Consider the following 57,671-nt stretch of genomic DNA (forward strand, 5'->3'; position numbering starts at 1 on the left):
CTATTTATTGCTTAACTGATCGGCATTACGCCGAAGCGGGTTTTTGTCATCTAGATAATAAAATCTAAATTATAGGTCGAAGTCTACAGCGTAAGAAACGTAGTAACCTAAAGATTGACCGTCACGATCTGATTCCACAACACCGAATGTGAAACCGTCTTTAGAGATGCTTGCACCAAGGTCGATGCCTTCATTTGCAAAGTCACCATCATATGAACCGATATGGAAAGCAGCTTCTAAACCTTCAGCAACTTCTAAAGAGTAATCAGCTGAGATATAAGTTGAATCACCAAAGCTTGCGCCATCAGTTTCTGCATTTGCTAAAACAGCTAAACCCAAAGTTAAGTTATCGAAAGAAACGCTTGCGTAAATTTCACCGAAATCTAAATCAGTGGCGTTACCTGCTGGGATAGCAGATTTTTTAGGATATGCAAAGTAGACATAACCTACATCATAAGAAAAGCCTTCAAGCTCGCCAGCGTAGCCAACGTAATAGTCAACTTCTGAAGAAGCTGAAGTATTGCTTTCGCCAAGAGTTGAAACCCAAACACCTGCATAGGCACCAGACTCATCTGCATAATCGATACCGCCAGAAACAGCCGCACCGTCATTTGATTGAGTCATACCACGCCAGTAGTAGTTAGAAGTTACTGCTGCGTTTGCTGATAAACCTTCTACTGCCATAGCAGAAGTAGAAGCCATAGTTGATACTGCGCCTAAGATAGAAGCTACAAGTAATGTTTTTTTCATGCTAGTTCTCCAAATTGGAATTTTTCAATTTGCTAAATGTGCTGCAGAGGTATAGCAACCCCCGTGCCGATTTTTTAATTTCCCTTAAAAAAAGCTTATAAAGCCCATTATATCGGGCGTTTTTGCTTTTTTTTCGTGAACTGCAACCGCAGTTTATAGCACTTATTTGGCAAAATCACTACAAAATACTGATATTAGTTGGTGCAAATGTGAACTGGCGTGTACTAATGTGGTGCAAATTAATTGGTCTGTAGTCATTTTTACGCTTTTATTGCATCTTTTTAGTTAATTGCCAATTAGATGAGAACTAATTGCGCAATTGGAACGCGCATAACTGCATTATCGCTATGTTTGGTTTGACTTGAGTTAGCGGGTAGAATAAGCGAGATTAACCAAAACAAAATATGTAGGTATGACAACTATGAACCCTTATTTTATAGCACCGTCGATTTTAGCCGCGGATCTGGCTCGACTTGGTGAAGAAGTAGAGAATGTAGTAGCCGCGGGTGCTGACGTTATCCATTTTGATGTAATGGATAACCACTATGTACCAAATTTAACTTTTGGTCCTGCCGTTTTACAGGCTTTAAAAAACTACGGCATAAAGGCTGATTTTGATGTTCATTTAATGGTAGAGCCAGTTGATGACTTAATTAACCAGTTTGCCGATGCTGGCGCTGCATATATTAGTTTTCATCCCGAAGCGAGCCGTCATGTTGATCGTTCTATTAATTTAATTAAACAACGTGGAATAAAAGCGGGTTTAGTGCTGAATCCTGCAACGCCGTTATCTGTACTAGACTACGTGCTGCCTCAATTAGACTTTGTGTTATTTATGTCTGTTAATCCTGGTTTTGGTGGTCAGTCGTTTATTCCTTATACCTTGGATAAAATTCGTCAGCTACGCGCACGTATAAATGAATTAGGCTTAAATACCCGCATTGAAGTTGATGGTGGTGTTAAAACCAATAATATCGCTGAAGTTGCTGCTGCAGGTGCGGATATGTTTGTCGCTGGTACTGCTATTTTTGGTGCTGACGATTATAAAGTTGCTGTTGATGAAATGCGCAGTGAATTAGCTAAGGTTGGTTAACCCAACCACCTCTCCCAGCATTTGTATTGTTATTTTTATAACGATAAAAATGCTGGAAGGGTGATTGGGCGTTGGGGACAATCAACTGCCAATTACGTGGATATAACCGGCGAGCAACGGCTATCCCAACCACCTCTTGTTACTTTTGTGTTGTTGCCTAGTTCAAACAAGTTCCTAGAGCAGCGGCTTTAAAAATCTTCCGGTATGACTGTTTTCTTGTTGAACTAAATCTTCTGGCGCACCAGCAAATAGGATTTCACCACCGCCGCTACCACCTTCGGGACCTAAATCGACGATCCAGTCGGCCGTTTTGATCACGTCTAAATTATGCTCAATAATCACCACAGTGTTGCCATGATCCCTTAACCTATGGATAACCGACAGTAATTGTTCAATATCGTAAAAATGTAAACCTGTGGTGGGTTCGTCCAAAATATATAAGGTTTTGCCGGTATCGCGTTTGGATAACTCCCGGGCAAGCTTTACCCTTTGTGCTTCACCGCCAGATAATGTGGTTGCTGCTTGGCCCAATCGAATATAACTCAAACCAACGTCCATTAACGTTTGTAGTTTGCGTGCAATCGCCGGGACAGCATCAAAAAATTCACGCGCATCTTCCACTGTCATATCCAATGTCTCGTGAATGTTTTTACCTTTATACTTTATTTCTAAAGTTTCGCGGTTGTAACGTTTGCCTTTACATTCATCGCAAGCAACATATACGTCAGGCAAAAAGTGCATCTCTACCTTTATAACGCCATCACCTTGGCAAGCTTCGCAGCGTCCACCTTTAACATTAAAACTAAAACGGCCGGGTTTGTAGCCGCGTGAGCGTGCTTCTTGTGTTGCGGAAAACAGCTCTCTAATTGGCGTGAATATACCTGTATAAGTTGCAGGGTTGGATCTGGGTGTACGGCCAATAGGGCTTTGGTCAATATCAACAACTTTATCTAGGTGATCTAAACCATGAATGCTTTTATAAGGAGCTGCTTGATTGGTTGTGGCTTTATTCAATTCGGTTTGTGCCAAACTAAATAAAGTGTCGTTGATTAAGGTTGATTTGCCCGAACCTGAGACACCTGTGATACAGGTTAGCAATCCAAATGGAATAGCCAAGTCAACATTTTTTAGATTATTACCACTGGCACCTTTTAACTCAATCCATTTATCATTTGGTTGATGTCGCTTTTTAGGGATTTCAATCTTTCTTTTACCTGACAGGTATTGTCCAGTAAGTGAGTGTTCACTACTCTTGATGTCTTCGACAGTACCTTGCGCGACAATTTCACCACCATGCACGCCTGCTCTTGGTCCAATATCTAATACATGATCCGCACAACGAATAGCATCTTCATCATGCTCAACCACTATCACAGTGTTACCCAAATCTCGTAAATGTGTCAGGGTTTTTAATAATCTTTCATTATCGCGTTGATGCAGGCCGATTGATGGTTCGTCTAACACATACATTACACCAACCAAACCTGCGCCAATTTGGCTAGCCAAGCGTATGCGCTGTGCTTCACCACCAGAGAGCGTATCTGCACTGCGTGATAAGGTTAAATAGTTTAAACCTACATTGACTAAAAAACCGAGCCTGTCGTTAATTTCTTTGAGGATTTTGTCGGCAATTTGTGCTTTTTGCCCAGTCAGTTGTAAGTTGGTAAAAAAGTTAGATGCTTGTTCAATGGATAAATCGGCCACTTGCGGTAAGCTTGTATCAGCGACAAAAACATTTCTCGCTTCTTCACGCAACCGTGTGCCTTTACAGCTAGGGCAGGCTTGATTGTTGAGGAACTTCGCCATTTCTTCGCGTACCGAATTAGATTCTGTTTCACGGTAACGTCGTTCCATATTGGGAATTATGCCCTCAAAAGGATGTTGGCGACGGATAATGTCACCTCTATCATTCATATAATTAAAATCTAGGCTGAGTTTTCCGGTGCCATACAACACAACTTTTTGTTGTTCGTCATCGAGCGTTTGCCATGGTGCTGTAACATCAAAATCATAGTGTTCGGCTACCGTTTTTAGCATTTGAAAGTAATAAAAGCTGCGTTTATCCCAACCTTTAATTGCCCCTCCAGACAAACTTAACTCTGGATTGCTAACGACTCTGTTGGGATCAAAATATTGTTTTACCCCTAAGCCATCGCAACTGCCGCAAGCGCCTGATGGGCTATTAAAAGAGAAGATTCTAGGTTCAATTTCCTGCATGCTATAGCCACAGTGTGGGCAGGAAAAATTAGCTGAAAAAATCATTTCCGGCTGTTGTGGATCATCCATCCATGCAATAGTTGCCACACCGTTTGCAATATCGAGTGCGGTTTCAAAACTCTCAGCCAAACGAGTTTGCAAATCTTGTCGAACTTTAAAACGGTCAATAACAACTTCAATCGTGTGTTTTTTATGTAGTTCTAACGTTGGTGGATCAGACAAATCACAGATTTCTCCATTGACCCGTGCACGGATAAAACCTTGAGCTGCTAAACTTTCGAATGTTTTAATATGCTCGCCCTTACGGCCTTTAATAATGGGCGCCAACAACATTAGTTTGCTGCCTTCGGGTAAAGCCAAAACCTGATCAACCATCTGACTGACGGTTTGCGCGGCTAGCGGCTGTTTATGTGTTGGACATCTTGGTTCACCAACGCGGGCAAACAATAGTCTTAAATAATCATAAACTTCAGTAATGGTCCCAACTGTCGATCTTGGGTTGTGCGAAGTGCTTTTTTGTTCAATTGAAATTGCCGGCGACAAACCTTCAATATGATCGACGTCGGGTTTTTCCATTAAGGATAAAAACTGACGAGCATACGCAGACAAAGACTCGACATAACGGCGTTGCCCTTCGGCATACAGTGTGTCAAAAGCGAGAGATGACTTACCAGAACCAGATAAACCTGTGATAACGATTAATTTGTCACGCGGTAAAGTTAGGTCGATATTTTTTAGGTTGTGGGTACGTGCCCCTCTAACTTCGATGGTATCCATATTTGCCCTGAAAAAATGAATGATAACTGTAAATATAGACAGTTATTATGGCACAGATTATTCTTAGCCTGCTACCTTTTATCGGTTACCTTACTTTCACAATTAAAAAAATCTGTTTAATTATACAGTACATCAGCTAATGGCATGTTATACTGCGTCGCTCGATAGTTAGTTCACTTATTGCAATTTTATGTCAGAGACATTAACCCGATACGAAAAGAAAATTGCTGCAGTTTTAGCCGGCATATTTAGCCTGCGGATGATGGGCTTGTTTATGATCATGCCTGTTATTGCAGTGTATGGCGAACAGTTATCTGGTGTATCGCCTTTGTGGATAGGCATTATTATAGGTGCATATGGGTTAACCCAAGCATTGTTGCAAATACCCATGGGCTTGTTGTCAGATAAAATTGGCCGCCGGCCAGTTATTTTGTTGGGCTTATGTTTATTCGCCATAGGTAGCTTAGTTGCTGGCATGGCTGAGCACGTCTATTGGGTTGCGGTCGGGCGTTTTTTACAAGGCACAGGCGCTATTGCCAGTGCGGTGCTTGCGTTAGCGTCAGACTTAACCCGTGAGCAACAGCGTTCTAAAGTCATGGCTCTTATTGGCATGAGTATCGGCCTATCATTTGCCGCGGCTATGGTTGTTGGCCCGTTATTAGCAGAGCGATTTGGCTTATCAGGTTTGTTTTATTTAACAGCTGCATTCGCTGTTTTAGGTATGCTTCTAGTTTATTTTCAGGTGCCTGATTCTGTTAGCCGGGGCTCTAATCGAGACGCAATTCCCGTTCCCGCGCAACTGAAAAAACTTGCCAAGCACCCGCAATTGATCAAGCTAAATGTCGGCGTATTTATTTTGCATATGCTATTAACTTGTTTATTTGTTGCCGTGCCTGGTTTATTGGTGAGCGCTGGTTTTGCTGCCAAAAGTCATTGGATGGTATATTTCCCCGCTTTATTGGCTTCTTTTGTATTAATGGCACCATTATTAATTTGGGCAGTTAAACATAATAAAGAATTAACGGTTTTTAAGTTAGCGATTGTGTTATTGGCTGTAGCCATGCTAATCGTTTATTTTAGCCAGCATGTATTAGTTGGGTTATTTGCTGCTCTGATTGTTTTTTTTGTTGCTTTCAATTATCTAGAAGCGAATTTGCCCGCATGGGTAAGCAGAATTGCACCAGCAGGTCAGAAAGGCTCTGCAATGGGAATGTTTTCTAGTTGCCAGTTCGCTGGTGCATTTGCAGGCGGTATGATTGGTGGTTCTTTATTGCAATTGAGTTCAGTCAGTGGACTGCTAATTTTTTGTACTTTAATTTGTTTACCTTGGTTATGGTTAGCAAATAACTTAATATTACCTATTAGAACTAAACCCAAAGTGGTGAGCGTAGCGGTTGCTAGCCACCAAGTTGCAGAAGATATGGCTCAGGCGCTGATTCAAATTAAAGGAATAGAAGAAGCGGTTGTAATCGTTGAAGAACAATTAGCATATTTAAAAGTGTTACCTAAGCAGTTGGACGAAACGGCATTAGACAGCTATATAAACCAACATGCGAAACAGAATTAGGAGAAGAAGATGGCATCTCGCGGCATCAACAAAGTGATATTAATCGGTAATTTAGGCCAAGACCCAGAAGTCCGTTATATGCCGAATGGCAATGCGGTTGCAAACCTAACGCTTGCAACATCAGAGAGCTGGAAGGATCGCAATTCTGGGCAAATGAATGAAAAGACTGAATGGCATCGTGTGGTGATTTTTGGCAAATTGGCTGAAATCGCAGGCGAATATTTACGTAAAGGCTCACAGGTCTATATTGAAGGCAAGTTGCAAACGCGTAAATGGCAAGATCAACAAGGCCAAGATAGATACACAACTGAAGTTGTGGTAGATATGACGGGTAGCATGCAAATGTTGGATCGCCGCAACGATGGTGGCCAAGGCCAAGGTGCGCAAGGCGGTTATGCTAATAACAATAACCAAGGTGGCTACAACCAAGCTCCGCAACAAGGTTACCAGCAGCCTGCTGCGCAACCTCAATATAACCAAGCTCCACAGCAAGGTGGTGGTTATCAACAACCAGCACAACAGCGTCCAGCGCCAGCTCCGGCTCCTCAAGCAGCACCACCTGCAGAGCCTAACTTAGATTTTGATGACGATATTCCATTCTAAAATCTAATTGTCGACGTTACCAATATTTCAAAGCCCAGCTCTTAGCTGGGCTTTTTGGTTAATTTTACACTAGCTGTAAATTGAATAGGATAGATTGGAATTTTTCATAAAAAAATCCCGCTAAGAAAATCTTAGCGGGACACAAGGGAGATACAACAGGAGCACATTTTCAAACACATAAATATAGAGTGCTAAATAGTTAGTTAGTTCAAAAAAATATAAAAAAACTTGGCTCGTTTATTTTGCTCAATATCGTATTGGTTGGAATACTGACCGTGCAAACAAAAAAGCCGATGCATGTTGGACTGCATCGGCTTGTTTTTCAGTAACTTAAGTTTCAATTAGTACATAGAGCTGTTATTTCCCATGTGATCATCGTCATCATCTGGCATTAGCTGTCCACGCAACTCACCCGATGCATGGGTGGTAGAGTGCACATTAATGTAATACTCATCATCTAACAAGGTTTCTAGCTGGTCTTTGCTAAAGCTATCCATCAATGAGAAATCGGTTAATGAGTCTGTGATAAAGTTTAAGGTAAAGACGGCGCCACCATTGGTACCTGCTGCACCTTCATGAATGTGTGCCATGCTTGCATCAGTTACTGTGGTGTGAACAAATAATGCAAAATCTGCACTGCCATCATCTTGTTCCATTACGGTTAACGAAGCTAAACCCATATTGTCCGTCGTTACCGCTGGCACTTCTTGATCGCCTGTTAGCTCTGTATATAAAACGTGAGTTTTGCCAACGGTAATTTGTCCTCTAAGCTCCCCGCTAGCAAAATCGGAGCTATGAACGTTAACATATAACTGGCCTGTGTGGAGCAGGTCACTACTGTTTGTATCTAAATCCATCATTGCCCACCAATGATCCATATTGTTTGTGTCTTGGGTTAATGCCTGAACCACTCCACCATTTTCGCCGGCGTAACCTTCATGAATATGTGCTGCAGTAGCATTGTCTAAATCCATCGTGGTTACATGTACTTCTAGTGTTTCCATTTCGTGGTCAACGGTTACCCAACCATAACCCATGGCTTGGGTATCAACTACGGGTACCTCGTACATGCCCATTAATTTGAAGTGGCGAATTTCGATGTGATGTGGCAATACCTGTCCACGTATTTCACCATTTGGATGCTCTGATGTGTGGAAATTTAAGTAGGTTTCACCGTTTAGTACCGCAGACAACTCGTCTGCAGTTAGGCTGGTATCAGGTAATTCCCAAATATCTGCACTGTCATTGCTTTGATTTAATCCAACAATTACTCCACCATTTGTACCCGCTACACCCATATGTAAATGCGCAGCATTTGGGGTTAAATTGTGAATGGTCACCATGCCTTTGATCATCATTTCGTCTTCATCGACCTTTATTTCACCCCAACCCCAAGCATCAGTATCGACCATTGGATTTTCTTGGTGGCCGTCTAATTTAACCTGTAACATGATATATTCGTCATGGTGAGGGTAGTCATCGTCGTCATCATCGGTATTTATTGATATATTACAAGCCATTAAACTTGATAAAAATAGAGCGGCTATCAGCATTCTAAACCACTGGATGCCTTGCCAATTGGTTGTTGCATTCATTGTGCTATCTCCTATTGCGCTGACATGAACTTCTAAAGTGTAGACGCAAATGGGCGGCTTGCTTGTTTTTTATCCAACTTTTGTTAAACAGATTGCAAATAATGACAACAGAAATAACCGCTCGTCAGTTTGGTATTGATGATGCAGGGGCGATGGATTTAAATGAATTTGAGCATGCTGTGATATCCGCGGCATTGTCTTTATTAGATAAGCTTCCCGCCGAAGATATTACCATTCGCAAACTAAGCCAAGCGCTTAATTGTGCACCTTCGACCTTGTTGGCTCGCTATAAAAATTATCAAAACTGTTGGCAATTTGTCGCCCAAAAACTGTTTGATTATTGGTTTGAGAACAAGATGGTTTGGTTAGATAGTCTAGATGCTGTATTAGAGCGACTGTTTGCGTTTAGCCAGCATCAGCCCTATGTGTGGCGCTTGTTGTTCGACTTTGCGCCAGATCAGCAAGCGCACTTAATTGACCATTCACATCGCCGTCAACAACAGTTGGTCAGTTTAATACAAAAATTTATCCAACAGCCAGAACAAGGGATGACAGCCTACTATTGTTTATTTGCTTTTTGTCATTTGCAAGCTCGTGGTAGGCTAGTGGAAAGTATCGATGGTGTTGCGCAACAAAGTATACTGCGGCAACAATTGATGCAAATGACCCAACAAGATAATAAGGACACAGAGTGAAAATTGTCGAACTGCTTAGGACGAGACGTTTTTTTCCCTATTTTGTTGTACAAGCTTTTGGTGCGCTAAACGATAATCTATATAAAAATATATTGTTGCTGTTTATCGCGTTTTTTTTGCCAAGCACCTCAACTGCTGATGCTTCTTTGCTAGTTAATCTTGCCGCTGGTTTGTTTATTCTGCCATTTTTTATTTTTTCTGGTCATGCTGGTTGGTTAGCGGATAAACACAACAAAGTTTGGCTCATTCGTCGACTCAAATTAGTCGAAATTGCCCTGATGTTGGCAGCTGCAATTAGCTTATATTTTGAATACTTAACCTTATTGTTTGCGTTGTTATTTTTTATGGGGGTGCAATCTGCCTATTTTGGCCCTGTTAAATATGCGATTTTACCTGATAGTTTGCCAAGAAGTGATTTGCTTGCCGCCAATTCATTAGTTGAAATGGGTACTTTTGTTGCCATTTTGTCTGGAACTTTGTTGGCTGGGGTGATTATGGCGTTTGATGGCGCACTGATTATTGCCAGTGTTGCTATTGTGATGTTTGCTGTATTCGGTTGGCTAGCTGCGATAAATATACCTAAGGTGACTAATCTTAATATTGAAAAGCGACAAACAGTTGAACGACTTGGTTTTTGGCAAGCGAGTAAAAACGCGCTGGCTATTGTTGGCAAAGATAAAAGCTTATTGAGCTGTGTTTTGCTTATCAGCTGGTTTTGGTTCATTGGTGCCAGCGTGTTGACCCAATTACCGAACTTGGTCAAAGTTTACTTGTCGGATAGCCCTGCTTATGTTTCATTGCTACTCGCGGTATTTAGTATCGCTGTTGGGGTTGGCTCATTATTGAGTCAAAAGCTGACAAAAGGGTTTATTAAATTAGACTTTGTCGCGCCATCGGCAATTATTTTGGCCTTGGCATTAATTGCTATGGTGTTTTTATCTGTTGTGCCATTCAGTGCCAATGTGACTACGCTTATAGTATGCATTTTGCTAGCAATATTGGGCTGTGCTGGAGGGGTATTTATTGTACCTCTATACACTTATTTGCAAGTGCAGGTTTGTTCAAGCGAACGCGCACAAGTGATTGCGGCCAATAATATTTTTAATGCCATATATATGGTGGCATCAGCAGTGCTGGCAATTGTATTGTTAGCACTAGTTGCTTTGCCTTTGGGGGGATATTTTGCAGTATTGGGTTGCTGTACGCTAGTATATGTTTATTTGATGATGGCTCAATGGAGTAAACATGAGATTTTATCTTAGATTGATATGTTTTTCGTTTGCTCTGTTATATGGTTTGCAAATTCCAGCGTTCGTTCAAATTTACAGTGTGATTGTGGATGCACGTTTAACTGAAGCTGAACAAAACTTAGCAGGGTTTCAGCAGACCGCAGATCTACATTTTGACGGCGACATGCTAGAAATGATTGAATATTATCAAACACACGCTGATAAATTGATTGAACAAACTGGTGAAAATATTCGGCAAATTCATCAATCAGTTATGCGGCTTAAACAGCAGCAACAACATCTGTCCCAATCCGAAGTTAAAGCCGCGTGGTATGTATTGACTCAGTACAACAGCCCCATATGGCAACAAGCACAATCAAAGTATAATTATCAGATTCAATTTAGCCCGGTCGTAATTAGTTGGGGTATCTCCATCGCTCTGCTTAGCCTTGTAGCAATTGATCTGATTTATGCGCTTCTTTTAATTATGTTTGCTTTGGTTAAACCCAAACGCATTGCAACTCAATAGGAATTTAATCATGGTTATGACAGCATCCACTATGATGGAACTTGGTACAAAAGCAATTGATTTCAACTTACCCGCGACAGACGGCACAAGCGTGTCACTTGCAAGTTTGCAACCACGCAAAGCACTCGTTGTATTATTTATCTGCAATCATTGCCCTTATGTTATTCACATTGCTCCTAAACTAGCAGAATTGGCGAAAGCTTATCAGCAGCAAGGCGTTGCATTTGTGGCTATCAATAGTAACGATGCTGAGCAATATCCAGACGATAGCTTTGATAAAATGAAAGAGGAAGCGCAGCGTCGTGGTTATACCTTCCCATATGCTTTTGATGAAACCCAACAAGTCGCTAAAGCTTACGATGCTGCTTGCACGCCAGACATTTTTGTTTTTGATGGACAGGATAGCTTGGTCTATCGTGGTCAATTCGATGATTCTCGCCCATTTAGAATTTCTAGTGGCAATTATGATAGTGAAAAAAATCCCGCGACAGGTGCTGACTTAGCTAAAGCATTAGATGAAATTTTAGCGGGCAAAACACCTAGCCCAGAGCAAACAGCCTCACTAGGGTGCAATATAAAATGGAAAGAGAGTGAATAACTAATTGGGGCGTTTAACCAAAAACACCCAATTGCGAAACCCTATTATTTTCTCTCCCCACATTACCTCTAGGCCAGCTTGAGTTAAGTTGGCTTTTATCCATTCAGCCTCAAAATCGGTTTCTGGTAGGAAATTTATATACGCTAACCCGTGTTTAACCAAACTCGCTTTTAATTGGATAAAATAGTCTAAACAAAAGGTCGACATTAATGACTGGTGAGCGGTAAATAAGTCTGTCACAATCAATTGATATGCTTGTTGGTTGGCCATCAGAAAATTAAAGGCATCTTGTTGCACTATGTTGGCATTCAGCTTATTCGGGTTAAAGTAACGCGTGAACCATTCGATAACTAGCGGACTTTTTTCGACAATAGTGACGTCACAAGCTGGCTTTTGTGCTTTTAAATAACGAAAGTTACTGCCTCCACCTAGACCAAACTCAAGCACTTTTGCATCTGCTGGTAATTCATCTATAAGTCCTCGCAGAGGGTACTGGTGAGGAAAGGTCAGAGAATTGGGGTTGCGTTTGTCCATGACAGATTGAACGATTTGGTCTAACTTAAGCCATAAATAACTCTCGTTTTGTAAAATTTGCCATTGTTGGTTAGCCTCTTTGTGGAGGGTAACAAGTTGACCATCAGATAGTGAGTTTTTAAGTTCGACAAGCACAATATAAACCGTTAATCTCAATTCAGCATCAATTTATATCAGAAGAAAAACGATGTACCAAATAATCATTCCAAAAAGTCAGCAGCAACTTACTAGTTATTTTCACTTTAGGTGGCAGCAGCTCAAAAAACCTTTAGGCGCCCCTTTAGGCTCAGAGCGAGATGAATATGATAATTTAGCTGAGCATAGAATGATTTGTGACTCAGATGGGCTGCCGCTAGCTGTTGGTCGTTTGCATTTTGTTAGCCAAGAGGAAGCGCAAATACGCCATATAGCGGTTGCCGAATCATGTCGGGGCAAAGGTTTAGGTTCGATTATTATGACCGCGTTAGAACAAGCTGCCCGCAAACAAAATGCCAAGCGAGTGGTGACTTTTTCACGTTTTGAAACAGTGCCATTTTTTGAACGCTGTGGTTATGAAGTTTTAAATAACCCTGTGATAGAGCACATGGCGGACCAAAATTTGAAAAGACGGCAGATGTGCAAAAAGTTATCTGAGTTTGATGTTATTTTGCGCCAGCCTATTTGGTGCAAAGAGTTACAGCAAACTTGGAACAATCAAATTCCAATTTCAGCCGCTATGGGGATTAAGGTTCATCAATATACTGGTGCACAATTAGAGGTGCGTGCCGCACTCAATGCTAACATTAATTTGCACAATACTATGTTTGCTGGGTCTATCTACTGTTTAGCCACGCTGACAGGTTGGGGGATGGTCCACTTGCAAATGCGCGAGCAAGTAGTCAAAGGGGACATAGTATTGGCGAAGGGCGATATTAACTACCGTAAACCCATAACCAACTTACCTAGAGCGACCGTGCATATTAATGATGTTAAAGGCGAGGTATCAGCTTTAGCCAAGCAAAGAAAAGCCAAGCTAGAAGTGATGGTGCGACTGTTTGACGAACACGAAGAGTGTGGCCAGTTCCATGGCATATTTGTTGTCTTACCGCCGGCAGAGCGCGCTAAAGGGGGTTAACGAGGCACAATGATGTGCATATCTCGTTTAAGGTTTTCATCGTACTGAACACCAAGGTGTGCTGCCGCACGTAAGTTTACTGCTACCTGGAATTTATCCATTGGTTCAACTTTATAAATATGGTTCTTATTTAAGGTGTTTTCCGCCATAAGGATTAAGCGTTTTCCCAGTTGATAATTATCTGGGAATAGCGCGAATAGTGCCCCTCGTTTGGCATGGGTTGGTTTGCTTGAAAACAGCACAAATTTGCGCATCCAAGATGCTTCCAGCAGATAAGGTAAAACAACTTGATCGTTTGCAGTAACAGTATCAAGTGTTAACCAAATAGAATCTTGTTTAGGGTCAATGCGTTTAAAGAGTTGGTCGTAGTAGGTCATCGCTGCTTTAATGGTATCGGCTCGAGTGGCGATTAATTTAACACCATTTTTATTGGCAGCTGATTGTGCTCTGGGGATGATCCACTCAGTTGCTTGGCTATAAACCATGTAAACACGTTTAATGTGAGGTGCAAGTTTATCGAGTTCTGAGAATACAATTTCAGGATCATTAGTCATACTTACACCACCAAAACCGTTTGGTTTTATTGGATAACCACCGACCATAACTGGCATGTGTTTGACTATTTCGTGCGCATATTTAAAGCCGTAACCGCCAAGCAAAATAGCGGCGTCGGCATTTAGTTCGACCAATTCAGCCAACAAAGCATCAGAACCGATACCTTGGTTAAATTCAAGTGGAAGCACTGACTCGGAAGCGTTTTCTTCAACGCCTTGTACTATCAGGTCAAATACCGCTCGATAGGGTTCTTTTACGGCTGGGTATGCTACAACAATGTTTGCAGCTGTTGAAAACTTACAAACAAAACATAAGCATAACGAAATAAGTATCCAGTACTTTTTCAATGTTGAGCCTTAACACAATTTAGTAATCGAAAAGCAAAATTGCCTCAGCCAGAGTTGAATTGACCGAGACCTTATATTCTGCGCTTTTAATTATAAATGTTCAAGTTTCTTCACGTAATTAACCTCAACCCTAGATAACACCTTGCCTTAAATGGGGTCAAAAATACTTTGCCAAATAGCTTTTACGCTTTCGATGGCGTGTTTGAATGGGTCGAGCCGACTGATCACCTTAGTTTGTGCGAGTGCCAGTTTGTGTGATTCATTTCTAAATAACTTGTATGCGTCAATTAGTTGCTCTGCTTGTTGCGGTTCAATTACACCAACCTCTGCCGCTGTGGTTAAGATCCGAATATTGTCAGAATATTTACACAGCTCTGGGTATTTGTGAGCATTTGCGAGCACAAGGTATTGGGTAATAAATTCAATGTCTGCAATGCCGCCTCTATCTTGTTTGACATCAAACTCTTGTTGGTTGCCCTTGGCCAGGTGTTTAAACATCTTCAGTCGCATGTCTGTGACATCTTTGTTCAATGCGCTGATATCTCTTGGTTGGCTTAAAATTTGTACTCGAACTTGTTCCAACTGCTCGACTAAATCTTTATCACCATACACACATCGAGCGCGTACCAGTGCTTGATGTTCCCAAGTCCAAGCGTCTTGCTGCTGATAGTTTTCAAACCCTTTTAGTGTTGCCACCAATAAACCTGAATTACCTGAGGGTCGTAGGCGCATATCGATTTCATACAATATACCCGCATGGGTTTGTGCCGAATAAATATGCATAATGCGTTGTGCCAAACGAATGTAGAATTGAGTGATACCAACCGCTCTTTCACCAGTGGTTTGTTGGTCAGATTGTTGATTATGGACAAACACCATATCTAAGTCGGATCCATAACCAAATTCTAGGCCACCTAATTTCCCATAACCTAAGACGGCAAAACCTTTGTCGCTAGTACCTACTAATCCTTCCGGAATGCCATGCTTTTCTGTGGTGTGTTGCCAAGCAATATTCACAACTTGTGACAATATTGCTTCTGCCAGCCAAGTTAGATGGTCACTTACTTTCATCAAGGGTAAATGGCCGAGTATATCTGCAACTGCAATTCTTAATTGATATGCATGTTTAAATTGCCTGAGTGTGTCCATTATTGCTTCTAAATCTTCAGGGTCGATACGCAATAAACGCTCACGCAAGTCCGCTTGATATTTAGATGGATCTAGTTCCTTGTATAGCTGACGTGGGTCTAATAACTCGTCTAACAAGAAAGCTTGTTGGCTTAACTGTTGTGCTATCCAAGGACTGGCTTGCAAGCAATCTAATAAAATGGTCCGAGTTTGTGGATTTTCGAACAATAATTCTAAATAAGCCGTTCGAGTACAAATAGAGACAACTAACTCGCGAATTCGGCTGATTAATATGTGTGCGCTAGGGTACTGCAAACACGCTACAATTAACCTAGGCATGAGTTTATCTATGATTTCCGCACCCCGTTTACCGACAGCGCGTTTTTTGATTTGTTCATGGCATTGGCTTACTTGCTGCCAAAATGCCGCTGCATCTACTTCGTGGTAGTCGTGCTCAAGCTGGCTAATTGCTGCGTCTGTGTCTAAGTTGCACAACCAATAATCAAATTCGATATCTGCTTGTTCATCTTCGGCATCGCTTTTAATCACTTCTTTAAACACTTGGTTTACCGCTTGGGTGTGTTGATCCAATATTTGTTTAAATTCTTGCCACGATGTGAAACCCATAGCAACGTACAGGCGAGCTTGGTCAATTTCGTTGTCTGGTAAAGTTTGTGTTTGTTTGTCGGCTATTTGTTGTAATACGTGTTCAGTTTTGCGTAAGAAGTAATAAGCTTGAGTTAATACTTGGATGTCTTCTTCACTCATCTCGCCCAGCAGATTGAGTTTTTCCAACGCTGTTCGTGTTGAGCGGGTACGCAATTCAACTTCTCGACCTCCGCGTATTAACTGGAAAGCTTGAACAATAAATTCTACTTCTCGAATACCACCTTCACCGAGTTTAATATTATTAACAAGTCCGCGGCGTCTATTTTCTTGCACAATTAATTGTTTCATTTTGCGCAGTGATTCAATCGCGGAAAAGTCAATATAACGTCGATAGACAAATGGACGAATTAAATTTTCTAAGTAGGCGTAGTCAGGGTGAGTTTGCCATTGTTTTGGGGTGATTATCCGTGCTTTAAGCATGGCATATCTTTCCCAGTCACGGCCTTGCTCTTCATAATAGTCTTCCAACATATTGTAATTCATCACTAATGGACCACTATCGCCATATGGGCGCAGTCGCATATCCACTCGGTAGACAAAACCGTCAGCGGTTTGTTGATTTAATGCGTTGATGAGCCTTTGCCCTAAGCGGGTAAAAAATTCGTGATTGCTGAGTGAGCGACTGGCACCTTGGGTTTCACCTGCATCTGGATAGCAGAAGATCAAATCAATATCAGAGGAAAAATTCAGTTCGCTGCCACCAAGTTTACCCATACCCAACACAAAAAATGGTTGTGTTTCACCTTGGTCATTAGTTGGTGTGCCTAATGTGGATGTTAAAATTTGGTACAAACGTTCTGTGGCAGTTTGAATTAACTCGTCAGCTAATTGTGAGATAAATTCGAATGCTTGGTCTAGGTCTATCGAACCGTTAAAATCCATCCAGGCTATCCAAGCCATTTGTTGGAGGCGGTATTGTCTCAGTAATTTACCTAGCTTGATTTCATCTGTTATCGCATTAGCTTGTTGCTGAAAAGTTTCACTTTGTTGTGCAAAAAACTCGCGCGGTTGCGTCGTTTGATTTAATACTTGTCCAAAGAATTGGGGTTGCTTTGTGACCGCTTCACGGATAAAGTCGCTCAGGGCACATTGCCATTTCAACGTATTTTTTTCTTGGTCGCTGAATTGTTCAAATTCTTTATGAGCATATGTAAGTTGTTGCCAAGCTTTATCTCCAGCAGCTTGCAGTACAGCTGGCAAAGTTGAAAAGTCTAATGTGCTAGGAGAGAATTGATAAGGGCGATTTGAATCCATATTTAAAGCCTTGGAATTGAGTAAGCAGAGGACCGCATGGCCATGCCACAAATATTTAAATCAATCTGGGTTGTTATTTTCGTGTTGGGTTTGACCGCATGTGGTGACCCGTTAGATGCAAAAATAGAAAACCAGATCCAATTTGTTGATATGCAGTTAAAGAAACTGTCACAGTCTATCGATAATCAACAAATTCGCAACGCAAACCTAATTAAAGAATATGCACAGCATCTAAGTCAAGCCAAACCTGATTTACAACGTATAGTTGATGAGCTTGCTAAAGATGCAACCACCAGTGGGCCTTTGTATCAAAGCCTGCTAAATCGTTATCAGTCTGCGGCCAAATACCCAGATTTATTTACCAGTAAAGAAGAACGCTTGGCTGAATTACAAAATCTCTATCAAGCGGCAGATACCACGTTGTTTAATGACGCTTTATCTGACCCATTAAATGTGCTTGCAGATATGTCAGATGGGGCTTTACCTCGAGTAAATGCTGTTAGCCGAGCGGCGAGCATTGAAGCGAATCAAGCCACTGATTTTGGCGACGGTAGCCAATTAATCGGTAACCCGGCTTATGGCCAGTGGAGTACCGGAAGCAATGGCATGTCTTTTTGGGAATGGTATGGCATGTATGCTTTAATTAGCAATTTAACTGATAGACGCGTTCATTATCACGACTGGGCAGGACGACGCGATTATAGTTATTACCATGATTATGGCCGTTATCGTTACTCTTCTCCTAAGCAACTTCGCACGCAATATACTGTTGAATCAAGAGCGAAAAAAAGCTTTAAAGGAGGCCAGTTTAAAAGTGCTTATGCCAAACCTAAAGTGGGGGCGTCACGTATTTCAACGGCCAGTCGAACTGCGCAAAATGCATCTAAGAAGTTTTCGAGCGCTTATGCTAAGCCAAAAAGCACCTTTAACAGTAACTACAGCCAAAACAAAAAATCATCGTTTGGTCAATCTAGCTTTCGCAGTAGCTCGTCCGGTTTCAGCCGCGGCGGCTTTGGTGGTAAATAACAAGGATTATTAAGGTACATATAATGAACAGTTTTAATTTTTTACAGTATATTCGACCAGAGCTGTTAACTTTGCTGGCAATCGACCTAGTGATTGCTATCGCACTGTTATCGCTAATGCGCTTTATATCGGGTTTGTGGGCTAAGGTGAACACCACGCATGAATTGTCAGAAAAAGATAACTTTGCATTTGGTATCAGTATTGCTGGTGGCATTATCGCAATGGGGATTGTGCTGACTGGTGCTATAACTGGTGAGGCGGCAAATAGTTATCTGGCAGAAGCGATTGGCGTAGCAAGCTATGGTTTGGTCGGATTATCGTTGATCAAAATAGGTCGTTTTATCCACGATAAAGTATCGCTACATCACATAGACAAAGCGGAGCAGATTCGTCAAGAAAATATAAGTGTCGCCATTGTTGATGCGGCAGCGGTTATTGCAACTGCGATTATTATTCGCTCGGTATTGCTGTGGGTTGAAGGGATTAATGCTTACACTTTTATTGCGATTGTAAGTGGGTTTGCAGTTTCTCAAGCCGTGTTGGTTTTTGTGACTCGATTGCGCGAACATCAGTATGCAAAAAACAACCAAGATGCATCATTTCAACAAGCTTTGTTAGACGGCCAAACCGCATTAGCGATTCGCCACGCGGGTCATATGATAGCGACAGCATTGGCCGTTAAAGCTGCCAGCTATTTTTTAATTTATCAACCCACCGAAATTCTTGGCAATTTAATTGGCTGGTTAGGAATTTCGCTGGCTATGGCCGCAGTGATTTACGTATTAAATAAGCTTGCCCGAGCAATTATTTTAATGGGTATAAATACCAGTGTCGAAGTTGACCAACAAGAAAATATCGGTGTGGCTGCAGCAGAGTTTGCAATTGTTGTCTCTATTGCCCTGATTACAGTGTCGTTAATGGCATAAATGACTGAACAAACTACTGGCCGCTTAAAAGTTCGACTAGTTGACGGCCTGCTAATACTGATTATGGCCGTGTTGGCTGGCTGTGGGTTAATATACGAATATTTATTATCCCACTACGCTGGGCGCGTGCTCGGGGCTGTGGAGCACGCTATATTTGCCACTATTGGCATTATGATTGTGGCAATGGGATTTGGCGCTTTTGCTGCACGCAAAATTAAAGATGCTTTTAGTGGTTTTGCATGGCTAGAATTGTATATTTGTTTTATCGGTGCGAGCAGTATCTTATTTATTGCTGCCGCCATTGGTTTTACCTTTCATTTACCGCAATTAATTTCCGATACCTTCAATTTACCAGCCGACGTTTTGCCGCGCGGTGGCTGGGTAGAGCAGCTACATCAGATAGCACGTTATTTACCCTATGTCAGTGCGGCTTGTTTAGGTTTCTTTATTGGGATTGAAATCCCATTAATTGCACGGGTACGTGAAGCGCTTTATCAAAAGCACTTAACGCATAATGCTGGTACGGTATATGGTGCCGATTATATTGGTGCCGGGATTGGAGCAGCCTTGTGGATAGGTTGGATGATGTCGCTTGATATCAACCAAGCCGCCGTTATCACTGCATCAACAAATTTGTTAATTGGCTTTTTGATTTTATTGTTGTTCTGGCAAAAGATCCGTTGGCGTTTGCTGCTTACAGCATGCCAGTTATTGATGTTGGCTTTTGTTATTGTATTGTCGGCCTATGGGCAAAACTGGATGAATAGTTTCACTGACATGCTCTATCGGGATCAAGTTGTATTGCAACAACAAACTCAATATCAGCAAATTGTTCTGACCGAGCGCAATCTTCAACTAAACAACAATCCAACACAAACATCCGTGCTGCAATTATATTTAAACGGTCGCTTACAATTTTCGAGTATGGATGAGCGCATCTACCATGAAATGCTCATTCACCCTGTGATGGCATCAGCACCAAAACACGACTCGGTTTTACTTATTGGTGGCGGCGACGGTTTAGCATTACGAGAAATTTTTAAGTGGCCTGTGCATTCAGTCGACATGGTAGAGTTAGATCCTATGATGATTAGCTTATTTAAGCAGCCACGCCAGTTTTTGCCAATTAGACTCGCTAAGCAGGTTATTGAGCTTAACGCCAATTCGTTAAGCGATGAGCGGCTTAACCTGATGTATGCAGACGCTTTTAATCAAGTTGATCAATTGGTTGCGCAAGGGCGCATTTATGATGTGATTGTAGTCGACCTGCCAGATCCTAACCACCCAGATTTAAATAAACTGTATACCAACCATTTTTATACACGGTTGCAGCAGCTGCTAAACGCGGATGGTGTGCTTGTTGTTCAATCGACATCACCCTATCATGCGCAAGACGCGTTTATCGCTATTGGTAAAACGATTGCTGATGCAAATTTTAGTGCAGTTGAACAATATCACCAGAATGTACCGAGTTTTGGTCAATGGGGCTGGTCTGTTGCGGTGAAACAAGGTTTGCCTGTGAGTGAAAGGTTAAAACATAGCTTAGCGGCACAGACCATGCCTGTTATCAAAACTCAATGGCTAACTTGGCCAATTGTGCTGGCGAGTTTTAACTTTCCACAGGGGTTTTATAAAAATTACGTCAATATCAAGGTTAATCGTTTGGGTAGTCAGCAGTTGTTCAACTATCATGACCAAGCATGGCGTAAACAACAAGGTATGGTAAACCTGAATTCTAACCAACAAATTTCTCCATAGTGGTCATTTTGATACTTGCGCTTACTTGTTATTTACAATTCAGGTTTGTATTGTTAAATCTGTCACAAAAAAACTGATAATTCGATTGACATATAATGTCGAGGTGCTAATGTTTACCTAAAGACATAATATGTCTTCTTGTAGAGAGCTAACTAACAGAGGATAGCGATGAATATACACACAATTGCACAATACCTAAATGATCTTGCAGATAAATCTGATACAGGTCATTCATTTGATTGTCAGCCTATTGCTGGTGAAGTGGATGTGCTACAAATCAGCTTAATTGGTCGTGAAGAACTGCCAATATTTGTATCTGTAACGGACGATCAAATTTTGTGTATTACCTATTTATGGGATGAAAGCGAAATGCTCAGCGAACGCAGAGCGGATATGATGGAAACCATGTTGGAAATGAATATGCCAATGCCATTGTCTTCGTTTGCAAAAATTGGTGATAAATATGCAGTGTTTGGCGCTTTGTCTATTCACTCTAGTTTATCTGATATCGAGCATGAACTCGCTGTTTTAAGCGATAACGCCATTGATGTTATCGATGACTTTAGTGAATTTTTGAAATAATCGGGAGCAAAACATGAGCATTTTTAAGAAGATATTTACTGCAATTCGTGGTGGTGCAACCGAAGTCGGCGAGGCGATTGTTGACGCCAACTCTACGCGTATTTTTGAACAAGAAATTCGTGATGCTGAAAATCACCTAACCAAAGCCAAGCGTGATCTAACCGAAGTCATGGCGAAACAAATGCAAACTAGCCGTGAAGTTGAGCGATTGAAAAAAGAGATTCAAACGCATGAAGGGTATGCGTCACAAGCGCTAAATCAAGGGAATGAAGCGTTAGCACTTGAGGTTGCTGAGAAAATTGCTAGTTTAGAAACAGAATTAGCTACTCAACAAAATGCACTACAGAGCTTTGATGCAAGTGTGGTTCGCTTAAAAGATTTAATTAAAAAATCAGAGCGTCAATTGGCCGATTATAAACGCCAACTGAGTGTGGTAAAAACAACCGACAGTGTGCACAAGGCGACTGCGGCAATTACCGACAACTTTGTGTCAGGTAATAGTAAGCTGCTTAATGCTAAAGAATCGTTAGAACGTATTAAAACTAAGCAACAAAACTATGAAGATAGAATGGCAGCATCAGAGCAGCTACAGGCTGAATCAGGTGATGCGTCGTTAGAAGCTAAGCTTAAGCAAGCGGGCATAGGCGACCAGTCTAGTTCCGCGGATTCAATTTTGGCAAGGCTAAAATCGCAGCAAAAATAGTTTGCTAGTAAGGTTTGTTAGCCTTATGCAATAACAATTTGGCACGTTTGAGCAATTTCAGTTCGCACTTGGCTGAAGTTGCTTTTTTGCGTTGTAGTCAGTTCTGTTGGGTTTAACACGAGGGTAAAATGGGATTTTTTTCAAAACTATTTGGTGGCGATTCATCCACACAAGTCAGCAAAATTAGTCATCCGAACCAACTCAAACAAGGCGATGTCGTTAATTTTTGCGATAGCTTTGCGCTACCAGAGTTGATCCGCAAACAAAGTTACCAAGTGGCAAAAGTAAATACATACCAATTTGAGCATCAAGTGATCAATGAGTTTGTATTGCAGGGTGGCCATCACCAACAAGTTTTTATGTCGATAGAATCGGATGATGAAGAATGGCTAAACTTATCGATTAAGCTTAAACGTAGCCAAGTAGGGCAATTATTTGATTTAGAGCAGTTTGCCGAAATTTTTGAGGAGGAGAGCCAACCTGAGCTCGCTCTGCAGGTTGAAGAGCCTGAGCTGAATAATTGGTTGGCGCCAGTCTATTTTCGTCAAAATTATGCACAGCGCGGTTACTTTTATGATCAAGACTTTCGTCCAAATAAGCCTTCGCTTGAAGAAGACGACGGCAGTGAACCTTTTGATTACTTCAGCCTAAGCAATGCAGACGAGAGCCACAGTGTCGAGATTGAGGTATGGCAAGACGGTGACACTGATGTACTACTGTCAATTCATAGGCCTTTAACAGATATTGTTGACATGTATCCTGGAGCAAGTCGTGACCAATAAGTCAGATAAAGCAAAGTGGGCAAGTAGCAACAAAGCAATTAAAGCCGTTCAAGTTGCGTTTGATATGGATGAAAAGCTGCAATACGTAATTCGTAAAGAAGCATTGGATGCTGGGTTAGGTCCGTCAGATCAAATTAGAAATATATTAGCTTTGCCTGTGAGTAAACGGCCAAAGCGTCCGCGTTTGACCGTTTCATTGTCGGTTGATGACTATCGTGTTTTAGCCGAAAAATATGGTTTGCAAGCCGACGACCAATTAGAAATTAAAAAGCGTGTAATGCAAGAGCTCATTGAACACGCTAGTAAAGCGATTGAGTAGTTTATTTCGCAACTGGGATTATTCTTAATTCAACCCGACGGTTTTGCGATCTAGCTGCGGCCGTTTGATTACTTGCCACAGGCGATGATTCACCCATGCCAATCGTTCTTAGGCGCTGATCTGCAACATTTTGTTGTGAGAGATAGTGTGCAACGCTGTTTGCTCGGGCTTCAGACAAAGATTGGTTATACAATGCATCACCAGTCGAGTCTGTGTGTCCTTCGATACTTAATTTGGTTTTGTCAAACTTCTTAAGGACCACTGCGACATCGTTTAAGATCGGATGGAAGTTTGATTTAACAATTGAACTGCCGCTATCAAAGGTTAAGTTACCTGGCATGATAAGTTTAAGTTGGTCGCCATCCCTTACCACGTCTACCCCACTGTCAGCTAACTCTTTTTTAAACGCTTGTTCTTGTTGGTCCATATAAGCACCTATTGCGGAACCTGCAATTGCACCAATGGCCGCACCCCAAGCATAACGGCTTTTGTCATGGTCGCCTGTGGCTTTACCTGCTACCGCACCAATTACTGCGCCAATACCAGCTCCTTTTTGGGTATTTGATGAGTTTGCACAGCCAAGTAATGCGACAGAAGTAACGGCTGCAGTCAAAATAGGTAATTTAAAATATTTCATGCTCTACGTCCTCTTATTCATTAGCGTCATCTTGTATGTAGCAACATTTATACCTTGGATGAGATTTTAAAAAGGTTTTATTAAACAAATGCTTATATGCATTGGCTAGTGTGTAGACGGAATGTGCAGAGTGTAACTTTCACACTCTGTGTAAAAGTTACATTGGCTTTAGTGAGTCAGTAATATATTCACTCTATGCCTGTTATATTTACCACCCTAGGTTGTCGATGATGGTTGGGTTTTGCTTATCATTTTGATTTTAAAGTGCTTTTTATTTGGTTTGAAGTTTGCAATCTAAAAATTGCTAACAAACCTGAACTCTGGATAACAAGTTAGCTAACCCATTGTTATTTACTACTAAGTTTATGGTAGTCATTCTAGAGAGATAGTTATTCTTAGAGCAAGGCGAATTTGCGTACGTAATAGCTGGCTATTACTAGCGAATTCAACGCAGTTATAAGGATAAATAGCCTCTAGAAAGCAAGTTGTTATCTAGAGTTCAGGTTAACAATTAAAATGAGGTTAACCAATGCATTTATTCCATTTAAATCAGGCCAAAGCATTATTTCCGGCCATTTTGTTTACGTTGAGTGCTACCCATGTTTATAGCCGAGACAATCAGTCTGCGGGGCAGGTGATTTCGTTTGAGTACATGATGGGTACTGCCGATATGCAGGGTGCTCGATTTGGCTACCGACCTAATACCAGCCACCAATTGGATATACCTTGGCTAGGCCAAACTCAGATAGAATACGAATTGGCTGTTCATTTATTCGATTTACATGGCAGTGCAGACAATGAAGCCAGTTACGGGGCAGCGGTTACACCGATATTTATAAAAAACCTCGGTACTGTTGCAGGTAAACCTCTGCAACTTGAGTTCGCTATCGGACTGGCATATGTGCATGATCGTCAGTTTGGTGGGGTCGATATTGGTAGTTATTATCAGTTTGAAGATCGCATTGGTCTAACAATGCAGTTGGATCCTGCGAGCGATTCGCATCTAGGGATTAGATATATGCATTATTCTAACGGTGGTCTTAACACTAAAAATCCTGGGTTAGATTTCCTTAATTTATTTTATATGCGTCGCTTTTAATTGCTGACGATAGCCCCACTCATTTAAGTGGGGACCAAGATAGATAAGCTGGCTGATTTGACTTTGATATCTAACGAGTCAGCCGTTCTGGGCTCGCCGTCGATGACATATTTTATCGGTGTTTTTTGTTCAATAGTTACTGCTGTAGCCAGAAAGTGCTCAACGCCCAAGTTGTCCGCTTGGCTAATGTCTGTATTGGTCAAGCCTCTAATGCCTAAAGTCGCTAGCGCAATTGCTGTGTTTTCTTTGGTACTGAGAATGGTGCCATTTAGTTTGCCGTCAAATGGGTCTGGAGAGCCACCGCCTTGTGCTAAGATGGTTGAAAAAGGTGCTGCATTAGCTAACACCAGAGATGTTGCTTCTATGGTTTTACTTGGTTGTTTATCAATGATTAGTTGATATTTAAACGCTTCGTCTTCACCAAAGGCTTCAATTAGAGCTTCAATATAAGCGAGCTCACCTTTGGCCTTTTTTTGTTCGCGACTTGCAGCTGATATCATTTTTTCTTCAAATCCAAGGCCAACCAACAACAAAGCCACTTCACCATTACAAGATAAGGTGTCAATTTTTTTTGTTTCGCCGTGAATAATGACATCACAGGCGGTTTCGATCGGCGAAAGTTTTGCTCGGACACCATACAATACATGGCTCAATGCATTGGTTGTACCAAGCGGTATGATGGCTAGAGTTTGCTGATGGTCGACTAATTGAGATGCAACTTCATTGACTGTGCCATCTCCGCCACAGGCGATCACCACATCGTATTTGATATGATTATGCTGTTGATAAATTTGTTTTGCAGACCGAGACTCGGTGGTTTGTTCAATCGTTAAATTAAAATGTTTACTTAAACGGCTTTCGATCTCTTGTCGATGAGCTGACCAGCTACCATTGCCTGAAACTGGATTGGCTATTAATAACGCCTTTTTTTGCTGACTTTGTTTATAGCGATGCAGATATTGTTCGAGCTTTCTGCGTTGATAACGATTTAAGTTAGACGTAGTACGAGTTTTACCAATTAGACTGAGCGCCTGTTTAACTGAGCGACAGGTATTGCTGGCAACTAGGTAAGCAGCGAGCAAGAATACTGAGCGTCCTCGACCTAGAGCACAATGTACCACTACACCTCGATTATGCTTTAAGTGATGATCAATCCAATTGATGGCTCGTTTTACATCTGCATATGTCGACGCGCTATGATCCAAAATTGGAATATTTAGATAGCTGACATCAGCGTCAACTGAGCTCCAATCTAGAGCACTAAACTCAGAGGTTGCATCCAGTACCGCATCGACATTTTGTGCTTTTAAGTAGGTGAGGTCGTCATAAAACAAGCGGCAACCTAAATACAGCTGAGGGGTAATTTGCTGAATTGCTGGTACCGAGTCATTTTTACGCGCCCATGTATTGTAGACTTGCGTCGCAAGGAAAAATGGCAAGAACAGCCATTTTATGTAAGTTGGGATACGTCCATCTGAACGCTTACGAAAAATTTTTGGCTTGTTCAACATGTATGCCAGCGAAACTGCGTATAAAGACAAAGCAGTCCATCCGAGCATAGTGGATAGGAAAATGCCCTCAATCCAATAGGTAAATAGTGTTAGCAAAAATGCAGCTGATAAATAGTAAGATCCTAAACGCATATCGACTTCCTAAAAAATACAGTGGTTAAGTAGAAGCAATATATGCACCACCTGAAATATCCATTATAAATCAGGTGGTTATGAATAGGTGTCGACGTTCGCTTGTGTTTCTGCTATCAGATGCATGTAATATTTTCGAAGTTAATGTAGTTATTACTAAGCTTAGTAAGTTGCAGCTAAGCGCCAGTAATCGGCGCTTTAGAACTGACTATCAGTAAAGGTTTTTTTAAACCAATTGTTGAGCATGGAAAACTCATACTTAAACTGATCTTCTAACGGTTTAGTTAAATAGCTAGTGGTCATACTCATATTTTTCAAATCAGCATCACCGGCCTGCAATTCGTTGCCTTGACTATCAAATAACTGATAGCTGAATTTCATTCTCGGAATATAAGGTTCTTTAATTACCCTAATTTCTTCAAAGTTGAATCGTGTTTCACCTGCTAAATCTAAATCGGTTACAACTAATTTTAACTTTTGCTCATCTGGCAGCTTCGCCGCTCTGTGGGTAAGAAACTGCTCGAAGCGGTTAAATACATGCTGTTGGTAAGCTGAGCGAGTGTAGGTATTACCTTCATTAATATCTGTATATTCTTCAGGGTTTTGCCATTCAACCTCAAGCTGGGCGGCGTTGAGCATTTGGCTATACGCCAAAGTTAAACTGATAACACTGTATTTGAGCAGTTTAATCATATTTGCCTCCTAATATCCGAGCGATGTCAATTAACTATAGACCACCAAGTTAGCGATTTTGTTCCGGTTCTGTTGGTTTTTTCGGCTGCTTTTGTGGTGCAAAAGAACTAGGCATCACTTCAACCCCAACCCAACGGCCAAGTTTAACAATCAATGGAATCGTGATAGGTGCAAAAGGCAGTACCGCAAAAATACCTAAACCTAAACCGCGGAGTAAATCGAAAAACTGATTATTGGCAAATTCTAGTTCTTCTTTACTGGCCAAGCCTTTAGCATGGCGACGATATATTTGCATCATTTGCTTGGTTTCTTCACGCTCTTGACGCATTGCGGCACGCAAATTTAACATAGAACGACGCAACCTTAAGCGGTAGCTTGTGCGTCGGACTTTAATCAATCGTACCGTGCGGCTTTTCGGTTTACGGCGAATAGACATGGAAACAAACCTTAGCAAATAGTAGTTTGACAGTTTGACGCAAACTTAATGATTGTCAATTTATTCGATATCACGACAAGGCTTGTTGCAAATAAAAAAGCCGCTGTATCCTACAGCGGCTTTTTACATTGGGTAAGGATATTCTAACTAAGGGCTAAATTACTTAGCTGACTTAGTGAATTCTGGGTAAGCTTCGATACCACATTCTGCGATATCAACACCTTCATACTCTTCTTCTTCAGTTACGCGTAAGCCGATAACTGTTTTGATGATAATCCAAGTAATGAATGACGCTGCAAATACCCATACAAAGATAACGATTGCACCGAAGATTTGGTCACCGAAGTTAGCACCATCGTTTGTAACTGGTACTAATAGTAAACCTAATAAACCAACAACACCATGCACAGAGATAGCACCTACTGGGTCGTCAATTTTAAGTTTATCTAAACCAATGATTGAGAATACAACTAATACACCACCGATAGCACCGAAGATAGTAGCTTCTAATGCGCTAGGGGTAGAAGGCTCAGCAGTGATAGCAACTAAACCTGCTAATGCACCGTTTAATGCCATAGTTAAATCAGCTTTCTTGAATAAGATACGCGCTGTAATTAATGCTGCTACCACACCACCAGCTGCTGCTGCGTTAGTGTTTAAGAATACCATAGCAACTGAGTTGGCATTTGCGATATCACCTAATTTAAGAACTGAACCGCCGTTGAAACCGAACCAGCCCATCCATAAGATGAAAGTACCTAAAGTAGCCATTGGTAAGTTACAACCAGGGATTGCGTTTACGCGACCGTCAGCTGTGTATTTACCTTTACGTGCACCTAAAAGTAAAACACCTGCTAAAGCTGCTGCAGCACCGGCCATATGAACGATACCTGAACCAGCGAAGTCAGAGAAATCGCCTAAACCGAACATACCGAATACTTCGTTGCCGCCCCAAGTCCAGCTACCTTCCATTGGGTAGATGAAACCAGTCATAACAACTGCGAAAGCTAAGAAAGCCCAAAGCTTCATGCGCTCAGCAACCGCACCAGAAACGATTGACATTGCTGTCGCTACGAAAACAACTTGGAAGAAGAAATCAGAAGCACCTGAGTAAATTGATCCACCTTCAAAACCGTCTTCACGAGCTGCGAAGTCACCTAAAGTAGCTGCTACGTCTACGTCTTGAATACCTGTTAAGAAGTATTCGCCACCGTACATGATTGCGTAACCAGACACTAAGTACATGATACAAGAGATCGCAAATAGCGCGATGTTCTTAGTTAATATTTCTGTTGTGTTTTTAGCGCGTACTAAACCCGCCTCTAACATTGCGAAACCCGCGGCCATCCACATTACTAGTGCACCGCAGACTAGGAAATAGAAAGTATCCATTGCGTACTGCAAGTGAAATACGTTGTTTTCCATTGTAGTCTCCTAAATAGTATTTAAAATTTATTAAAAGGGATAATTAGATGGCTGAGTCGCCAGTTTCACCAGTACGGATACGAATACACTGTTCTAAGTCGTAAACGAAAAGTTTGCCGTCACCGATTTTGCCAGTTTTAGCTGCGCCGCTGATTGCTTCAATTAAGCGCTCAACATTGTCATCTTGAGTGGCAATTTCTAATTTAACTTTAGGTAGGAAATCTACTTGATATTCCGCACCACGATATAATTCAGTATGACCTTTTTGACGACCAAACCCTTTGACTTCGGTAACAGTTAAACCTTCGATACCGATTTCAGAAATGGCTTCACGGACGTCATCCAGTTTGAATGGTTTGATGATCGCACTTACCAGTTTCATAGCGATATGCTCCTAAGTATGTTTATTGAAATGGCTTGGTTCTTCTTACAATCCTTGTGCCAAAGTTTAAAAAATCATTAAAAACAATGAGATAGAATAAGTTGTGACAGGCTTAACAATTTGTTGCGCATATATGGTGCGGCTAAAAATACGTCAGGCACCATGATGGTGCTTTGCTTGCACCAATATTAAAATTGTGTAGAAAATGTTGTCTATTAAGGTGCTTGTTGTTAAGCGCAAAGCATTTAGGCTTTTGTTATAATCCGCATAATTGAAGCTTTTTTAAGAACTATATATGCCAGAGTTACCAGAAGTTGAAGTGACGCGCATGGGGATTGAACCTATGCTGCAGGGACAAAATATTGCGCAGATTAATATTTATCACAAGCAATTGCGTTGGCCCATTGTCGATGACCTTAAATCTTTGGTTGGTCAAACAATTAAGGCGGTTAGTCGCAGAGCCAAATATCTCGTTATTGAGGTAGAAGCGGCATATGTGCTTATCCATCTGGGGATGTCTGGTAAGTTGTGTGTTGTCGATAAATGCATAGATAGACTGAAGCATGATCACTTCGAAATGATTTTAACTACAGGTCAAGCGCTGAGGTTAAATGACCCGCGCAGATTTGGTGCAGTGTTAATGTTCCATACATCCGCCGAACTTGAACTATGGTTAGCTAAACTTGGACCGGAGCCTTTATCCGATGCTTTCAACCCAAGCTATTTATTTAGCTGGACCCGAAAACGCCAAGTCGCAATTAAAAATTGCATAATGGATAATAAAGTTGTGGTTGGGGTAGGCAACATTTACGCGACAGAATCTTTATTTAAAGCGGGGATCCATCCACAAACGCCTGCAAATACAATTAGCCAAGCACAATGTCATCAATTGGTTGATGAGATTAAGATGGTATTGGCGCGAGCGATTAAGCAGGGCGGCACGACACTTAAAGATTTTGCCAAAGCTGATGGTAAACCCGGTTATTTTGCTCAGGAGCTATTGGTATATGGCCGCAGCGGTGAAAAGTGCAAAAACTGCGATGCTACTATTCAAACCATGGTGATAGGGCAAAGAGCAAGTGCGTTTTGCCCAAGTTGTCAGCCGCTTTAACTGTTAGATAAATATCACAGCAAGTAAACCGCTGGCGACGACCAGCAGCCATGCCGGAGCCCACTTTTTATGCAAAACTAACGTTAAAAGCAGCACTAAGGCTACTTGCCAATGTTCATTGATGGCACTGGTTAATATGGGATCATAAAAGGCTGCTAGCAAAAAGCCGACAACACTGGCATTAATACCCACTAGGGCTTTTTGCACCTGCGTATTGTTTGATATTTTTTGCCAAAAATAGAAGCAGCAGTTAATCAGTAAAAATGATGGTAAAAATATAGCGATTAAACATAATGCAGCAGTTGCTGCCATTGGTAAACCTAGTTGATTAACCCCACCTAAAAATGCGGCGAAGGTGAAAATAGGTCCTGGCATTGCTTGAGTAATGCCATATCCTGCTAAAAAGTCATCTAGTGTTACCCATTTATTGGCAACAACTTCATTTTCGAGCATAGGCAACACCACATGTCCGCCACCAAAAACCGTTGCGCCAATACGGAAGAAGCTATCAAACAACAGGAGCAGAGGGTGTTCTGATGCTTGGGCAAAGAGGGGCAGACATACCAGCAGCACAAGTAGCATTGCAAAGCTTATCCAAGCCAATGAAGGTGATAAGCCCAATTGCACCCTTGAGGTGTTTTTTTCTAGCGGTTGAGCGAATAACACTGAACACAGTGCCGCGGTGGCTATGATCAGAAATTGAACAGCAAAATGATTAAATAATATCATGGTGCTCGTGCTCAAAATTAATAGCATCCAGCCTAGTGCTGAGGTACAAAACTGTCTGCTCATGGAATAACAGGCATGCAATACAATCGCTGCAGTAGCGAGTTTGAGTCCAGTGATCATCGCTGGTAGTTGGTCATTTTGCCATTGGGTTAAACCATAAGCGGCACACACAAGCAACAGTGCAGTAGGCAAAGTGAAACCTAACCAAGCGACAAAACCACCTAATTGACCTGCACGTAACATACCTAGGCAGATGCCAACCTGACTGCTTGCGGGGCCAGGCATAAACTGTGAAATTGCCATTATTTGCGCGTAGTTATCTGCGGACAACCATTGTTTTTCATCAACAAAAGTTTGTTTGAATAACGCCAAATGGGCAGCCGGACCACCAAAAGCGACACAGCCTAATCGGAAAAAAGTCAAAAACAGGCTAAATAATTCTTTCATTTGGAAAAAAATTACCGATATAAGTGCAATGTTTGTTTGAATTTCCTAGTATATACAACCTTACAGCAGCGAAAAAGCTTTTACAGGACATTGCGCAGGCCCATGAAGTTTATTGGTTTTTTATTTAAGTTAGTTATTTGGCTGGTTATTCTAGCTACCATAGGGGTAGCTGTTTCTGTTTATTTGATCCGCTCTGACCGCCCTTTAATCACGCAAAAACAGCATATTTCTGCGGAGCGTGTGTCGCAAGCCCGTCAATCGTTGCAGCAAATTGCTAAAGAGCTCAACAATACAGTTGGCCCTGCTTATTTTCAATTCCATCAATCTGAAGTGGATGCGATGATGGCGGTTGTTTCATACACTGTACCTTCAACCAAAGTCCGTGCGTTTTTATCTAAACAAGGGGTGAACTTGGTTGCCACAACTGAAATTAAAACACCTTATACTACTCAATACGTTAATTTGCATTGCATGTTACTGCCGTCGGAAACTCGCAAAAACATGTTGTCATTGGACTACTGCGATTTAGGTAAAATTAAATTGCCAAAATGGATGATTGAGCCAGCTTATGTTTATGTTTTGCAGCAATTATTGGATGACGGTTTGGCCGACAGTGTGTTGTCTATGGTTAGGGCGGTTAAGTTAGCCGATGACAGTATCGGCATCGACCTATTTATTCAAGATGGTTTAAAACAACAAGTTTTGACTGCTATTCAAAGTAAAGCTAAAGGTGGAGCAATTAACAACCTCGTTGGCGTATCTGGCGTTAAAGCCGCAACGGTTAAGATTTATTTAAATGAAATTCAATCTTTATACCAGATGAATAACCCAAGTAATAAAGCGCAATCTTTAGCGTTTTATTTAGGCAATGTATTTTATTTAGCGTCATTGCGCAGTGAATTTGAAGACGCGGAAACAGAAAACCAAGCAGCTTTATGGGCGCTAGTCATCGCATTTGGCAATCGAAAGTTTGGGCATTTTTTATCGCTACCACGCGAGTTATTAAATCAATTTGGTGGCGACAGATTAACCTTGATGAATCGTGGTGATTTAAAACTGCACTTTTTATTTTCTGCTGCACTTGAGCGTCTGGTACAAGCAAACATGGGTTTAAAAGTTGGTGAACTAAAAGAGTTGATGGATATGGACAAAGGTGGCTCGGGTTTTAGTTTTGCTGATTTAGCTGCTGATAAAGCAGGGATAAAGTTTGCGCAGTTTGTATTAGAGCAGCCAGAGCTGGCGCAACAAAGGTTAACAGGTAATTTAGCTGAAGCAGAATTTTTCCCATCTATTGCCGATTTACCTGAGGGGTTAGCTGAAAAAGCATTTAATCAAAGTTATGGCAATACTGAGTCGGCAGAATATAAGCAGTTGGAAGCGATTATTGATCAACGCATTGCCCAACTGGCCTTATATCAATAAAGTGATGTTGCGTGTCTGCAGTGGTTATTTGCACTGACCAAATTGATAGATACGCAAATCAAAATAGTCGGCTGCACATAATAAATGATCAATAATATCAGCCTGCACAGCTTCGTACCTTTTCCAATCAACTTCAGTAAAACAGTAGACTTCTAGCGGTAAACCATTTTCTGTCGCCGCCAGTTGGCGACACATAATCAACATATCACTGCGTATTTCTTTTTTGGCATCAAGGTAGCGCTCGACATAAGCTCGAAATGTGCCTAGGTTAGACAAAGTACGTTGGTTTGGTAAATTTTCAGAACTCGCCACGGTTACACCGTCATCAAGCTTTTGTTGTAAATATTCTTGTAATAACGGGTGCTTTTTTAGTTTATCGAAATCTTCTTGGGTGAGGTGGCGAACTGAATTTTGGTCAATATACAGGGCACGTTTCATGCGCCGAGCGCCTGTTTCTTGCATGCCGCGCCAGTTGGTAAAACTGTTAGAAACTAAATCGTAAACAGGCACTGAGGTTATAGTATTGTCAAAGTTGCGTACTTTAACTACGGTTAAACCAACTGATATGACGGTGCCATCTGCACCACCTGGCGTGTAGACGATCCAATCGCCGACTCGAACTAAACGATTGAGTGATAGTTGAACGCCAGCAACAAAGCCTAAAATAACATCTTTAAAAATCAATAAAACTAACGCCATTGCAGCAGAGATGCCGGTTAATAATGCGAGTGGTGATTTATTAAAAGTAATTGACACAATAAATATTACCGTGACGATATAAACAGTCAGCACCGCCAGTTGACGAACATTGTCTATTGGCAGGGTGCGTAGGGTTTCACTGCGGTCAAAAACATCTCGGATGGTATGAATAATACTGAGAACGACAGAGGCAACGAGCACAGTTAATGTAATGCTGATAAATTGATTAAATATATCGTGTTGTGCTTGGTTAAACTCAAATAATGTGTGGGCACTTTTTTCCATTGCTATGATAGGTACACACCAAAGGATTCGATTCAAAAATTTGTTGTTAAGTAATAAGTCATCCCACTGTAATCGGGTTTTTCGAATTGCGCTGCTAATAAGTGGGCTGATAATTTTAAATGTGACTATGCCAACAGTTGCAACCAATAAAAAAATGATGCCAATACGAGATGCGGTATAAGCAACTCCCTGTTCTGGTAACCAAGCTAACCACGAAATATCTTGCATAGAATGACCTTTACTACAGATAAAAAACGCCTGATATGTTACTCGTTAGCCTTGCTAGTAACAATCAAGCGTTTGTTTAATTTATATTTTTCTAATACTAAGTTTAAACGGCTTTAACCCAAAAAGTGCCAACCTCTACTTTGACTACTTCAACCTCGCAACCTGCTGGAATGGGCGAGTCGCTTTTTAGTTTCCACTCAATTCCAGAATATTTATGTGTGGTTAAGCCTTTATTGTCTATTGCGTGCTCAGCGAAAAAGCGCACACCGTCAAAATCACTTTTAACTTGTTTGTTTTCGCTTTGCCCTTGTAAGTTTTTCAATGGCTTCCATAAACCTATCGCCAACAAGGCACTGATGACTGCATTGCTCAACAGAATCGCCATCAAACTATCTGGGATAATACCAAACCAAATGAGGCTGCCAGACAAAACCATGGACATGCCAACAAAAAACAACACAAAAGTAGCAAAACCTAAGATTGCTACCTCAACGGCCAGCAGGATAATACCAGCGGCTATCAACAGCTGCGGTATATAAGGGGTTAAAGATTCGATCATGCTTTTTGCCCTTGGTTTAAACTATTAATAATGGTAGTGGCTTGGGCGACAATAGATGCAGCTTCCGTTGAGTTATCTGGCAGCAATACTACACTTGATTCTTTAGCTATTGCTTGTTTAGCTTCTATCGCTTTAGTGGCTAGGTCAAGTTGCACGGCTTTTTGACCTTCCGCTGTTGCGGCCGCTTTACCTACAACTTCTAATGCGTCAGCTTGCGCATCCGCTACTGCAATAATGGCTTTTGCTTCACCTTCAGCTTTTAATACTTGTTCTTGTTTTTCGGCTTCTGCGGCTAATACCCGAGCTTGTTTTTCGCCTTCTGCAATATTAATGGCTGCTTGCTTTTCACCTTCAGATTCTAAGATTTTCGCACGACGTTCACGCTCGGCCTTCATCTGCGATTCCATCGCATCCATAATCGTTGCCGGTGGGGTAATATCTTTAATTTCGTATCTAAGTACCGCAACACCCCAAGATTCAGATGCTTCGTTAATTGATTGAACAATTTTAGCATTGAGCATGTCGCGCTCTTCAAATGTTTTATCTAAATCAATCTTACCAATCTCTGAACGCATGGTAGTTTGCGCCAATTGTGTTACCGCAAATACGTAATCTTCAACCCCATAAGTTGCTTTGTACGGGTCAAGCACACGGAAATATAAAACACCGTCTACCGTCAATGAGATATTGTCTTTAGTAATAGCCGCTTGGCTAGGGACATCATATGCTTGTTCTTTAAGTGAGCGGTCAGCCGAAATTTTATCAACAAACGGGATAATAAAATTGATACCAGCTTCTTTAGTTGATTGGTACTTGCCAAAACGTTCAACTATCCAAGCGCGGTTTTGTGGGACAAATTTGATTGATGATTTAAGTGTAACTATTACAAATACTAATAGTGCAAACTGGGTGGTAAAAATGTATTCAAATAAAATATCCATGTGTCTTCCTTTTTAATTGACATAATATGTCGGTTAATTGCAGTATTAACTGAATTCCAATTTGGTGCATTTATTTTAGCCACAAATTGTAAAAAAGTGTGAGGAAGATCACATTTATAGGGGGGGATGCCACCGGCCTAAAGGCGATTCTGCAGGAAAATAGGAGGTAAACCATGCAGACGGCGGCAAAATTGTGCTTATTCGCTTTTGTCCGATTCAGCAAGTTTAGCTTCTAAATCAGCCATTTTTTGTTCTAGATCTGCGAGTTTTTCACGTGTGCGCATTAATACTCGGGTTTGTACATCAAACTCTTCACGCGTAACTAAATCTAGTTGCGCCAGTTTGCTTTGCAACACTTGTTTAGTTTTTTCTTCCATTTCTCCAGCAAACTGCTTTATGCCGCTTGGCATAGATTCACTGATTTGATGAGCTATCTCTTCTAATTTTTTCGCGTTGATCATAATCTTTATCGTCTCAAATGAATTACTTTTATTGTAGCTAGTTCGACTAACAAATTAAATTAAGATTTATGTTTTTTTGACAGATAATAAATACCGGCAATAACCAAAGTCATGCCAACTGCATGAACAAAGGTAAAAATTTCATCCAATAAGAAAATCGCAAAAACAGTGGTTAAAACAGGCCCCAAGCTCCCTGAAATAGACGCATTGTTAGCGCCTATTTTCTCTATAGCCGCGTTCATTAAAAATGATGGAATAACCGTTGCGATTATGGCAATTGCAGCTGCATATACTAGTACGGGCAGAGGTTGAAGTAGATCAGTTAAACTATGAGTTATTGCAAAATGGCTTACAATTGCAGCGGTTGCCGCAAGCATGGCGACACAAGTAAAAAATTTACTGCCGTATTTACCACTATATTTTTGGCTGCCCACTACATAAAACGAAAAGCTTAAGCTGCTAGCCAGCACCAATAAAGTGCCAGTGATCACCGCCTCGCCGAGGTTGGATAAATCGTAATAAAAAATCAGCAACAAACCAGTATAAGCCAAAGTCAAACTACTCAATTCGACCAACCGAATGGGCCGTTTTTGCCACAAGGCGTTGATAATCAATACAAATGCAGGGTAGGTGTACAACACGATTCGTTCGTAATGTGCGGTAATAAAATTAAGTGCGTATAAATCTAACCAGCTGGCGGCATAATACCCCATTAAACCCAATACAATCATGCTGCTGACAGAGTTTACCGAAATTGGCTGGCGCATGGGGTGTTGTAACACCCGCAATAGCATGTATAGATAAAAAGGCATGGCCAACAACATTCGCCAGGTCATCAAGGTTGTTGTATCGACGCCGTACTCGTATGCGAGTTTGATAAAAATCGATTTACTTGAAAACATCGCCACTGCGATAAAAGCTAGGGTGAAACCAGAGTTAAAAAAAGGGCGTGATTTAAACACAAATTTCCTTGTGAACAGCAGCAAAAATAATTGAAAACCCATTGTATCAAGCTCAATAAAAAATAAATTGAGATTTTTTTAAATTTTATTGAGTTTTTATTGAACTAAGATGAAGTAGCGCAGTCTATTATAATGAATTTAAAGTGTGTTCCTGTTGTATCTCCCTTGTATGCCGCCTTTAGTTAAGCTGTAGGCGGCTTTTTTTTGCCTGTTTAATTGTCACTTTCCAAGATGCGAATCGAAATGGTTGCAGCTGCGGTGCGGTTATCTACATCTAATTTTTTAAATATCTGTTCTAAGTGTTTATTAACTGTTCTAGGACTCATTTCGAGTATTTGCGATATTTCCCAATTTGATTTAGCGTGCGACAACCAATATAAAACTTCAGCTTCTCGTTTCGTGATAGGCAAATTTTCTTTTAAATCGGTTGCGCTGCGTTTGATTCGTTGTTTGCCTAACCTTAGCAGGTGTAAACCGTCTTGCTGGCGTTCATACAAGATTTGTAGTTGAGGTTGGGAGTTGTGTAAATTAAGCGGTTCTTTTGGGTCCGCTTGGTTTAACCATTGTTGAATTTGTGGTTGTATGTTTGTCCAAGGTGAAACTGTATCGGCAAATGCTTGTTCCATCAACTCGTAAACTTGCGGCGTTGCCCAGGCTAGTTCTCCTTGAGGATTTACACAAAAAACATTTTTGCCAGCATGATCTAATGCTGTATGCGCACTTAAGGTTAATCTGGCGGTATTTAAGTGCGTTTTTATTCTAATTAACACTTCATCGGTTGAAATGGGTTTAGTGACATAATCTACACCACCCGCTTCAAAACCTTTAACTACATCTTCCGAGTCGGTTAAACCTGTCATAAAAATAACTGGAATATGCGGAAAGGCTTGTTTAAAGCGCTTACAGGTTTCAAAACCATCTAGCTCGGGCATTATTGCATCCATTAGAATAATGTCGGGTTCCATTTTTTCCGCAATATTCAGCGCTTGTAAGCCATTTAATGCAACTAACGCAGTATAGCCTGCTGTGTTTAGCGCGACGTTTAGCATACCAAGAGATTCTGGCGAGTCATCTACCACTAAAACAATATTATTCATCTGCTTGTTCACCAATGAGTTTACTTAAGTACTGGCATATTTGCGAAAAATGACAGCCTTGTACCAATTCATTTATTTTAGCGAGCGTTTCGCTTGGAAATTCATGTGTTTTGGTTAATTCAGTCAACTTATCTTTAAAACCAGTTAGATAACCAATCTCGGCCAATGATAACAAACTTTGATATTGCTCGGCCGCTGCGGGTGGTTTATTTGTTTGCTCTGTTGCGGTTGGTACTGAGCTTGTTTCTTCATAGAGAAATTGATACATCCACTCTAAATCTAGCTGTTGGCCTATTTTGCGTAACAATAAATCTGTATTGATAGGTTTGGCCATATAGTCATCATGGTAACCTGCATCTTGTTCTGTGTCAGTATCTCGTGCATTGGCTGAAACCATAATAATGGGCATCACATATTTTTTCTCGCGAAGTATGCGCGCAAGTTGCCAGCCGGTCATTTCTGGCATGGTGACATCCAGCAAGATTAAATCAATATGATTTTGTTCCAATACCGCTAACGCTTGAGATGGTTTTTCTGCCATTTGTAAGTTAAAGCCGAGTGGATTCAAAAAGTCAGCCATTAATCGACGTTGGTTAGGGTCATCTTCAACCACTAAAATTGATTTGTTTTGGCCCTCATAAGCCACGGCACGTGCTTTTTGGAAATCTGCTTCCTTATTACTGCTATCCACTTTTGCCAACATTAGGCTTAATTTAAATGTACTGCCTTGGCCGAGCTGGCTGGTTACGGCAATTTCGCCGCCCATTAGTTGGGCGAGCGACTGTGAAATAGTCAAACCTAAGCCAGTGCCGCTTATTGCTTGAGTTTGGCTGTTTTTTACGCGTTCGAAAGGTTTGAAAATTTGCTGCAGATCAGCTGGCGAAATGCCCATACCTGTATCTGCCACTTCAAAATGTGCGACTTGATTGCGGTATGACACTCTAAACGTAATTGAGCCTTGATGGGTAAATTTGATCGCGTTCGACAATAAATTAATCAAGATTTGTCTAAACCTTTGTTTATCTGTTGCAACCATTTCGGGTAGATTGCTGCAGCATTCAAAAGTAAATACCAGTCCTTTGTTATTCGCTTGCAGTTTAAACATGTCGGCAAGCTGATTTAAGAAGGGTTTTATTTGCACCTCATCACGCTGTAAGTGCATGCGGCCAGCTTCAATTTTAGAAATCTCCAACAAACCTTCAATTAAGTCGGCTAGGTGCTCACCGCTGCGTTTTAAAATACCAATCGACTCGCGTTGTTTATCTGGAATCGCATTGTCTTGGCTGAGTAGCTGTGCATAACCAAGCAATACATTTAGTGGTGTTCTAAGTTCATGGCTCAAGCCGGTTAGATACCGGCTTTTTGCTTGGTTAGCTGATTCGGCAGCTTCTTTTGCTTGCTGTAGTGCTTGATAGGTATTTTCGTGGGCTTCTATTTCATGCGCCAGTGCTTTAGTTTGGCTGCGCAGCTCTAGCAGGGCCGAACGATTGCTGCTTCTTGCTAAAATAAACAGCCAGCTGACGATACCGATAATAATCAGCAACAAGAAAAATATTTTTACTAAAGTAGCGCCAAAAACGGCTTTCAGCTCAATGTTGGCATCTGGTACCTGCAAGTAGATTAAAAATAAAATACCTGCGCCAATGCAACTCAACAACAAGGTCACACCAACAAACTGCATGGTTGGTGAACTCAATGTTTTTAGCTGTTGACGCGTTAATAGTCGTTGGAAAAAATGTTGAGCTTGAGCAAATAAGGTCGCGTCTTCTCGGCATTGGTCGCCACAGCGCACGTCTAAACTACAACATAAAGAACAAATAACTTTGCCATATGCAGGGCAATATGTAATGTCTTCTTCGTCAAAGGTATTTTCACAAATATGACATTTGCTTGGTTGGGTAATATTGTAGTTTCTATTCGGCAATAAATAATATTTACTTCGAGTCGCAATCGCGATGATCGGCGCGGTAATTAACGGTAAGAAGAATGCAAGATAAGAAGCGTAAGCTTCAACCCAAATACCATACCAGCCAAAGTGACCGGTAAAGCCGAAAAACGACGCTATTAACATAGAGCCAACACCAACTGGGTTGATGTCGTATAGATGAGAGCGTTTAAATTCTATATGCTTAGGGCTTAACCCTAGCGGTTTATTTATAATTAAATCCGCAACTACAGAGCTCAACCAAGCTAACACCAATACAGAATACACTTGCAACATGCTTTCTATGGTTTGATATATGCCTAATTCCATCAGCAACAAAGCTATCGCTACATTAAAGAACATCCAAACTACCCGGCCTGGGTGGTTGTGGGTTACGCGAGAAAAGAAGTTAGACCATGCCAGTGAACCAGCATAGGCATTGGCAACATTGATTTTAAGTTGCGAAATCACAACGAAAGTAGCGGCTAAAATGACGGCGATGGTCGAATTATCAATGACATAACCAAACGCAACTTGATACATGTGCGCTGGATCATCGGCGACATCGGCAGGGATACCTTGTTTTAATGCCAGCCAAGCTAAAAAAGAACCTAAAAATAACTTGGCGGCACCAAATATCATCCAGCCAGGGCCAGCTAAAACCAGCGCGGTCCACCAACGCCACGCATTTTTTTGTGGCTTTTCGGGTAAAAAGCGCAAAAAGTCGACCTGCTCACCAATTTGTGCAACCAGTGACAATAAAATGGCTGAGGCTGCGCCAAATAGAAGTGGATTGAAGCTGCTTGCCGCTTCGCCAGCATTTCCAGTGAACTGAAACCATTCGTCTAATTGACTGTCAGGGTGATTAAACACATAAATGAGCGGGACAATTTGTAAAATTATCCAAATCGGCTGAGTCCAAACCTGAAAGCGGCTAATATTGGTAATACCATGGGTCACTAGTGGTAATACGATAAGCGCACTGATCACATAGCCAATTGCTAATGGCAGATCAAACAGTAGCTTGAGTGCCATTGACATAACAGCAGCTTCAAGGGCAAAAAAGATAAAAGTAAACGAAGCATAAATCAGCGAAGCGATAGTAGAGCCGATATAACCAAAACCAGCACCTCGGCTGAGTAAGTCGATATCTACCCCATATTTAGCTGCGTAATAACTAATGGGCAAGCCACTAAAAAATACCACAGCAACAACAGCAATAATTGCCCAGGCAGCATTTGCAAACCCGTAGTTGAGGGTAACCGCACCACCTATGGCTTCTAAAACTAAAAACGACACTATGCCAAGTGCGGTATTAGCTATCCATAATGAAGACCACTTGCGCGCACGTTTTGCGGTAAAACGCAGTGCGAAATCTTCCATCATTTCATTGGCGACAAGTTTATTGTAGGTGCGCCGAGTGTGACGAATTTTTTGCCTAGAATGCATAATTTACTTTTTCAACTAACTTAGCTGCAGTTTAGCAGGCGAGCAACTTAGCTGTATATGCGTAAATTGACGTAAGTTAAACATGAAATAATTTCACTGTGTCGGAAAATATTACATAAGTTTATTGGCCATTTCTTAATGATAGTAAATTAATTTGTTTAAAATCAGACTGTTATATTGTTGGGCAGTATATTGCAACAACCTAAGGGCGAACATGATTTAGTCATCAATAAATATTGGAGGAAGAAATGGCTACAGCAAAAGCAAATTCATCAACTCCCATTAGCGACAAGATGTCAGATGCATTACACCAAGGGGTCGATTCTATATCTGAGCGCTCAGCCAAAACTGAAAGCGCTGTAAGAGAAGGCGCTCAACATTCGGCTGAAGCGCTTAAAGATAAACAGCAGCAAGCTAAAAGCGCTTGGCAATCTTCCGCACTGAAAAATTATGTAGATGAAAACCCAGTCGCTACTGCAGGTATTGCATTTGCAGCAGGTGCGTTGTTGTCTTCGTTACTGGTCAAAAAGAAATAGTCAGCTATGACTGTCGACTCAGATACAAACACATCCAGCCAAGAAAGCCACAATGATACTCAACATGGCGTATCTTGGCTGCAGCTAGTGCGCTCATTTGAGCGCCGCTATGCTGCATTAATCCAACTGGTGATGGCAGATGTGCAACTATCGGTGAAAGCATTGTTCGTCTGTCTGTTTTGTCTGCTGTTGATGTCAGGTTTAGCGCTGGTCAGTTGGTGTGGACTGCTGGCCATTGTCGCCTTTGCTTTACATGCGATTGGCCTAAATTGGTTTACAGTCGCTACACTTGTGTTGGCGTTTAATATTGTTATGTTACTGGTAGTTAGAAGCATTTTTAACTCATCAAAGAAAGAACTCGCGCTTTCACAGTCATTAAAGGCAATTTTTCAAAAAACATCCTAGGAGACGCACTATGTTGAATGTGTTAGCCAAGGAAAAATCAAATTTAACCGCTGCTAAAGCAAAGTATCAAGCAGCGTTGTTGGCCAACAAAGTTGCAGTAGACAGGGCTATAACTCAGGCAAAATCAAGTGCTTCATCGCCCAAAGGGTGTTTAGTTCTATTTTCAGCTGGTTTTGTCATTGGTGCAATTGAGAGACGTACTTCATCTGCGTACTTGAGAAAGTTAGCTGTGCTTTTTAAAACACTGCCGGTATAGGTTTTTACGGATAACTTTGCAAGGAACCAGATTATGAGTGATGTAATTAAGATCGAATCGATTATTAATGGGATAGATGATACCGCGCAAGTTGAAGATGTGCAGTTTGGTCAATTAATCGCGGCATTCGAAAAACGCGGATTCGGTGCATTGTTAATGTTACCCGCATTGATAGCTTTGTCTCCTTTAAGTGTGGTACCTGGTATTCCCACTGTTTGTGGTTTAAGCATAATGTTGATTTCTGTGCAACTACTCTATGGACGCCAGCATATTTGGTTACCTAGCAAATTAAGCAAAGTAAAGCTGAAAGCGAGCCGTGTTAAAAAAGCGGCTCAAATTTTAAGGCCAATTGGTCGACGGTTAGACTTAATGCTTATTCCAAGGTGGGAGTTTGTTGATTCAAAAGCCTTTTTTTGGTTAGCGGCGATTATCTGTGCCGTGTCTGGTTTGTTTATGGTGCCGTTGGAGGTTGTGCCTTTTGCCGTGACCATTCCTAATTTAATTGTATTTGTAATCGCATTGGGCATTTGTACCAATGATGGGGTGGTTGCATTAGTTGGGGTTGGAATTGCTATGCTGGCGGTCGCAACGGCTATTTCTATGCTGTTATAACCCAAGATTTAGCGATTATTTACAGGAGGAGAAGACTGATGGAATTGATTAATGTTGAGAAGTTTTGGTCGCTAATCAATGAGCGAATTGATGTGTGGATAGAAACAGCGATAAAAAACTTACCTAATCTCGCTGTAGCAGTGTTTGTTGTGCTGTGTTTTGCCGTTTTATCCAAGCTGGTCGGCAAATATAGCAACAAGTTATTGCGCCAAGTTTTAGAGTCTCGTCAAACCGCTGATTTACTCTCTGCTATTATCAAAGTGTGTGTACTGATTGCCGGTATATTTATAAGTTTAGATTTAATTGGTCTTAAAGGCACAGTCACTTCGTTGTTGGCTGGTGCCGGGATTATCGGTTTAGCCATAGGTTTTGCTTTTCAAGATATGACAGAAAACCTTATCGCTGGTATCGCTATGGGTATACGCAAACCCTTTTTAGTCGGCGATATTATTGAAACAGACAGTGTGTTTGGCACGGTAAAAGCGATTAATTTACGCAACACCTTAGTTGAAACTTTTTTTGGCCAACTAGAGGTGGTGCCAAATAAAATTTTATTTCGCAATATTTTGACTAACTACACTGTATTAGGCCAACGCCGCATTGAAGTGGAAGTTGGGATTTCTTACGCGGATGATCCTGAAGAAGCACGAGAGGTGATTGTTAAAGCATTAAACAAATTTGATTTTGTCATCAATAAAGACGAAACCGATGTATATGCAAAAGGGTTTGGCGACAGTTCAGTTAATTTATTGGTGTGGTTTTGGATTGAATATCCAGGTGAAACTGGTTTTATGGTCGCACGCCATAAAGCAATTACAGCAATCCGTAAAGCTTTAGCACAAGCAGATATCTTAATCCCATTCCCTATTAGAACTTTGGATTTTGGCATTAAGGGCGGAGAAAAACTTGAGGCTATGTTGTCACATCGAGCTGACAACTCAAAGCCGCAAGAAAATAAGCCGCATAGTGAAGAAGTCAGCTAAGCTCAACGAGCATGGATAATAAGGAGTGGGCAGATGAAGATATTGGTTAGATTGCCAGTTAAACTTACAACACTGATACAGATAGTGTTGGTAATGACTACTTTGTCTGCATGCTCTTCATCTATAAACAATCAACCAAAGCAAGTTGAGCTAAACAAACAAAGCGAGCTTGGCCCTTACCAACAAATGGTGAAGGGGCCTAGTGTTGTTTCTTATCCACAAGTCGACGATCCGTGGCGAAGCGTTAATGAGCCAATTTTTAAGTTTAACCATGTGTTTTATCGCTACGCATTGTCACCACTGAGTCGCGGCTATAACGCAGTGGTTCCAGACCCAGTAGATAACAGCATAGGCAACTTTTTTAATAATTTGCGTGAACCCTTATTTGCACTTAATCATTTGTTCCAAGGTCAGTTGTCTACTTCAGGCAAAAGTGTTGGGCGGTTTTTATTGAATAGCACTCTAGGTGTATTGGGGTTATTTGATCCCGCCGATGCTTGGTTTGAACTTAAGCCGAATAAAACTACTTTTAGCAATACCCTTGCTTATTATGGTGTAGGTCAAGGGGCCTATTTAGTTTTACCTGTGTTAGGGCCATCCAATTATCGTGATATGGGCTCTTTTACCTTTGACTATTTACTTCACCCAATAAACCAAATAAACGACAAGCAAAGTGCGACAGCGATTCGCACCAGTGGCAGTGTACACGACCAGCTACCTTTTTTAGCTAATTATCCAGAGGTATTGCAAGGGGTTGAAGACCCATATGAATTTGTCCGCAATTTATATATGCAAACCAGCCAGCGAGATGCGCAATTTTACCAAAATAAAAATTTGTCTACCGCGCATTCGAGCAATACAGCCGAGCAGCAAACAAGCAGTAAGGAATAAAGATGAATACAGGCGCAAAATTACCCCGCTTATCTTGGTTGGTACTTACTGTATTTGCAGGTTTGTTGATTGTGCTTGGTTGGCAAGCTCAATATTTTGAGATAGATGCGTCGGCTGACACCTTATTGGTTGAAAATAACCGCCAGCATATTCAAACGCAAATCGTTGATGAAAAGTTTGGCACACAAGAGTTTATTTTAATTGCGTTTAAGCCATCAAGACAAGATATCTTTGCCCAGGATACACTGCAAACACTTGCATCTATTGGTGAAGAGATACAACAGATATCACGAGTTAAGCAGGTGCGTAGCATAGTTAATGTGCCTATCTTTACCCAAGCGGATAACATGACTGCAGATGTAAACAGCTTAAGCTGGCAACAACAGCAATATAGTGCAGATGTTTTGTCTAAAAGCTTAACCAATCATCCCTTGTACGAAGGATTGCTGATAAATCAATCACAAACGGCACTATCACTGCAGGTGGTTTTTAATACGCCAGAAAAACTTGCCCAACTATATTCTCAAAGTGTAGAACTTAAATCGAACTTACTCCATCGTCAGTTAACTGAGCAAGAGCGAGCTGAGCTGGCGCAATTGCAGCAACAAATTAGCGGCATAAATAAACAGCTTGATAAAAAACGTATCGAAGAGATAGAACAAATTCGCCAAACTTTGCAGCCCTATGCCGAAAAAGGTGAATTTTATTTAGGTGGCAATAATCTATTGGCATATGAGCTAATAAAGATAATCCAGAGTGATTTGGTTATTTTTGGCAGTGCCATATTGTTGGTGGTGGTTGTATTGTTATGGTACTTATTTCGCCAGTTTAGTTGGGTATTTTTACCCGTGTTTTGTTGTGCGGTCAGCGTGTTACTTACGCTTGGTTTATTGGCAACCTTTGGGCTAAAAGTCACGGTCATTTCAGCAAATGTCATTGCGCTACAAATTATTTTAACCTTGGCTATGATTATTCACTTGATTGTTCACTACCAAGAATTAGTTGCAACGAGTGAGTATAAATCACAAAGTCACATTGTTTACCAAACCATTAAAGACAAAATCAAACCCTGCTTTTTTGCTGGGGTGACCACCACCATAGGCTTTGGCACCTTGATTCTCAGCACAGTTCAACCCGTTATTAGTTTTGGTTGGATGATGGTACTGGCGATGTCGGTTAGTTTTGTTGTCAGTTTATTGCTGTTCCCGGCGCTCCTGATTGCACTCTTCTCACTGAAAACGCATGTTGAAAAACATAGATATATTGAAAAAAGCATGCGTGGATTTGCCAACATAACAAATCAGTCAGCAACAGCTGTGGTTATTATTACCATTGTGGCGACAACTGGTTTGGGCATTGGCTGCCTGCAATTAACCGCTGAGAATAGCTTTTTGAACTATTTTGCTCAATCAACTGATGTTAGGCGAGAGCTAACTTATATTGACCAAGAGTTTGGTGGTTCAACCAGCTTAGATATCGTTTATAAAATTCCGCAATCAGAGCAGACTCGCGACCTAGTGATAACCGCAGATGCGGTCGCTTCGGTCAGCAAAATACAAGATATGCTAGAACGGCATGCAGCTGTTGGTAATATTACATCTTTGGTTGACTTTACCCGCATTGCTCAAGTGGTGAATCAAAAGCCACTAACTGAATACGAACTGACAGCATTATATAAAAGCTTAGATAAGGATTTGCGCCAAGATTTATTTGCCAGTTATTTTTCTGCAGTCGATGATGAGGTTCGTGTTTCTACTCGCATACAAGACAGCCACCCCGAGCTAAATCGCGCTCAATTGTTAGTTGATATTAAACAGCAGCTGGCAAATATGGGCATTGAGCAGCAAAACTATCAATTAACTGGCTTGTTTGTGCTGTATCAAGATATTTTGGATAAACTGGTTGATTCACAAATTACCACCTTGGTTGTGGTATATATCGCGATGGCGATAGTTTTGTTATTTATCTTTTCCTCGTTAAAAATTGCGCTAATTGCCTTGGTGCCCAATATTATCACAACAGCTGTTGTGATGGGGCTGATGGGCTGGTTGCGCATACCGCTAGATTTAATGACCATGACAATTGCCACTGTTGCAATGGGGATTTCTATGGACGACACCATTCACTATGTTCATAGGTATCTAAAAGAGTTAACGTCGAATTCACAGCATGAAGTTGTCTCAGCAACTAATCTATCTGTAGGTTATGCGCTTATTTATACCAGTGTCATTATTATATTTGGATTTGGCATGCTGGTATTTTCTAATTTTGTTCCAAGCATGTTATTTGGCTTGTTAACTGGCGTGGCTATGCTGGTTGCACTGGTTACTGATATCAGTATATTGCCGGTCATGCTGAAAAAATTCTGCAAATAACAATAGTATCTCGATTATATCTAAGCCACAGAATTGACTTCCTGTGGCTTACTCTTGTTCCCAACCACCATTACAAACTTCTTTGTTGACTATTGCGATTAAGCTCTGTGACTTGAGCTTGATATGTATTTTTTACATGGAAAGCCTGTAAAAAGCACTCACCAGTTGGAAAGAATTCGTTGTTAAATTGTATTTTTATATATTTATCAGTGGTTTATGTTTTGGCCTGCCAGTTGCATTTAGCATTAGTGAACCCGAAACAAAGGAGAGTGATATGAAACGTTCATTTAGCAAGTTATTAATCGCTGGTGCTTTTTCAAGTTTGATTGTTGCAAACGGTGCTTATGCAGATAGCAACGAGTGGAAGGAGCAGTCATTAGATGCGTGGATCGATGGAAAAGCAGAATCGGTTTTACTGTTTAATACACATCTAAGCGCCTTTGATATCAACACAGACGTAGAACAAGGGGTTGTTACTTTAACTGGTAAAGTAGACCGCAGTGTTGATAAAGCTTTAGCTGAGGAGCTTGTTGAAAGTTTGCAAGGGGTACAAGATGTAAACAACCACCTCGTTGTAGTGAATAAACAACAGCAACAAGATAGCGCATTAATCAATTCTTGGACAGATACTAAAGTGGCGACAGTGGTTAAAACTAAGCTGTTGTTAGAGTCTGAAGTATCTGGCTCTGCCATTAATGTTGAAGTTGAAGAAGGTGTGGTTACCTTAGCGGGTGAGGTTGATTCTGCCGCTGAAAAAGCACTGGCGATAAAAATTGCGCAAAACACTAACGATGTTGAAGACGTAGTGAGTAAATTGGCTGTCACTAATAGCTAATTAAGCTGTTAGCGTGCAAGGGACTTGAGACATGGATGTTGTTAACCGCAACGCACTTAAAGGAATCAAGATGAATAATTTAGCTCAGCATAGTGCCAATAAACAGTTAGGTCAGGTGTTATCGATAACGACGCACAATTCAGAGATGCAGGCAGTAGATATAGAGTTTGAATCCAAATTTACTTTGCTGCTTGTCCATCCCGATATTGAAAAGCTCATTGAATGGAAACAGCAATTTGAGCCTCAAGTCGAGGTTGAGTTGGCGCAAGATGGTTATACTGCTTTGCAGAAAACGTTACAGCAAAATATCGACTTTGTTGTGTGTTGTGCAAACATTTTGGTTATATGTGGATTAAATCTGTGTTATGCGCTACAGCGTAATTTAAATAGCACAACCGTGCCAGTCATGCTGGTGAGCAACCAACCTCATGAGCAAGAAGAAGCAGAGGTATTAAAAGCTGGAGCGTTAGATTATGTAAGTTCCAATATATCTAACCAAGTATTATTTCATCGAGTCAATAATCACATGGAGGTATTTAAACGCAACAAGCAATTAGAGAAAGTTTCGGTAACCGATGCCTTAACTGGTTTAGCAAACCGCAAATATTTGCTTGAACAGTTGGAATCTGCACTAGATAAAGCCAACCGAGGTGGCTACTCACTGACATTTATGATGATAGATATCGATGATTTTAAAAAATTTAACGATGCTTATGGTCATCTCAATGGCGATAAATGTTTGCTTAAAGTTGCGAGAACCTTAACCAAGGTGCAAAAACGAACCTGTGATTTGGCCGCGCGATATGGTGGCGAGGAATTTGCTGTGTTGCTGCCATTTACCGACCAAAACGGCGCCAATAGAATGGCCGAACTACTGCGTCAGCAAGTTGAAAATTTAGCGATTGCACATGCGGATAATGCAAGCCATAACCATGTTTCTGTCAGTGTTGGGGTCGTAACTTACCTCGCGGGTCATGCCACCCGTATTACTAACTATGAACAAATTATCCAAACCGCTGACGAAAATTTGTATGCGGCGAAGTCAGATGGGCGAAATACAGTTCAGAGCACCACAATAGGAGAATAAATATGAGTAGTATTTTTGAAGCACTTAGAGAAGATCATGATAAACAACGAGCTTTGTTGTCTGCTTTGGTTGAAACACAAGGTGATAGCAAAGCGCGCGCTGATTTATACCAAACGTTAAAAGATAACTTAGAGCAACACGCAGTTGCAGAAGAAAGGTATTTTTATGCGCCATTGATTAAGTTTGAACGAACTATAGGTCAATCTAGACATGGTATCGCTGAGCATCACACCATTGATAAGCTGATAGCTGAGTTAGATTCGTTAGAATTTAGTGATCCAAACTGGTTAAAAGTGATGAAGAAGCTGCAAGATAAAGTATTGCATCATCTTGCTGAGGAAGAGAAAGAATTTTTCCCACAAGCAGGCATTGTTTTGAGCGAAAACGACAAAGCTAAATTAGGCAAAGAGTACGCACAAGAAATGGATTGATCTATAGATGAACGCACGAACTACAACAATTTTGCGAACTGGATTTGCAAAATTATTTACTGTGATATTTCTTGGGTTAGCCGTGGCCATTGTCGGATCTTTGGTCTCCGACATATACCAAGAAGCACAGTTAGGCTCAGATGTGATGCAAATATTTTTGCGCAGCATCAATACTGGCATTATTGCTTTGGCCGTTTTCGAGCTTGCTTTGGTGATTAACAAAGAGTATTCAGGCAATGAAGACAAGCGAGAGGATGTGATAGATAGTTTAAGAAGAACTTTGCCGCAATTTATTGGCACTGTTTGTGTCGCTTTATCACTTGAAGGATTAATAATGGTGATTAAATATAGCCAGTTAGAATTAGCCGGTAACCTTATGTACCCGGTTGCGATTATTTCAGCCACTGGTTTTTTATTAATAGCGCTCTCGATTTTTATTTATTTAACGCGCAAATAACCTCCTTCCATCCCGACCTTTTGGCTGCACTATGCAGCCTTTTTTTGTTTTAGTCCCCTGATAAATTTAGTTAACCTGAACTTTGGGTAAAAACGACCTCTCTAGAATTATTAAGAATAGACTTTGCTATCAATTTCAATGTGTTAGCTAACTCGTTATCCGGGGTTCAGGTTAGTTATGTATAAATTGCAATGGGCTGGGAAATTTTTACCAAGTTGAAAAAGGGGGGGTCTTTAAAGTGCTGATATTTCAATGGCTTAAGTTTTGGCATGCAATTGGCAACTGAATATTCGAAACCTAGTTAATTAAGAGGTATTGATAATGAAAAAACGCGCACTCAAAAATTGTATGTTCCCACTAGTCCTTGCCACCATACCGCAAGCCAATGCTGATGAAGCTAACCTATTCGATAATGTCCAAGACCAGTGGATTGCTGTTTTCGGCCAATATTATAAAGCGGATGACGACAAGCTGCCAAGCAAACAAATGTTCGAAGAAGGTGAAGTTTTGGGTGGTGAATACGGTGTTCGTTTTAACGCTAACTGGGGTAGCCGATTAGAGTTGTCGAATATTTATTTAGACCAAGGTAATGGCTCAGACAACGACGAAAAAGCGGCTTCAATAGGCTTAGATGCTTTGTATTATTTAGCTAAAAGTGACTATTACTTGTTAGGCGGCCTGCGCTTACAAAACTTTGATGATGCCAGACGCGCAATGACCGCAGGGGTGGGTCGTCACTGGGCAATTAATCAAGATTGGCGCATTGTGACCGAGCTTGCCGCTCTGCATGATTTTGGCCAAAGCCATAACGATATGACGGCTAAACTTGGTATTGCATACCATTTCGGTGGTAGTGAGAACTCTAGCTCGAAGAGTGATCGAGCACGTAGCCGTTTAAACGCTGATCGCGACCAAGATGGTGTGGCCAACCGTTATGACAAATGTGCTAATACGCCGAATGCTGATGAGGTTGACCAGTTTGGTTGTAGTCAGTTTGTAGAAGCCACTAAAACCAGCGAGTTTAAAATTTTCTTTGCCAAAGAGAGTGCCGAGTTAAACAGCATTAATCGCGAAGAGGTTGAAGATTTTGTTGCGTTTATGAAAAACAACCCTGAAGTAGAGGCGGTAATTGAGGGGCATGCCTCCAAGCCAGGGGATAAACAATTCAATATGGCATTGTCAGCCGACAGAGCTAAAGCCGTCAAGCAAATGTTGGTCAATCAGTATGGCATTTCTAGCGGTCGTATACGCGAAGAAGCATATGGTGAAAGCGATCCAGTTATGGACAGTGGTAGCAAATTAGCTAGAAAAGTTAACCGTAGAGCGGAAGCGACAGTTTCTAAAACCATCAAAGTTAAATTGACCGAGCAGTAATTGTTTACGCAAAAATAGTTTTAAAATTAGATTAATGGAGACTAGCTATGAAATTACCCCATGTACTTTGTTTAACTTCATCATTGTTAATGACTTCTGCTGCAGTCAGCGCGGATACGAGCGATGATGTTGATCATTTTGGCCCATATGTCGGTGCAGGTTATGGTTTATTGAATGTTGATGGTGATGACTTTGACGAGGAAGATAACGCCTATACGCTTTATGTTGGTAAACAAGTACACCAAATGTTCTCAATTGAAGGGGGATATATCGACTTTGGTCAGTATGGCAATGACAGTTACAACAGTGAGTTAGATGGATACACCCTAGGGTTTAAGTTGGGCTTACCAGTTCATGATGCTGTTACTGTATTTGCCAAAGGTGGGCGGCTTTGGTGGGATGCTGAACTAAATGCGGCGACTGCAAATGGTGAAGTAGATGGTTCAGACAACTTCTATGGTGTGGGGGCAAGTTTTGCCGTCAGCCAAGGTTGGGACTTGCGATTAGACTACACTCGTTTTGATGTTGAGTTTGAACGTGATGAAATTGGTATTTTGGCTGAGATTGATGACTTAGATAGAAAAGTCGATTTAGCCAGCATCAGCGTACAATATACTTTTTAATTTCTCATGATTGGCAATTCGAATACGTAACCACTGCCAATGTGGTTACGTATTGTCTTTTTCATTCCTTTCCTTTCATTTAGCAGGCACTAGTGACATTTTTTGCTAGCCACATCAGAAAGCACACTTTTACTAGCCGATAAAATTTCTTGATAGCTTGAGGTTAAACTTGTGTCATTTGGTTTAAGCAACAAAGCTTGCTCAATGGTTTCAACCGCTTGTTTATGGCAGCCTAGTTGGCTTAAGGTGTAGGCGTAATTATTTAGGTAATCAGTATGCGTTTTGCCATATTCTAACCCTTGGCTAAACCATTTTAGTGCGAGTTCTGGCTGTTGTTGCTGTAAATAATGATTTGCCAGCATAAAATAACTTAACCAATAATCTGGCCAGTTAATGATAGCTTGCTGTAGAAAATTCACGGCGTGGGAGTGTTGCTTTACCTTGCTAAAATCGTGTGCGGCAGTAAGATAAGTCAGCGGCTCGAGCGCTTGGCTGTTTTTTTCAATTGTTAGTGGAGCTAACAACCAATAATCGGCTCGACGCCAAGTGCGTTCAAATACTGCCATATCTACTGCTCTTGCCTGGTTTGTACCCGAATGCATAATGATTTTTTTCCGTGGAATATCAAAGCCTATCACCACTGCATAATGCCATAGTGGTTGCCATTCAACCGATAAATTTTGCAATACAATCACTGGGATGTTGTCGTGCACCAGTTGCACTAATTGCTCTAGCGAGCCATTGACTGAATAAGCCAACAAGCCATTTTTACGCGTTGCTGCGGTCATTTCTATTTGTAAACTGCCTTGGCGTTTAGGTAAAAAAACGGTTGGTGCTACTTGTTCTGGTGTTGTTGAATGGCCGTAATAATTGAATATTTCAGCTAAGGTGGTAGGGCCACAAAAATAGTCTTGTTGTGCAAAAAAAGGCACATTGAGTTGCTTAGTGAGTTGGTTATTTAAGCTACTCGGCGGGTTGTGTATTAATGATTGTGTTTGTGGGGTGGATGAACAGCCAACCACAAACGCAAGAAGCGCAGCAATTGTTACCAATTGCTGCGCGAGTCGCAAAAGCATATTAACTCCTAATATGATTCAATAACCTGAACTACTGAATAACAACTTGCTTTCTAGGCGCCGCTTATCCTTAAAACTGCGTTGAATAATTATCACCTTAGCTAACTTGTTATCCGGATTTTAGCTTAAATGGGCTCGATAAAACTGTATGCATCAGTTACCCCTAAAATGTCGAGCACAGCAACCACTATCAGCACAGAAAATATTAAGTCGATAACGCCACCGGCCGGCGCATTGTTTATCTGCTGATTTAATGATTTGAGCTCTGCTGGCGTTAAACTGGCGATGCGTTTGGCTGCTTCGTCACGACTTACGCCTAGAGCGACCAATTTATCTTGCACTTGTTGGTCATCTAAATAAGCTAAAATGTGTGCTTGATTGACAGCCTGGAGCTCTGAGGTTAACACTGTGTTTGAATCAACAATACCCGCATACACAGTGTTGCACATTAAGCTGAAGGCCAGCATTAAACTAGTAATCAATCTTTTCATGGTAAACTCCCAATCTTTGCTGGATAAAAACGCGTTAAGCGCAGTGAGACACTGCGCTAATTAAATCGACCGACTAACAGTCTTGGTCTTTGGCGTTTACACCTTCTTTCACCTCTTCGCATGCATCTTCCACTGCATTGCCTGCGTCTGTAGCGGCATCTTCAATTTTGTCGCCTGCGGACTCCATTGCTGAGTCAATTTTCTCGCCCGCGTCTTCAGCATTGCTTTCACCGCAAGCTGACAAAGTTAAACTGGCTAAAATAGCGGCTAAAATACTGGTTGATTTAACAAAATTATTCATAATATTTCTCCTAAATAAATAAACTTACCTGTTACTTAACAATGTTTTAGTTTTTGGGCGGGTTACCACGAAGCGCGTTGGCAAATAGCGAAATAACCAGCAGTACCACAAAAATGAAGAAGATTATTTTGGCAATATCTGCCGCCGCCCCTGCAATACCACCAAAGCCAAACAGTGCAGCAATGATTGCGATAACTAAAAACGTTAATGCCCACCTCAACATGAGTGCCTCCTAATTGAATGCGTTGAATGTGTTCGCTTTAGATGTAGCTATAAATGTGCCATTTTTAACCTGCTGTTTTTAAATGGTTTTTTATATTTGGGGTATGTTTGGCTTGCAAATATTACACACTCGGTGTGTAGCTATTACTTTGCTAGGCGATCTAAGCATTGTTGGAGAATTTGTAAGTTTACTGGTTTAAGCAATTTAGCTTTTGCGCCAGCTTGTTCGACCGAGCTATCCGATAACTCGCTGCCTGTTAACATGATAATTTGAATATGTGGATGGTTATGACTAATTTGGCTTGCCAGTTGCAAACCGTTGCAGTCAGGTAGGTTTAGGTCTAGTAAAATTGTGCTGATAGAGTTGTGCGTCGCAAGTGCTGCCAAACATTGTTCACCTGTATGGGCTGTATGTGTGGTTAAATCAAGAGATTCCAATAACATAGCGGTTATTTGTGCAGCGTCATGATCATCATCCACCACAAGAATATCATTGACTTGGTTCGATTGACTTGTCGCTGGCTGCTGTGCAAGTAGATACTTGTGCAAGCTATTGTACAAAGACATTTTTTCTATGGGTTTTGCCACTACATCATTAAAGCCAATTTCCTTTAATTCTTGTTGCACGCCCTTCATGGTCGCGGCGGTAATGGCCAGTATAGGTTGCTTGATGCCCATATCGCGTATTTTGCTAATCGCACGCTTACCATCTAACTTAGGCATATGAATGTCCATTAGTATTAGATCATATGGCGCATTTGTTTGTTGTGCTCTAATCATATCGATAGCACTTTGGCCATTGTCTGCATAGTCGACTTCCAAACCAAATGATTGGCAGAAATAACCAATTAACTGGCGAATATCAGCTATATCATCGACAACTAGCACTTTGCCCTGCAAAGCACTTACTTGGTTACTCGTTTCATATATCTGTTTATGTGCAAGATTCAAGTGTTCAAAGGCTTGGCTTTCGGGGCTTTTCGGCGGAAATTTAATGCTGAAGCAGCTGCCATGCCCAACTTCAGAAGTTACTGAAATTGAGCCTTGCATTAATTTTACCAGTTCAGAGCAAATGGCTAATCCTAACCCTGCGCCTTCTTCATTACGTGAGATAACATCTTCAATTTGTTCAAAAGGCTTAAATATATTGCTAACCAAAGATTCAGGAATGCCTATACCTGTGTCTTGTACATCAAAGCAGAGCATGTCCGTTAGTTCTGATGTTTGCATGTACACATTAATGGTTATGCCACCGTCGCTGGTAAATTTTATTGCGTTGTGGATCACATTGATTAAAATTTGCCGCAGGCGTACTGGGTCATTGTTAATGGTTTGCGGAATAGGGGTTAGCGAGTTAACTGTAAAGTTTAGTCCTTTGTCTTTGGCGGTAATTTCCATCAGATCAAATATACTCGATAAAAATGGCGGTAGCTCGATTGTTGCTTCGTTCAGTTCGAGTTTATTCGCGGCTATTTTTGACAAGTCGAGCACATTGTTTAACAGTCCTAATAAATGTTTGCCGTTGTTTAAAATGGTATTCAACTCATTTGTTAACGGTTTAGCGTCTTGTTTGTTTAACAGCAATTCTGTGTAACCAAGGATAGAAGTTAACGGCGTACGCAGCTCATGGCTTAGGTGGGCTAAAAATTTATCTTTAGAGCGATTGCTGGCTTCAGCTTTTATGCGTTCTAAGCGTTCATTTTCAAAATCTTTTCTTGCTAAAGCATAACGAATGGCTCTGGTAAATAACGTCAGTGTTATTTCGTTTTTAATGAGATAGTCGGCGGCACCCGCATCTAGCGCACTATCATCTAAGCTTCGGTCAGATTGACCGGTTAACATAATAATTGGGGTGGCGCAGCCAGCTTCTATGGCTTTACGTAAAACCGTTAAACCATTGGTACTGCCGAGTTGATAATCCAGTAAGCATAAATCATGTTGATTTTTTAGCAGTACATCTAGCGCAGCCATAGGCGAGCTAATCCAGTCAATACTAAAAGTGTGTGAGCTCATCTCATTGAGGTAGTCGCTTGATAGGATAAAGTCGTCTTCATCGTCATCTACTATCAATACTTTTGTCAGTTTGTCTGTCATAGCTCGTTATTATCCGTTATGTTTATTGGTCTTGTGCTGGTAGCTCGACAAATTCCACCCAATATTTACCGAGTGCTTTCATCAAATCAACTAAACCTTCAAAATTAACCGGTTTGGTAATATAAGACGCGGCGCCCAAGTTGTAGCCTTTAATTTTATCTTCCTCTTCTTTTGAGGTAGTTAAAATAACAATTGGGATAGATTTTAAATTATCGTCGGCTTTAATTTCCCGCAGTGCCTCTCGGCCATCTTTACGAGGCATGTTTAGGTCCAATAAGATTAGCCCTGGGCGAGGTGAAGTCGACTTATCTTGATATTTCCCTTCTCTGCGTAAATATTCTAATAACTCAACACCATCTTCGACACACTTTAACTCGTTTAATACTCGGCTTTCGCGCAAAGCATCTTCGGCTAGTAACCTGTCGTCTTCATCATCATCGGCCATTAAAATGGTAATGGTTTTTTTAGCTATTGTGCTCATCTGTTTGGGTTCCGTAAAGGTTGGCTAATTGATAATTTTCAGGCAGCTCTATGGTAAAGGTTGAACCTTCTCCGGCTGTGCTGGTGGCGGTAATTGTGCCACCATGGCGCTCGACAATACGGCGACAAACAGCTAAGCCTATACCTGTACCTGCATAGGCAC

Annotated in this window: 58 protein-coding genes (1 of these 58 running past the window's edge); 31 read left to right on the forward strand and 27 right to left on the reverse strand. The window is 41.1% G+C overall.

Annotation, left to right across the window (positions count from 1 at the left end):
* Window positions 1–69: 69 nt before the first annotated feature.
* On the reverse strand, window positions 70–750 hold the full coding sequence (locus DS2_RS06010; RefSeq protein WP_035013774.1) for a TorF family putative porin: 681 nt from the start codon (window positions 748–750) through the stop codon (window positions 70–72).
* 421 nt (window positions 751–1,171) lie between these two features.
* Here DS2_RS06010 and rpe point away from each other — a divergent pair, with 421 nt between their 5' ends.
* Window positions 1,172–1,843 (forward strand): ribulose-phosphate 3-epimerase, encoded by a 672-nt coding sequence (gene rpe, locus DS2_RS06015; protein WP_035013775.1) that lies wholly within the window; start codon window positions 1,172–1,174, stop codon window positions 1,841–1,843.
* Window positions 1,844–2,017: 174 nt separating this feature from the next.
* Here rpe and uvrA read toward each other — a convergent pair whose 3' ends face one another.
* Entirely contained in the window at window positions 2,018–4,837 is a 2,820-nt protein-coding gene (gene uvrA / locus DS2_RS06020; protein ID WP_035013776.1) for an excinuclease ABC subunit UvrA, read from the reverse strand.
* A 190-nt stretch (window positions 4,838–5,027) separates the two neighbouring features.
* On the opposite strand from uvrA, the gene DS2_RS06025 reads away from it, so the two are divergent.
* Both DS2_RS06025 and ssb read left to right on the forward strand, forming a co-directional pair.
* The gene (locus DS2_RS06025) at window positions 5,028–6,404 is read left to right on the forward strand and encodes an MFS transporter (RefSeq protein WP_035013777.1); all 1,377 of its coding nucleotides are present in this window, start codon (window positions 5,028–5,030) and stop codon (window positions 6,402–6,404) included.
* A 9-nt stretch (window positions 6,405–6,413) separates the two neighbouring features.
* Window positions 6,414–7,007, forward strand: coding sequence for a single-stranded DNA-binding protein (ssb, locus tag DS2_RS06030; protein WP_035013778.1), 594 nt, complete (start codon window positions 6,414–6,416; stop codon window positions 7,005–7,007).
* A gap of 341 nt (window positions 7,008–7,348) precedes the next feature.
* On the opposite strand, the gene DS2_RS06035 is transcribed toward ssb, so the two are convergent.
* Window positions 7,349–8,602, reverse strand: a complete 1,254-nt coding sequence (locus DS2_RS06035; RefSeq protein ID WP_051479659.1) for a CHRD domain-containing protein — start codon at window positions 8,600–8,602, stop codon at window positions 7,349–7,351.
* Between the two features lie 101 nt (window positions 8,603–8,703).
* Here DS2_RS06035 and DS2_RS06040 point away from each other — a divergent pair, with 101 nt between their 5' ends.
* Genes DS2_RS06040 through DS2_RS06055 form a run of 4 tightly spaced genes read left to right on the forward strand, consistent with a single transcriptional unit; the run spans window position 8,704 to window position 11,653 of the window.
* Window positions 8,704–9,297 carry a TetR/AcrR family transcriptional regulator gene (locus DS2_RS06040; RefSeq protein ID WP_035013779.1) on the forward strand — a complete coding sequence of 198 codons (594 nt, stop codon included), beginning with the start codon at window positions 8,704–8,706 and terminating at the stop codon, window positions 9,295–9,297.
* On the forward strand, window positions 9,294–10,559 hold the full coding sequence (locus DS2_RS06045) for an MFS transporter (protein WP_051479660.1): 1,266 nt from the start codon (window positions 9,294–9,296) through the stop codon (window positions 10,557–10,559). The genes DS2_RS06040 and DS2_RS06045 overlap by 4 nt, the downstream gene beginning before the upstream one ends.
* Complete coding sequence (locus DS2_RS06050) at window positions 10,543–11,055, forward strand: DUF2937 family protein (protein ID WP_051479661.1); 513 nt, start codon at window positions 10,543–10,545, stop codon at window positions 11,053–11,055. The genes DS2_RS06045 and DS2_RS06050 overlap by 17 nt, the downstream gene beginning before the upstream one ends.
* Window positions 11,056–11,065: 10 nt before the next feature.
* Complete coding sequence (locus tag DS2_RS06055; RefSeq protein ID WP_035013781.1) at window positions 11,066–11,653, forward strand: thioredoxin family protein; 588 nt, start codon at window positions 11,066–11,068, stop codon at window positions 11,651–11,653.
* Here the strand turns inward: DS2_RS06055 and DS2_RS06060 are convergent, their stop codons facing one another.
* Complete coding sequence (locus DS2_RS06060) at window positions 11,654–12,322, reverse strand: spermidine synthase (RefSeq protein WP_035013782.1); 669 nt, start codon at window positions 12,320–12,322, stop codon at window positions 11,654–11,656. It lies immediately after the preceding gene.
* Window positions 12,323–12,374: 52 nt separating this feature from the next.
* Here DS2_RS06060 and DS2_RS06065 point away from each other — a divergent pair, with 52 nt between their 5' ends.
* Window positions 12,375–13,301: a bifunctional GNAT family N-acetyltransferase/hotdog fold thioesterase gene (locus DS2_RS06065; protein WP_035013783.1), complete on the forward strand. Its 927-nt coding sequence runs from the start codon at window positions 12,375–12,377 to the stop codon at window positions 13,299–13,301.
* Here DS2_RS06065 and DS2_RS06070 read toward each other — a convergent pair.
* The gene (locus tag DS2_RS06070; RefSeq protein WP_035013784.1) at window positions 13,298–14,203 is read right to left on the reverse strand and encodes an ABC transporter substrate binding protein; all 906 of its coding nucleotides are present in this window, start codon (window positions 14,201–14,203) and stop codon (window positions 13,298–13,300) included. The two genes, DS2_RS06065 and DS2_RS06070, sit on opposite strands and share 4 nt — an antisense overlap.
* Before the next feature lie 147 nt (window positions 14,204–14,350).
* Window positions 14,351–17,254, reverse strand: coding sequence for a bifunctional [glutamate--ammonia ligase]-adenylyl-L-tyrosine phosphorylase/[glutamate--ammonia-ligase] adenylyltransferase (glnE, locus tag DS2_RS06075; protein ID WP_051479662.1), 2,904 nt, complete (start codon window positions 17,252–17,254; stop codon window positions 14,351–14,353).
* A gap of 42 nt (window positions 17,255–17,296) precedes the next feature.
* On the opposite strand from glnE, the gene DS2_RS06080 reads away from it, so the two are divergent.
* The 7 genes from DS2_RS06080 (at window position 17,297) to DS2_RS06110 (ending at window position 23,350) form a co-directional block, all read left to right on the forward strand.
* On the forward strand, window positions 17,297–18,280 hold the full coding sequence (locus DS2_RS06080; protein ID WP_051479683.1) for a hypothetical protein: 984 nt from the start codon (window positions 17,297–17,299) through the stop codon (window positions 18,278–18,280).
* A 23-nt stretch (window positions 18,281–18,303) separates the two neighbouring features.
* Window positions 18,304–19,206, forward strand: a complete 903-nt coding sequence (locus DS2_RS06085; protein WP_035013786.1) for a DUF350 domain-containing protein — start codon at window positions 18,304–18,306, stop codon at window positions 19,204–19,206.
* On the forward strand, window positions 19,207–20,964 hold the full coding sequence (locus DS2_RS06090) for a polyamine aminopropyltransferase (protein ID WP_035013787.1): 1,758 nt from the start codon (window positions 19,207–19,209) through the stop codon (window positions 20,962–20,964). It begins immediately after the preceding gene.
* A 168-nt stretch (window positions 20,965–21,132) separates the two neighbouring features.
* The gene (locus tag DS2_RS06095; RefSeq protein WP_035013788.1) at window positions 21,133–21,546 is read left to right on the forward strand and encodes a YjfI family protein; all 414 of its coding nucleotides are present in this window, start codon (window positions 21,133–21,135) and stop codon (window positions 21,544–21,546) included.
* 13 nt (window positions 21,547–21,559) lie between these two features.
* Window positions 21,560–22,249 carry a PspA/IM30 family protein gene (locus tag DS2_RS06100; protein WP_035013789.1) on the forward strand — a complete coding sequence of 230 codons (690 nt, stop codon included), beginning with the start codon at window positions 21,560–21,562 and terminating at the stop codon, window positions 22,247–22,249.
* 128 nt (window positions 22,250–22,377) lie between these two features.
* Entirely contained in the window at window positions 22,378–23,031 is a 654-nt protein-coding gene (locus DS2_RS06105) for a hypothetical protein (protein ID WP_035013790.1), read from the forward strand.
* On the forward strand, window positions 23,021–23,350 hold the full coding sequence (locus DS2_RS06110; RefSeq protein ID WP_035013791.1) for a hypothetical protein: 330 nt from the start codon (window positions 23,021–23,023) through the stop codon (window positions 23,348–23,350). Before DS2_RS06105 ends, DS2_RS06110 begins: the two co-directional genes overlap by 11 nt.
* Window position 23,351: 1 nt before the next feature.
* On the opposite strand, the gene DS2_RS06115 is transcribed toward DS2_RS06110, so the two are convergent.
* Complete coding sequence (locus DS2_RS06115) at window positions 23,352–23,987, reverse strand: OmpA family protein (RefSeq protein WP_035013792.1); 636 nt, start codon at window positions 23,985–23,987, stop codon at window positions 23,352–23,354.
* 529 nt (window positions 23,988–24,516) lie between these two features.
* Between DS2_RS06115 and DS2_RS06120 the strand changes: the two genes are divergently transcribed.
* Window positions 24,517–25,086, forward strand: coding sequence for an acyloxyacyl hydrolase (locus tag DS2_RS06120; protein WP_051479663.1), 570 nt, complete (start codon window positions 24,517–24,519; stop codon window positions 25,084–25,086).
* Window positions 25,087–25,109: 23 nt separating this feature from the next.
* Here DS2_RS06120 and DS2_RS06125 read toward each other — a convergent pair whose 3' ends face one another.
* From DS2_RS06125 to glnK, 5 genes are all read right to left on the reverse strand, one after another.
* Window positions 25,110–26,729, reverse strand: coding sequence for a diacylglycerol kinase family protein (locus DS2_RS06125; protein WP_035013794.1), 1,620 nt, complete (start codon window positions 26,727–26,729; stop codon window positions 25,110–25,112).
* 198 nt (window positions 26,730–26,927) lie between these two features.
* Complete coding sequence (locus DS2_RS06130) at window positions 26,928–27,422, reverse strand: DUF3016 domain-containing protein (protein WP_035013795.1); 495 nt, start codon at window positions 27,420–27,422, stop codon at window positions 26,928–26,930.
* 49 nt (window positions 27,423–27,471) lie between these two features.
* Window positions 27,472–27,858, reverse strand: coding sequence for a hypothetical protein (locus tag DS2_RS06135; RefSeq protein ID WP_035013796.1), 387 nt, complete (start codon window positions 27,856–27,858; stop codon window positions 27,472–27,474).
* 159 nt (window positions 27,859–28,017) lie between these two features.
* Window positions 28,018–29,283, reverse strand: coding sequence for an ammonium transporter (locus DS2_RS06140; RefSeq protein WP_035013797.1), 1,266 nt, complete (start codon window positions 29,281–29,283; stop codon window positions 28,018–28,020).
* A gap of 43 nt (window positions 29,284–29,326) precedes the next feature.
* The gene (glnK, locus tag DS2_RS06145) at window positions 29,327–29,665 is read right to left on the reverse strand and encodes a P-II family nitrogen regulator (protein WP_035013798.1); all 339 of its coding nucleotides are present in this window, start codon (window positions 29,663–29,665) and stop codon (window positions 29,327–29,329) included.
* A 295-nt stretch (window positions 29,666–29,960) separates the two neighbouring features.
* Between glnK and mutM the strand changes: the two genes are divergently transcribed.
* Window positions 29,961–30,776 (forward strand): bifunctional DNA-formamidopyrimidine glycosylase/DNA-(apurinic or apyrimidinic site) lyase, encoded by an 816-nt coding sequence (gene mutM / locus DS2_RS06150; protein ID WP_035013799.1) that lies wholly within the window; start codon window positions 29,961–29,963, stop codon window positions 30,774–30,776.
* A gap of 3 nt (window positions 30,777–30,779) precedes the next feature.
* On the opposite strand, the gene chrA is transcribed toward mutM, so the two are convergent.
* Complete coding sequence (gene chrA / locus DS2_RS06155) at window positions 30,780–31,952, reverse strand: chromate efflux transporter (RefSeq protein ID WP_035013801.1); 1,173 nt, start codon at window positions 31,950–31,952, stop codon at window positions 30,780–30,782.
* A gap of 102 nt (window positions 31,953–32,054) precedes the next feature.
* Here chrA and DS2_RS19695 point away from each other — a divergent pair, with 102 nt between their 5' ends.
* A complete protein-coding gene (locus DS2_RS19695) occupies window positions 32,055–33,374 on the forward strand; it encodes a hypothetical protein (protein WP_051479664.1) in 1,320 nt (439 codons plus the stop codon).
* Window positions 33,375–33,398: 24 nt separating this feature from the next.
* On the opposite strand, the gene DS2_RS06165 is transcribed toward DS2_RS19695, so the two are convergent.
* The 7 genes from DS2_RS06165 to DS2_RS06195 all read right to left on the reverse strand — a co-directional run bounded on the left by DS2_RS06165 (window position 33,399) and on the right by DS2_RS06195 (window position 41,979).
* A complete protein-coding gene (locus DS2_RS06165) occupies window positions 33,399–34,586 on the reverse strand; it encodes a mechanosensitive ion channel family protein (RefSeq protein ID WP_035013802.1) in 1,188 nt (395 codons plus the stop codon).
* Window positions 34,587–34,689: 103 nt separating this feature from the next.
* Window positions 34,690–35,145, reverse strand: a complete 456-nt coding sequence (locus DS2_RS06170) for an NfeD family protein (RefSeq protein ID WP_035013803.1) — start codon at window positions 35,143–35,145, stop codon at window positions 34,690–34,692.
* The gene (locus DS2_RS06175) at window positions 35,142–36,086 is read right to left on the reverse strand and encodes an SPFH domain-containing protein (RefSeq protein ID WP_035013804.1); all 945 of its coding nucleotides are present in this window, start codon (window positions 36,084–36,086) and stop codon (window positions 35,142–35,144) included. The genes DS2_RS06170 and DS2_RS06175 overlap by 4 nt, the downstream gene beginning before the upstream one ends.
* Window positions 36,087–36,283: 197 nt before the next feature.
* Window positions 36,284–36,547: a ubiquinone biosynthesis accessory factor UbiK gene (gene ubiK / locus DS2_RS06180; protein WP_035013805.1), complete on the reverse strand. Its 264-nt coding sequence runs from the start codon at window positions 36,545–36,547 to the stop codon at window positions 36,284–36,286.
* A gap of 59 nt (window positions 36,548–36,606) precedes the next feature.
* The gene (locus DS2_RS06185; protein ID WP_035013886.1) at window positions 36,607–37,509 is read right to left on the reverse strand and encodes a DMT family transporter; all 903 of its coding nucleotides are present in this window, start codon (window positions 37,507–37,509) and stop codon (window positions 36,607–36,609) included.
* Between the two features lie 212 nt (window positions 37,510–37,721).
* Entirely contained in the window at window positions 37,722–38,606 is an 885-nt protein-coding gene (locus tag DS2_RS06190; protein WP_035013806.1) for a DNA-binding response regulator, read from the reverse strand.
* Window positions 38,599–41,979: an ATP-binding protein gene (locus DS2_RS06195; RefSeq protein ID WP_035013807.1), complete on the reverse strand. Its 3,381-nt coding sequence runs from the start codon at window positions 41,977–41,979 to the stop codon at window positions 38,599–38,601. The genes DS2_RS06190 and DS2_RS06195 overlap by 8 nt, the downstream gene beginning before the upstream one ends.
* A 248-nt stretch (window positions 41,980–42,227) precedes the next feature.
* Here DS2_RS06195 and DS2_RS06200 point away from each other — a divergent pair, with 248 nt between their 5' ends.
* From DS2_RS06200 to DS2_RS06260, 13 genes are all read left to right on the forward strand, one after another.
* Entirely contained in the window at window positions 42,228–42,515 is a 288-nt protein-coding gene (locus DS2_RS06200) for a hypothetical protein (RefSeq protein WP_035013808.1), read from the forward strand.
* 6 nt (window positions 42,516–42,521) lie between these two features.
* Window positions 42,522–42,920 (forward strand): hypothetical protein, encoded by a 399-nt coding sequence (locus DS2_RS06205; protein WP_035013809.1) that lies wholly within the window; start codon window positions 42,522–42,524, stop codon window positions 42,918–42,920.
* Window positions 42,921–42,930: 10 nt separating this feature from the next.
* Window positions 42,931–43,176 carry a hypothetical protein gene (locus DS2_RS06210; protein WP_035013810.1) on the forward strand — a complete coding sequence of 82 codons (246 nt, stop codon included), beginning with the start codon at window positions 42,931–42,933 and terminating at the stop codon, window positions 43,174–43,176.
* A 33-nt stretch (window positions 43,177–43,209) separates the two neighbouring features.
* The gene (locus DS2_RS06215) at window positions 43,210–43,788 is read left to right on the forward strand and encodes an exopolysaccharide biosynthesis protein (RefSeq protein WP_051479666.1); all 579 of its coding nucleotides are present in this window, start codon (window positions 43,210–43,212) and stop codon (window positions 43,786–43,788) included.
* A gap of 38 nt (window positions 43,789–43,826) precedes the next feature.
* The gene (locus tag DS2_RS06220) at window positions 43,827–44,771 is read left to right on the forward strand and encodes a mechanosensitive ion channel family protein (RefSeq protein ID WP_081754202.1); all 945 of its coding nucleotides are present in this window, start codon (window positions 43,827–43,829) and stop codon (window positions 44,769–44,771) included.
* Between the two features lie 33 nt (window positions 44,772–44,804).
* A complete protein-coding gene (locus DS2_RS06225) occupies window positions 44,805–45,662 on the forward strand; it encodes a VacJ family lipoprotein (protein ID WP_051479667.1) in 858 nt (285 codons plus the stop codon).
* A 2-nt stretch (window positions 45,663–45,664) separates the two neighbouring features.
* Window positions 45,665–48,037, forward strand: a complete 2,373-nt coding sequence (locus DS2_RS06230; RefSeq protein ID WP_035013813.1) for an efflux RND transporter permease subunit — start codon at window positions 45,665–45,667, stop codon at window positions 48,035–48,037.
* A 274-nt stretch (window positions 48,038–48,311) separates the two neighbouring features.
* Window positions 48,312–48,872, forward strand: coding sequence for a BON domain-containing protein (locus tag DS2_RS06235; RefSeq protein ID WP_035013814.1), 561 nt, complete (start codon window positions 48,312–48,314; stop codon window positions 48,870–48,872).
* 70 nt (window positions 48,873–48,942) lie between these two features.
* Window positions 48,943–49,959: a diguanylate cyclase domain-containing protein gene (locus tag DS2_RS06240; protein WP_051479668.1), complete on the forward strand. Its 1,017-nt coding sequence runs from the start codon at window positions 48,943–48,945 to the stop codon at window positions 49,957–49,959.
* 2 nt (window positions 49,960–49,961) lie between these two features.
* The gene (locus DS2_RS06245) at window positions 49,962–50,390 is read left to right on the forward strand and encodes a hemerythrin domain-containing protein (RefSeq protein WP_035013815.1); all 429 of its coding nucleotides are present in this window, start codon (window positions 49,962–49,964) and stop codon (window positions 50,388–50,390) included.
* 7 nt (window positions 50,391–50,397) lie between these two features.
* A complete protein-coding gene (locus DS2_RS06250; RefSeq protein ID WP_035013816.1) occupies window positions 50,398–50,847 on the forward strand; it encodes a hypothetical protein in 450 nt (149 codons plus the stop codon).
* A 321-nt stretch (window positions 50,848–51,168) separates the two neighbouring features.
* Entirely contained in the window at window positions 51,169–52,221 is a 1,053-nt protein-coding gene (locus DS2_RS06255) for an OmpA family protein (protein WP_035013818.1), read from the forward strand.
* A gap of 47 nt (window positions 52,222–52,268) precedes the next feature.
* Window positions 52,269–52,844 carry a porin family protein gene (locus DS2_RS06260; RefSeq protein ID WP_035013819.1) on the forward strand — a complete coding sequence of 192 codons (576 nt, stop codon included), beginning with the start codon at window positions 52,269–52,271 and terminating at the stop codon, window positions 52,842–52,844.
* Between the two features lie 89 nt (window positions 52,845–52,933).
* On the opposite strand, the gene DS2_RS06265 is transcribed toward DS2_RS06260, so the two are convergent.
* The 7 genes from DS2_RS06265 to DS2_RS06295 all read right to left on the reverse strand — a co-directional run.
* A complete protein-coding gene (locus DS2_RS06265; RefSeq protein WP_035013820.1) occupies window positions 52,934–53,920 on the reverse strand; it encodes a PA2778 family cysteine peptidase in 987 nt (328 codons plus the stop codon).
* Window positions 53,921–54,045: 125 nt separating this feature from the next.
* Window positions 54,046–54,411, reverse strand: a complete 366-nt coding sequence (locus DS2_RS06270) for a PA2779 family protein (protein WP_035013821.1) — start codon at window positions 54,409–54,411, stop codon at window positions 54,046–54,048.
* 73 nt (window positions 54,412–54,484) lie between these two features.
* Window positions 54,485–54,712: a hypothetical protein gene (locus tag DS2_RS06275; RefSeq protein ID WP_035013823.1), complete on the reverse strand. Its 228-nt coding sequence runs from the start codon at window positions 54,710–54,712 to the stop codon at window positions 54,485–54,487.
* Between the two features lie 46 nt (window positions 54,713–54,758).
* On the reverse strand, window positions 54,759–54,935 hold the full coding sequence (locus DS2_RS20165; protein WP_035013824.1) for a DUF1328 family protein: 177 nt from the start codon (window positions 54,933–54,935) through the stop codon (window positions 54,759–54,761).
* Window positions 54,936–55,078: 143 nt separating this feature from the next.
* A complete protein-coding gene (locus DS2_RS06285; RefSeq protein WP_035013825.1) occupies window positions 55,079–57,028 on the reverse strand; it encodes a response regulator in 1,950 nt (649 codons plus the stop codon).
* Between the two features lie 22 nt (window positions 57,029–57,050).
* Window positions 57,051–57,509, reverse strand: coding sequence for a response regulator (locus tag DS2_RS06290; RefSeq protein ID WP_035013826.1), 459 nt, complete (start codon window positions 57,507–57,509; stop codon window positions 57,051–57,053).
* Window positions 57,493–57,671 carry the 3' portion of a sensor histidine kinase gene (locus tag DS2_RS06295; RefSeq protein ID WP_035013827.1) on the reverse strand. 1,309 nt of this gene lie beyond the right edge of the window, so only the last 179 of its 1,488 coding nucleotides appear in the window; its start codon lies off the right edge, out of view — the gene reads right to left on this strand; the stop codon is at window positions 57,493–57,495. The genes DS2_RS06290 and DS2_RS06295 overlap by 17 nt, the downstream gene beginning before the upstream one ends.

It is taken from the genome of Catenovulum agarivorans DS-2, from assembly GCF_000568405.1.
Lineage (GTDB): Bacteria > Pseudomonadota > Gammaproteobacteria > Enterobacterales > Alteromonadaceae > Catenovulum > Catenovulum agarivorans_A.

Excerpts from the sequence above, each read along its gene's own strand:
- DS2_RS06175 (WP_035013804.1), bottom strand. The coding sequence starts at position 36,086 with ATGGATATTTTATTTGAATACATTTTTACCACCCAGTTTGCACTATTA.
- DS2_RS06270 (WP_035013821.1), bottom strand. The coding sequence starts at position 54,411 with ATGAAAAGATTGATTACTAGTTTAATGCTGGCCTTCAGCTTAATGTGC.
- DS2_RS06065 (WP_035013783.1), top strand. The coding sequence starts at position 12,375 with ATGTACCAAATAATCATTCCAAAAAGTCAGCAGCAACTTACTAGTTAT.
- DS2_RS06230 (WP_035013813.1), top strand. The coding sequence starts at position 45,665 with ATGAATACAGGCGCAAAATTACCCCGCTTATCTTGGTTGGTACTTACT.
- mutM (WP_035013799.1), top strand. The coding sequence starts at position 29,961 with ATGCCAGAGTTACCAGAAGTTGAAGTGACGCGCATGGGGATTGAACCT.
- DS2_RS06135 (WP_035013796.1), bottom strand. The coding sequence starts at position 27,858 with ATGTCTATTCGCCGTAAACCGAAAAGCCGCACGGTACGATTGATTAAA.
- DS2_RS06255 (WP_035013818.1), top strand. The coding sequence starts at position 51,169 with ATGAAAAAACGCGCACTCAAAAATTGTATGTTCCCACTAGTCCTTGCC.
- DS2_RS06245 (WP_035013815.1), top strand. The coding sequence starts at position 49,962 with ATGAGTAGTATTTTTGAAGCACTTAGAGAAGATCATGATAAACAACGA.
- DS2_RS06195 (WP_035013807.1), bottom strand. The coding sequence starts at position 41,979 with ATGCATTCTAGGCAAAAAATTCGTCACACTCGGCGCACCTACAATAAA.
- DS2_RS20165 (WP_035013824.1), bottom strand. The coding sequence starts at position 54,935 with ATGTTGAGGTGGGCATTAACGTTTTTAGTTATCGCAATCATTGCTGCA.
- DS2_RS06260 (WP_035013819.1), top strand. The coding sequence starts at position 52,269 with ATGAAATTACCCCATGTACTTTGTTTAACTTCATCATTGTTAATGACT.
- DS2_RS06115 (WP_035013792.1), bottom strand. The coding sequence starts at position 23,987 with ATGAAATATTTTAAATTACCTATTTTGACTGCAGCCGTTACTTCTGTC.
- glnE (WP_051479662.1), bottom strand. The coding sequence starts at position 17,254 with ATGGATTCAAATCGCCCTTATCAATTCTCTCCTAGCACATTAGACTTT.
- DS2_RS06250 (WP_035013816.1), top strand. The coding sequence starts at position 50,398 with ATGAACGCACGAACTACAACAATTTTGCGAACTGGATTTGCAAAATTA.
- DS2_RS06210 (WP_035013810.1), top strand. The coding sequence starts at position 42,931 with ATGTTGAATGTGTTAGCCAAGGAAAAATCAAATTTAACCGCTGCTAAA.
- uvrA (WP_035013776.1), bottom strand. The coding sequence starts at position 4,837 with ATGGATACCATCGAAGTTAGAGGGGCACGTACCCACAACCTAAAAAAT.
- DS2_RS06080 (WP_051479683.1), top strand. The coding sequence starts at position 17,297 with ATGCCACAAATATTTAAATCAATCTGGGTTGTTATTTTCGTGTTGGGT.
- DS2_RS06010 (WP_035013774.1), bottom strand. The coding sequence starts at position 750 with ATGAAAAAAACATTACTTGTAGCTTCTATCTTAGGCGCAGTATCAACT.
- DS2_RS06215 (WP_051479666.1), top strand. The coding sequence starts at position 43,210 with ATGAGTGATGTAATTAAGATCGAATCGATTATTAATGGGATAGATGAT.
- DS2_RS06040 (WP_035013779.1), top strand. The coding sequence starts at position 8,704 with ATGACAACAGAAATAACCGCTCGTCAGTTTGGTATTGATGATGCAGGG.
- DS2_RS06170 (WP_035013803.1), bottom strand. The coding sequence starts at position 35,145 with ATGATCGAATCTTTAACCCCTTATATACCGCAGCTGTTGATAGCCGCT.
- DS2_RS06165 (WP_035013802.1), bottom strand. The coding sequence starts at position 34,586 with ATGCAAGATATTTCGTGGTTAGCTTGGTTACCAGAACAGGGAGTTGCT.
- DS2_RS06235 (WP_035013814.1), top strand. The coding sequence starts at position 48,312 with ATGAAACGTTCATTTAGCAAGTTATTAATCGCTGGTGCTTTTTCAAGT.
- DS2_RS06265 (WP_035013820.1), bottom strand. The coding sequence starts at position 53,920 with ATGCTTTTGCGACTCGCGCAGCAATTGGTAACAATTGCTGCGCTTCTT.
- DS2_RS06120 (WP_051479663.1), top strand. The coding sequence starts at position 24,517 with ATGCATTTATTCCATTTAAATCAGGCCAAAGCATTATTTCCGGCCATT.
- DS2_RS19695 (WP_051479664.1), top strand. The coding sequence starts at position 32,055 with ATGAAGTTTATTGGTTTTTTATTTAAGTTAGTTATTTGGCTGGTTATT.
- DS2_RS06275 (WP_035013823.1), bottom strand. The coding sequence starts at position 54,712 with ATGAATAATTTTGTTAAATCAACCAGTATTTTAGCCGCTATTTTAGCC.
- ssb (WP_035013778.1), top strand. The coding sequence starts at position 6,414 with ATGGCATCTCGCGGCATCAACAAAGTGATATTAATCGGTAATTTAGGC.
- glnK (WP_035013798.1), bottom strand. The coding sequence starts at position 29,665 with ATGAAACTGGTAAGTGCGATCATCAAACCATTCAAACTGGATGACGTC.
- DS2_RS06035 (WP_051479659.1), bottom strand. The coding sequence starts at position 8,602 with ATGAATGCAACAACCAATTGGCAAGGCATCCAGTGGTTTAGAATGCTG.
- DS2_RS06240 (WP_051479668.1), top strand. The coding sequence starts at position 48,943 with ATGAATAATTTAGCTCAGCATAGTGCCAATAAACAGTTAGGTCAGGTG.
- DS2_RS06290 (WP_035013826.1), bottom strand. The coding sequence starts at position 57,509 with ATGAGCACAATAGCTAAAAAAACCATTACCATTTTAATGGCCGATGAT.
- DS2_RS06125 (WP_035013794.1), bottom strand. The coding sequence starts at position 26,729 with ATGCGTTTAGGATCTTACTATTTATCAGCTGCATTTTTGCTAACACTA.
- DS2_RS06130 (WP_035013795.1), bottom strand. The coding sequence starts at position 27,422 with ATGATTAAACTGCTCAAATACAGTGTTATCAGTTTAACTTTGGCGTAT.
- DS2_RS06095 (WP_035013788.1), top strand. The coding sequence starts at position 21,133 with ATGAATATACACACAATTGCACAATACCTAAATGATCTTGCAGATAAA.
- DS2_RS06205 (WP_035013809.1), top strand. The coding sequence starts at position 42,522 with ATGACTGTCGACTCAGATACAAACACATCCAGCCAAGAAAGCCACAAT.
- DS2_RS06140 (WP_035013797.1), bottom strand. The coding sequence starts at position 29,283 with ATGGAAAACAACGTATTTCACTTGCAGTACGCAATGGATACTTTCTAT.
- DS2_RS06190 (WP_035013806.1), bottom strand. The coding sequence starts at position 38,606 with ATGAATAATATTGTTTTAGTGGTAGATGACTCGCCAGAATCTCTTGGT.
- DS2_RS06200 (WP_035013808.1), top strand. The coding sequence starts at position 42,228 with ATGGCTACAGCAAAAGCAAATTCATCAACTCCCATTAGCGACAAGATG.
- DS2_RS06085 (WP_035013786.1), top strand. The coding sequence starts at position 18,304 with ATGAACAGTTTTAATTTTTTACAGTATATTCGACCAGAGCTGTTAACT.
- DS2_RS06285 (WP_035013825.1), bottom strand. The coding sequence starts at position 57,028 with ATGACAGACAAACTGACAAAAGTATTGATAGTAGATGACGATGAAGAC.
- ubiK (WP_035013805.1), bottom strand. The coding sequence starts at position 36,547 with ATGATCAACGCGAAAAAATTAGAAGAGATAGCTCATCAAATCAGTGAA.
- DS2_RS06220 (WP_081754202.1), top strand. The coding sequence starts at position 43,827 with ATGGAATTGATTAATGTTGAGAAGTTTTGGTCGCTAATCAATGAGCGA.
- rpe (WP_035013775.1), top strand. The coding sequence starts at position 1,172 with ATGAACCCTTATTTTATAGCACCGTCGATTTTAGCCGCGGATCTGGCT.
- DS2_RS06050 (WP_051479661.1), top strand. The coding sequence starts at position 10,543 with ATGAGATTTTATCTTAGATTGATATGTTTTTCGTTTGCTCTGTTATAT.
- DS2_RS06225 (WP_051479667.1), top strand. The coding sequence starts at position 44,805 with ATGAAGATATTGGTTAGATTGCCAGTTAAACTTACAACACTGATACAG.
- DS2_RS06100 (WP_035013789.1), top strand. The coding sequence starts at position 21,560 with ATGAGCATTTTTAAGAAGATATTTACTGCAATTCGTGGTGGTGCAACC.
- chrA (WP_035013801.1), bottom strand. The coding sequence starts at position 31,952 with ATGAAAGAATTATTTAGCCTGTTTTTGACTTTTTTCCGATTAGGCTGT.
- DS2_RS06105 (WP_035013790.1), top strand. The coding sequence starts at position 22,378 with ATGGGATTTTTTTCAAAACTATTTGGTGGCGATTCATCCACACAAGTC.
- DS2_RS06025 (WP_035013777.1), top strand. The coding sequence starts at position 5,028 with ATGTCAGAGACATTAACCCGATACGAAAAGAAAATTGCTGCAGTTTTA.
- DS2_RS06055 (WP_035013781.1), top strand. The coding sequence starts at position 11,066 with ATGGTTATGACAGCATCCACTATGATGGAACTTGGTACAAAAGCAATT.
- DS2_RS06090 (WP_035013787.1), top strand. The coding sequence starts at position 19,207 with ATGACTGAACAAACTACTGGCCGCTTAAAAGTTCGACTAGTTGACGGC.